The sequence below is a fragment of the Faecalimonas sp. LCP19S3_D12 genome (genome assembly GCF_052121495.1).
Classification (GTDB): domain Bacteria; phylum Bacillota; class Clostridia; order Lachnospirales; family Lachnospiraceae; genus Faecalimonas.
On sequence record NZ_JBQKED010000009.1, the window covers coordinates 1 to 57,671 of the forward strand.

The window sequence follows — 57,671 nt, forward strand, 5'->3', positions numbered from 1 at the left end:
CTTATGAATTCTTCCATTTTTGTCCCCACTCCTAATCCCTTTATCTTGTTTATACTATAACACATGTAGGAGCAAAAGACACTATGAATTCAACCAACATTGGAAAGAACCTATTTTTATATTACATATTTTTCATTGAATCCCACACTTTATTATGCTAAAATATATACATTCAGATTGAATGGAATCGTTCATAGAATAGGAATAATCAGGAGGACATGAAAATGAGTAAAACAGATGAAGTAAGAAAAGCAATGGTCGATGCAATGAAAGCAAAAGATAAAGACACAAAAGATACACTTTCTCTTTTACTTGCTGCGTTAAAGAACAAAGCCATCGATAAAAGAGCTGATTTGACCGAAGAAGAAGAGGTTCAGGTCATCTTAAAGGAGATCAAACAGACAAAAGAATCGTTGGAGATGACGCCTTCTGACCGCACAGATATGATTGAAGAGTGCAAAAGACGACTTGCAGTGCTGGAGACATTTGCTCCGAAGATGATGGATGCCGACGAGATCAAAGCAGTTGTGGAAAGCGTTTTGAGCGATCTTGGAATCACTGCTCCAACAGCCAAAGATAAAGGACGGATCATGAAAGAGCTGATGCCGAAAGTAAAAGGAAAAGCAGACGGAAAGCTTGTCAACGAAATCGTTGGTTCTTATATGACAGCATAGAAAAAGACGGGGATGCCCGTCTTTTTTATGCATAGTGGTATTTTTTATGCTGACTTTTAAAATAGCCGACAGATATAAACAGCGTCACAAATTCCGCCAGCGGAACAGACAGCCAAACACCCGTCACCCCCATCACCAATGGCAGTACAAGGATACTCACCACGATGAAAATAAACGTCCTGCAAAACGAGATGATCGCAGATCTTTTCCCATCACCAAATGCAGTAAACATCGCAGATGCAAAAATATTGATTCCCGCAAATATGTAATTCAAAGAAAACAAGAAAAATCCATCTGCTGCAATTTCATATGTCCTTGAATCTCTTCCACTAAAGATTCCTACTATTGGTTCTGCAAAAACAAGCGCCATCACAAGAATCACAATAGAAGATACTGTGATGAAGTACATGCAGATTTTATAAATGCGCTTCAGCTGGTCATAATTTTTGTCTCCATAATTAAAACTGAACACCGGAGCCACTCCCATTGAAAATCCCAGATACATTGATGTGAACAAAAACTGACCGTACAGCACGATCGTAATTGCTGCCACGCCGTCTTCCCCGAGGAGACGCAGCATCGTCAGGTTAAATAAAAAGGTCACAATCGCCATTGAAAGATTGCTCACCATCTCCGAAGAGCCATTTCCACAGCTTTCCAGCAATACTGTTCTGCGAAATACCGGTCTTACAAAATAAAGTCCCTTTTTGATGACGAAAAAGTACACAATTCCAACAACCGCCATGATCGTCTGTCCAATTCCGGTTGCAAGCGCCGCTCCAATCACGCCCATTCCCATAGGTCCCATAAACAGATAATCTAAAATGACATTGGTAACTCCGCCTGTAATCGTTAAAACCAATCCGAGTGTCGGCTTTCCCGCAGTCACAAAAAATACCTGAAAAAACATCTGCATCATCGTCAGCGGTCCAAACAATAAAAGAACACCTAAATACCGTTTACAGTCTGAAAGAAGCAGAGACGTTGCTCCAAGTACATTGCAAAGTGGCTCCAAAAACAGTATCCCGAGTGCTAAAATCACCACTCCTACCAGAAAGCTCACCAATGCGATCAAAGAAAAATTTTCCCTTGCCTCACTTTCTTTTTTCTCGCCAATCTGGCGTGCTACAATGGCACTCCCACCTGTTGATAGCATAATCCCGCAGGCAAACATCAGATTGATGACCGGATAAACGATATTGACCGCGGACAACGCATTGCTCCCGACAAGTCTGGATACAAAAATTCCGTCTACAATCGTATATAAAGACATAAATACCATCATCACCATCGTCGGGAATGCAAACTTCAGCAATGAAAACACATTAAATTTCTGCGCTATTGAATTCGTCATATTTCATCTCATCCTCCAATTGTATATTGATTTTTTCCAATCTGTACCTTATCATAAACTATAGGGTAACACGATAGTCAAGGGAGGTTTTACAAAATTGGAGAAAAAATTAAAATCGAATCGAGATGCCTATTTGACAACCGGAGAATTTGCAAAACTTGCAGGTGTCTCCAAGCACACATTGTTTCACTATGATAAAATCGGGCTTTTATCACCGGAAATCAAACTCTCTGAAAATCAATATCGCTACTATTCCATCTCACAGCTGGAGCTTTTGGAAATCATCACCTTATTAAAGGAACTTGATATGCCGCTGTCTGAGATCAAATCATATCTGGACAACCGGACAACATCGCTTTTCATTGAGCTGCTCACCAAAGAGCAGACACTTATCCGTGAAAAAATCCAGGCGATGCAGCAGATGGAGCGTTGGATTCAAGAAGAGCTTACGCTGCTTCACAATGTATCTGCATTAGACGATATTTCTGTCATTCATTTTCCGGCAAAATATATGCTTACCACACCTGTGTATTCCCTGCACGACAAGGAAATTGCAAAAACGATCCGAGACCTCATTCTTTACGGCAATGAACATCAGATTCAAAGTCCTTACGGAGTCGGGGGAATCCGCGACCTTTCTTCGTTCGATCTAACGACAGAAGAGTATACCGATTTCTATCTGCTTTTAGACCATAGGGCAGAGAATGTTCCGCTTTGTGTCCGGGAATCCGGACACTATCTTCGTGCATTTCACTGTGGAGGCTATGAGACCATCCATACGACCTATGAAAAAATGCTGCAATATGCATCTGAAAATGCCTTAGAGCTGACTGGTATATTTTACGAAGATGTTCTGATTGACACGCTCACTGAAAAAAAGGAGGAAGATTATATCCTCCAGATCAGCTGTAAATTAAAAAAGGGATAGGAGAACTCCAAATTGTTCTCCCCTCCCTGCTTCTAGACAGCCTCTATCAAAAAACCTTTTGCTCTGAGCATTTCTTCTATCTCATCTAATATTTCTTCGCTCTCCGCACTCACTGTATGGTAATGATAGTTTGAAGTAATATTTTTCAGTGGACTTGATTTTCCACTTTTGATGTCTTCTATAAATGCTGCCGCCTTTCTTCTTGAGTGTATGCCAAGCGGCGCTTCCATATGACCGTATACTCTGTGGTTTACCATCACATTTTCCACGCATCCTCCCAAATCCACAATCTCATACAACTCCTCCTCCGTCTGCTCATCAGTATGCTGCACCTTAAACACACGGCTGATTGCTTTTTGCATATTCAGTATATATCCTCTGTTCGTTGAGATAATATCATAACCTGCTGTGCGGATCAGCGCAATATCCTGCACGATCACCTGCCGGCTCACACCATAAAGTTCCGCCAGCTTTTTTCCTGACACAGGCTCCTTACTCTCCTGTATCTGACGAACAATCTGCTCTCTTCTCTGCGAACCATTCACAAACCTTCACCTCCTGTTTTTGCATCACTGGTTCTATTATACTACATGAAGGTTCTTTAAGGAAATATCTAAAATTGGTGCAGAGTGTGTCAATGCTCCGCTGGAAATATAGTCTACCCCAAGTGACGTCAGGCGGGCAATATTTTCTTTTGTCACATTTCCGGAACATTCTGTCTCAGCTCTCCCGTCAATGATACGGATTGCCTCCGCCATCTCCTCTGTGGACATATTGTCAAGCATAATAATATCTGCTCCCGCCTCCACAGCTTCTTTTACCATCTCCAGCGTTTCTACTTCCACTTCAATCTTTCGCACAAACGGTGCATATTCTTTTGCCATGCGCACTGCATTCGCCACACTTCCGGCTGCCCCGATATGATTATCTTTTAAAAGGACACCGTCTGACAGATTATAGCGATGATTGTAGCCGCCTCCCGCACGCACCGCATATTTTTCAAAAATACGCATATTCGGCGTCGTCTTTCTCGTATCTAAAAGCTTTGTACCGGTTCCCTTTAAAAGCTCTGCAACGGAACGTGTGTATGTTGCGATTCCGCTCATTCTCTGCAGATAATTCAACGCCACTCGCTCTCCTGATAAAAGTACACGAATGTCGCCGACCACTTTTCCCATCAGTTCTCCATTCTTCACCTGATCCCCGTCTTTACAATATAATTCCACCTTTGTATTCGCATCCAAAAGATGGAACACCCGTTCAAACACATCTAATCCGGCAATCACCCCATCCTGCTTACAAATCAATTCTACCTCTCCTGTGACCGCTTCTTTCATCACGGCATTCGTTGTCACATCTTCGCTGGAGATATCTTCTCTCAACGCCTCCAAAATCAAATGATCCACTTGAAGATCCATCGTAATTTTATTCATCCTTCTATTTCCTTTCTTATCGGTTTGCTCCAATTTTTTTTGCTGCACGTTTCGCAAATACAAGGCTTTCCAACAGCGAGTTACTTGCCAGACGATTGGCGCCGTGCACTCCGTTGCAGCTTGTCTCGCCTGCTGCATACAGATGCTCCATCGATGTCAGGCTGTCAGAATCCACCCAGATGCCACCCATAAAATAGTGCTGTGCCGGTACAACCGGAACCCACTCTTTCGTGGCGTCGTATCCTTCCTCCAGACATTGTTGATAAATATGTGGGAAATGTTTTCGTATCGTCTCCTCTGAAATATGTTCCATCGACAACCACACGAACTCTGTATGATCTTTCTCCATCTGCTCCTGAATTGCCTTAGTCACAACATCTCTCGGAAGAAGTTCATCTACAAAACGCTTTCCTTCTTTGTTATATAACACTGCCCCTTCCCCGCGCACTGACTCTGATATCAGAAATCGTCTTCCCGGTTTCTTCGAATACAGTGTTGTCGGATGAATCTGCACGTAATCCAAATGCTCCAGGCGAATTCCATGCTCTTTTGCAATTCGAAGCGCATCTCCTGTCAGATGTGCAAAATTAGTAGAATGCTTGTAAGTTCCGCCGATTCCTCCGCTTGCTAAAATCGTATCCTTTGCATGGAGATAAATGATTCCTTCCTCATTTTCAGCAACAATTCCTGCACATCGTCCTTCTTCTTCCAAAATATCCGTCATCGTAGTATACTCAAAAATCGACACATTCTCAAGTTCTTTCACTCGCTCCAAAAGTTTGCTTGTAATCTCTTTTCCGGTCACATCCTCATGGAATAAAATACGCGGCGCAGAGTGCGCACCTTCTCTTGTATATAAAAACTCCCCGTTTTCCTGTTCAAATTCCACTCCATATCCCACAAGATCTTCAATCACCTGACGGGAATTGCGAATCATAATATCGACCGATTCTTTTCGGTTCTCATAATGTCCCGCTTTCATCGTATCTTCAAAATAGCTTTCATAGTCATCCTCATCTCGCTGTACACAGATTCCCCCCTGTGCAAGAAAAGAGTCACTGCTCTCTACATCTGATTTTGTAATCATCACAATCTTTTTTTCCGCCGGCAGATTCAGCGCACTGAAAAGTCCTGCCACTCCTGTTCCGACTATGACGACATCTGTATTGATATCCATATTTCCTCCTTCACTGCAAACACGGTTATTTTGCAAGCTCCAACATCCGCTCCAATGCTTTTCCCGATTCTTCTCTTACTTTCTCTGTCACGTGCACTTCATTTTCCCCTGTCTTTAATACATGCAATACCTTTTCCAATGTGATCTTCTTCATGTCCATGCAGACAGGCTCAGTCTCTGTAAAATAAAATTGTTTATCCGGGTTTCTCATCTCTAATTCATAGCACACTCCATTTTCCGTACAGATAATAAATTCTTTTTTGGGGCTTTGAGTGGCATACGAAATGATTCCCGATGTGCTGCCGATGTAATCGGAAATCTCGCAGATTGCTTCCGGACATTCTGGATGTGTCAATATTTCCGCCTCCGGATGCAATTCTTTTACCCGCTTCACCTCTCTAAGTTTCATGTGTTCATGCACCGGACAATACCCCTGATTGAATACAAACTCCTTTTCCGGCACTTGTTGGGCCACATATCTTGCCAGGTTTTTATCAGGAATAAAGAAAATGTGCTTGTTTGGCAATGCTTTCACAATCTGCACCGCATTCGCCGATGTCACACACACATCCGAGTGACGTTTTAATTCCGCTGTCGAATTAATATAACATACAACCGCCAAATCTTCATATGTATCACGCATTTTCTGAATGGTCTGTGCATCTGCCATATGCGCCATCGCACAATCTGCTGACTTGTCCGGCATCAGCACAGTCTTACCCGGATTAAGTATCTTCGCACTTTCTCCCATAAACGCCACCCCGCAAAACACAATGGTCTGCTCTTTTAATCCAACCGCTACTTTGCTCAGATAAAAAGAATCGCCAATGTAATCTGCAATCTGCTGTACTTCTGGATTCACATAATAATGTGCAAGAATCACTGCATTTTTTTCTTTTTTCCATTTCTTAATTTCATCAATCATATCCATGCTTTTCTTCTCCTTATGTAAACTTCCATTATTATAGCACTGTATTTTACAAGTGACAAGACACATGCTTTTACAAAAAAGAAGGATTTACACATGAATTTTTATCGATTCTGTGCAAATCCTTCCTATTTTCTCGAAAAAATATGTTTTAAAAATACATACATCACAATGGCAAACGCAATCAGATAACCAAATGCTCCCAGTGCCGGAATCCCCCAAATCTTTGGTTTCATGTTCGTTGTACAGATAATGCTGGAACTGATCAAAAGCGCCATCACCCAAAGTCCCATCACAACATTTCTCACAAGTCTTCGCAGCAGTCTCTCCAACTCCATCGATGCATGCAGATCCAGATTAATCTTTGTCTGCCCCTTTAGGTATCCCTGTAAAATATCAGAGATCAGTGACGGAATATTGATTGCTTTATGAAACGATCTGTAAATTGTCTTACCGCTGTTTTTTAATTCCTGCTTCCAGTCTTTTTCCTTCAGCATCTTTCCTGCCATATGTCTGGAGGCTATCTCTACCATGTTTAATTCCGGCGCAATATCAGCAAGTACCCCTTCCATATGGGTCAGTCCCCTTGCAAGCATCGTCAGTCCATGCGGCATGATAATCTTATTTTCCTTCATCACTTCCATGAGACTCATCGTCACTTTGGCAATATCAATGCTCCCCATATCTGCAGTACCATACTGCGAGAGCAAATTGCTGATTCCTTCATACAGGCAGCTTTGATCCGGTGGCTCCTTAAAATCTCCAAGCGCCATCACCGCATCCTGAATCATTCCGATATCACTCATAGCAATTCCTTCTACCGCATTTCCAATCAGTTCTCGATCACGTTCTGTGAGACGCCCCATCATCCCCATGTCAATCCAGATAATCTTTCCGCCCCGAATCTTTACATTGCCGGGGTGTGGATCCGCATGAAAAAATCCGTCATCCATCACCTGCTTGATATAGTTGTCAATCAGCTTGATACCTACCTCTTCTAAATCATATCCGTCTCTCAGAAGATTTTCTTTATCATCGACAGCATATCCGTCAATATATTCCATCACCAGCACATAGCGGTTCGTGTACTCATGGTACATCTTGGGTGCTCCAACAAACACAATATCTTTATTTCTTCTTGCAAACTCTTCCAGGTTAGATGCCTCTGTCAGAAAATTCATCTCTTCTCTTGTAACTGCCCACAGTTCATCAAGTACCATGTCAAGATCAACCATGCCCTTTAAGCTGACTGGCGGAAGTAACTTTACCGCACGATGCAAAAGTCCGATATCTCTTGCCATCTTATCGTAGATCCCTTTTCGCTGTATCTTTACAACAACTTCCTCTCCATCTTTCAAGACTGCTTTATGCACTTGTGCAATGGAGGCTGAGCCAAGTGGTAATTCTTCAATCTTTTTAAAAATCTCTTTCCATGGACAGCCGTACGCCTCCCGCAGTACTTCCTCCACCTCCGGAAACGACATCGGTGCCACCTCAGAGCGAAGACGCATCAGCTCATCACAATACCGCTTTGGCAAAATATCAGAATGCATCGACATAATCTGTCCTAGTTTGATAAACGTCGGTCCCAAATCTTCCAAAATCAGACGCAGCTTCTCCGGGGATACTCCTCTGGTAATATTATGCTTTCGGAGTACCCCTGTCATCTCTTTCAATCTTTCTTTGTATTCCTGCGATTCCTGTCTGCCCATCTGTCACATCTTCCTATTCTGTCTAGAGTTCTTCATCCGGTTGCTGCTCAGTCTCAGATTGTTCTCCTTCCATAGCATTCAGTCTCTCCTTCAACGCTTCGATCTGTTCCGGCGTCATCCTTTTCAATAGTTCGTCCAGTTCTTCCGGAGAAGTCGGTTTCACTGACACATTCACATTCTCTTTGACCGTCTTTTTGATATTGTGCTTCAGTTCCCCATTCAATGCTTTCCCCTGCTCTACCGTTAATTCTCCTTTTTCTACCATATCATCCAATAACTCTTTTGATTTTTCCGCAGTTGTTGCTGCTGCACCGATTCCTGCCAACAATAATTTTTTTACGCTTTCTCCAAATCCTTCCATCATTCTGTCTCCTTTCATTTTGCCATGAAATTCTTTGTTTATATAAGTTCTAACACTTTCGGGACAAAAATCAAAAGTCCCACTCCTGCTGCCATAATTGCCGCAATCAAAACTGCCCCCGCCGCTGTATCTTTCGCAAGCTTTGCAAGCGGCCTTCTCTCTTCTGTGACAAGATCTACCACCGCTTCCATCGCCGTATTGACAAGTTCCAGTGACAGAATCATTCCAAACAGAATCAGACAGATACACCATTCAGAAACTGAAATTCGAAACACAAATCCCGCGGCAACAACACATAGCATTGCCAGACAATGAATCTTCATATTTCGTTCTTTTTTGATTCCGGTAAAAATTCCTTCAAAAGCATATCCAAAACTCTTATATAATGGATTCTTCTTTTGTCCCTTCACAAACTTCACCTTCTTGTCCTAAATTTGTTTTTATTATACTACAAAAAACTCCCCAGTGAAACCGGAGAGTTCTAAAAACATTATAATCTTTATTGATTTTTTCTTTCGTGAATTTCTCTTACAATCTTGTTGTATGATTTCTTATTCAATCGATAGAAAAACAGTACAACTGCCGTTGCAATCCATAATACCCCTGGAATTGTTGTAAAAGAATGTTTCATCACCGCCAGCACAGTCTCATTCTGCTGCACATTTGCAGCATACCCGCATGCTCCAAGTACTGCTGCGAGAACCGATGTTCCAATTGCCATACCGATTTTATTTCCAAGTGAGATAAACGCATATTGAAATCCGTCGTTGCGGAGTCCTGTCTTCCACTCGCCGTACTCCACACAATCTGGAATAATTGCATAGATTGCTGTATTAAATCCGGAGAAAAAGAACTGTGCCAGACAGGAAAGTGTATAAAATAATACTGCCGAATCACTTGTATTAAAAAAGTACATAAAGAACATACTGACACCTGTCAACAATGCGAAAATAGATGCCGCTCTTCCCTTATTATTCGTAAGCTTAAATACAGGCGGAAAACAAGCTGCCCCAATAATAGACGGAATAATAATACACAGTGAATAGGTACTAAATAAAGCTTTATTTCCTTCTACATACGTGAAGTAGTATAACGCATCTGCATTTCGTCCATACAACGTTACACCAAACAAGAATTGTCCCACAACCGCAATTAAATATGGCTTATTCTGTACAACTGCAGATAATTGCGTCTTCAGAGAAATCTTTTTCTTTTCCGGAATCACAACAGCCTCTTTCGTCTTTGCAAAACAAAAGATATGACACGCCGCAAAAATGCATCCATACAAAACTGCTACCAGAAAATATCCTTTTTGGTCATTTCCATTTCCCATATGGCTGATTAACGGAACGGTAATAATATTGATCACGCCAATCGCAATCATTGCACTGACTGAACGAAACGTATTGATTTTTGCTCTTTCTTCAATGTTCTGCGTCATGGCACCACATAATGTCCCATATGGAATATTTACACATGTATATCCCAGCACTAAAATGCAGTATGTTACTGCCATATAAACAATTTTGGCAGTATCCGACCATTCAGGGTGTGCCCAAAATGATAAAATCAGTATCAACGCTGTCAATGGCGCCGCAATCAAAAGCCATGGGCGATAACGTCCCCAGCGACTATGAGTCTTATCACTGAGTGCTCCGATTATAGGATCGTTTATCGCATCCCAGAATCTGGAAAACAACATCAATCCTGCAACTGCCCCCATGCCGATTCCAAATACATCCGTATAAAAAATCATTAAAAAGTTACCAACAAACATCCAACTGAAATTACATCCTACATCACCCATGCCATAAGCGATTTTACTGATCAAGGGGATTTTTATATTCGTATCTTTTTCATTCATATACTCACCTACTTGTCTTCTGAGATTTTAATAACAGCTTTCACAATATCTGCTTTGTTGTTCACACTATAGTCCATTGCTTTCTGTGCTTCATCCAAGGTAAAGATATCTGTCACAATTCCTTTTAAATTCACTTTTCCTGATGCAACAGCCTCAATTGCCATCGGATAAATATGACGATACCGAAATACCGTTTTAAATGTCAGTTCTTTATCCAGCACAAGACTCATTGGCAATGTCATTTCTCCGGATTTACTGTAGCCGACCAATACGATATTAGAACCTTTTTTCGCAATCTCAATTGCCTGTCTCGTAGTAATTTCTGTTCCGGCTGTCTCCACAACCAAATCCATCCCTTTTCCTGCTGTCAATTCATCTACCCGCGCAGCGACATTCTCTTTCATGCCATTTATCACACCTGTTGCACCAAGTTCCAGTGCCTTTTCAAGACGCTTTTCCATGATATCCACCACATATACTTCCGAAACCCCGCGTGCTTTCAGTGCCATCATCGACACAAGTCCAATACAACCGGCTCCCATGACCACCGCCTTTTGACCAAGATGCGCATCTCCCTGAATCGCCGCATGAAATCCTACTGCAAGCGGTTCAATCAATGCACCTTCCAATGTACTGACATTCTCCGGTAGTTTGAAGCACAGATCAGCCTCATGAGCCACATATTCCTGAAATACACCATCGACCGGAGGTGTCGCAAAGAAAACAACATCCGGACACAGGTTGTATTTTCCTTCTTTACAAAATTCACAATGTCCACATGTCTTTCCCGGCTCCAGTGCCACACGATCACCAACTTTCAAATGTGTCACATTTTCCCCCACTTCCACTACAACACCGCCAGGCTCATGCCCCAAAACGAAAGGCGGCTCTACAACATAATCTCCAATCGCTCCCGTTTCATAGTAATGTAAATCCGAACCACATATTCCCACATATTCTAACTTCACAAGTACTTCGCTCTCTTTTGGCTGCGGAATTTCTCTTTCTTCAAATCCCATTTTTCCAATTCCATTCATTACTGCAACCTTCATTTTTCCTTTTATCTGTTTGCTCATAATTTCATCTCCTAATTAAAAACACTTTATTAAATAGTTTTATTATGTATATAATAATACTTCTCAAACAGATATCTGTCAACATATTTTCATAGCAACACTCTATTTTTGTTATATATATTCATTTTTTTAATTCCATTTTTGTATTATTTGCACAAAAAAAGAAGAACATTTTCCGTTCTTCTCTTATCTCTATATTTTTTCTATAAATTCTTCGATTACTTTCATTGCCGCCCCATACGCTGCAGCTGCAACCTTATAATTGCAGTTCCGAACAAACTCTCCCTTTTCTTCAAACGTGTTATGATTTGCAACTTCTTTTCGGATATCCTGAATATACTCCTCTAAATAGCTTCCCACATATCCTCCAAGAATGACATCACAATCCAAAACCATGTGGATATTATTTACTGCAATAGCCAGATAATAAATATATTCTTGCCAGGCTTTTACAGTTATTTCGCTCCTCTTTTTCAACTGTATAAAAAATTCTTCAAGCTTGCCGTCTGCCAAATCTGCCAGCTGTTTTGCAGAACAATATGCGTCGAAGCATCCTTTCTTCCCGCAATAGCATTCTTTTCCATCTGGAATGATCGTCATATGCCCCACTTCACCACATCGAAAAGATGTTCCCTGCACTAATTTTTCTTCATAGAATATTGCTCCGCCTACGGTATTACTCAGCGAGACATAAAAAAATTTGTCCGATTGTTTTGAATGGATTCCCTCTGCAAAGGCGCCTGCATTCGCGTCATTCAAAAAATAACAGGGATATTCAAAAAAAGTCTCCACCTCAGAAAACGGAAGCTCTTTAACGTTCAAAATATGAGAATTCGTAATCTCTTTTTTTTGTAAATCGACAATTCCGGGAAATGAAATTCCAATCCCCAGCACAACGTCATCCTGAATACACTTCTCTTCTAAAAACTTTTTCACTCGCTGATTCAATTCCTCAAAATATGATGCTTTCAACTCAAATGGACAATAACTTCTTTCATACTCTAAAATCTCTCCTAACAAATTTGTCAAAAGAATTCCTATATGATTCTTCGTAATATCAAGCCCAATCGCATATCTTGCATTTGGGACTGGCGATAAAGCCTTGGCTCTTCTGCCACCGGTAGATTCCAGTTCCCCGGTCTCTTGAATTACACCCATCTTCAAAAGTTCTTTCGTATTCTGTGTCACTGTAGGAAGGCTTAGTTTCATTCCATATGAAATCTCCGGATTGGAGATTGTATCATGTTTGCAAATATAGCGGAATATTGCGTTCCTGTTTTTTCTTTTGACTTCTTTATTCGTCATTCTTTGTTCTATCATATTATCACAGCTACTTTCTTAAAGTATTTTCTTTATAATATCACTTCACATATCGCTTTGCAATCCTTCCCATCCTCTTTCCATATAAAGTTGTTTTACAATTTGTTCCAATTGTTTTCGACTCTTCCTATCCGGTACCTGTCTACAGAAATCTTTCACCCACTGTTCCTGCTGATCTTCATCTGTTTCCGATGGATCATAAGACACAACGCTGCTTGTCTCATCATATAACCGCTGCAGCTGCTGAAACTGTTCTCTGAACTGTCCAGCATATTTGTTCCAGATCTCTAGTCCATAAAGCTTTAGTCCCAGAAAATCTGCAATATAATTCAGTCTGTCAAAATCCGAAAATGTCATTTTTTCTTTTCCCTGCAAGATGCGTCTGTCCCGCTTTCCACATAAAAACAAAAATGTAAACCGTTCCATATCCACCTGGTGCACCATCATCACCTTCCTTTTTTATGTTCCACTTCGTCTCCCTTTTACAATCGATTGTATTCCTAATTCCATGTAAAATCAACAGAAAAAGTGCAAAAAATGAGACAGGTAATGCATCAATAATGAAGAAACATGACTTAACACCAAAGGGCAAAGAATATCTCGCAGCTATGAATACAGAATGGGAAAATTTATTAAATACTCTGTCTGGATTGTTAGTAAAACCAAAAACAATTTTTCAATATAAAGGACACCATTTGGTGTCCTATCATCACTTTTCTACCTTATGTATTTTTCATCGCAACACTTCCCACGATATCTGCCACATGTTCACAGGCATCCGCACATTTTTCAAGATATGTGTAAATCTCTCTCCAAGCGATAACATTTCTGACATCCTTCTCTTCCACATGTAATTTTCTCATGCTGGAAATAAAAAGATCATCTTCTTTTTCTTCCAATGTATTCAACCGGATAATACTCTGTTTGAGCGCTTTAGAATGTTTGAAATTCTTGAACTCTTTCAAAAGATTCTGAAGTTCTTCACAGCATTCAATCACTACATTGAGCATGCGGAATACTTCCTCTCGCATCTCCTGTACATTGTTGATATAAACACGGATCAGCACTTCCTCAATCTTATCTGTCACATCATCGATATGATGGCTGAGCGCGATGATATCCTCCCTCTCAATCGGAGTAATAAACGCCTTTGCAAGCTTGTCAGTAATCTCATGTCTGTGAGTGTCTGCCTCACGCTCGATCTCATGAACCTCTTCCATTCTCTTCGAGATTTCTTCTGGTTTGAAATTCGTCAGTATCTCTTTCAATAAATATGCTTCTTTGCATGCGTATTCCGCACATTTAATAAAATTGTCAAAGTAATAATCATCCTGTTTTTTTGACATTGCTATCTTCCTCCTTTTATCCAAACATGTACATAAATATTTTTGCCATACAAAAACTGATTAATCCACAGCCTGGAAATGTAAAGATCCAGGTTAGCATCATATCCTTTACAACCGAAAAATTAATAGCCGAAAGTCTTTTTACTGCCCCTACTCCCATAATCGCACTTGTCTTTGTGTGCGTTGTCGAAACCGGAACTCCCATCAGGCTCGAATACAGCAGACAGATTGCTCCCGCAAGGTCAGCAGAAAATCCCTGATAACGTTCCAGTTTTACCATATTCATTCCTACGGATTTGATAATCTTCTCTCCTCCTACGCTGGTTCCCACACCCATAACAATACTGCACAAAAGCATCAGCCACACCGGAATTTCCATACCATTTACAGAATTATGTCCTCCCGCAAACGCAATCCCTAAAAACAAAACACCTATGAACTTCTGTCCATCCTGTGCACCATGCATAAAACTCATAGCTGCCGCACCGGCAATCTGTGCCCCTCCGAAAAAGCGGTTTGTTTTTCGGCGATCCATTGCCCTGCACAAAACAGTAAGCAATTTGCACACTGCCCATCCTGTTACAAATCCCAAAACCAAACTCAACACAAGTCCGTACAACACTTTTTTCCATTCATCAAAATTAATTCCACTCACTCCATGCTGAATGGCGATTGCCGCTCCTGACAATCCTGCAATCAAGCTGTGGCTCTCACTTGTCGGTATTCCGAAAAACGAGGCTGCTGTACTGTAGATTACAATGGATAACAATGCTGCGCACAGCGCAATCAAAGCTTCGTTTGTGTGATCCCCAAAATCCACCATGTTACTGATTGTAGATGCAACAGAACTATTGATCTGTGTCATCACAAAGACACCGAGGAAGTTGAACACCGCACTCATCATGATTGCGGCACGCACAGGCATGCATCTGGTAGCTACACAAGTGGCGATCGCATTCGGTGCATCTGTCCAGCCATTTACAAAAATAACTCCCAATGTAAGTAAAACTGTGATAAACAGCATCGGATTTCTCACGATCTCCTGCCAGAAATTTATAAATGTCATTTCCATAATCTTTCCCTCCGGCATCTAAATCTCATTTGCAAAAACATCAATGTTATCTACTTTTCCGATGACCACAATGATATCTCCCTGACACAAACGATAATCTGGCATCACTTCAATATCTGTCTCATCTCCATCTTCAATTGCAATAATGTTTAGTCGATATTTCTGACGAATCTCTGTCTCTTCTATGGTTTTACCAATCAACCGATCCGGAACCTGTATCTGACGAATCTCAACCTGATTACATAAAGAAACATAATCAAGAAAATTATTGGACAATAGCTTTTTCCCTAGTCGGAGTGCCATATCCCGCTCTGGATATACGACTTCCGCACCTATCTTTTCAAGCACTGCTCCTTGCTCAGGGCTCAGCGCTTTTGCAATGACACGAGGCACCCCTAACTCTATCACACTCATCGTTGTCAATACACTGACATCCACTTTCTCGCCAATACAAATAATGACTACATCACAATTTTGTATCCCAATTTCTTTTAACGTATCTGCACTAAGATCATCCGTTACAAAAGCACAATCTGTATACTGGCGCATCTCTTTTACTTTTTTCTCATCTTTATCCACTACGATTACTTCATTTCCCGATTTTGCAAGCATCATTGCCAAAGCTTCTCCAAAGCGCCCCAGACCAATGACCCCATATGCTGTTTCTAATTTCTTTTTCATTCTCTTATTTTCTCCCTTTTCTTATCCTATTGCAACTTCCTCTTCCGAATATCTCGCTCTTGGCTCTGTCCGGCTCACCCACATAGAAAGCAATGTAATGATTCCAACTCTTCCTATAAACATAACTAAGATAATAACACCTTTTCCTGCTATGCTGAGCTCAGGAGTAATTCCTGTAGAAAGTCCAACGGTTCCGAAAGCGGAAACCACTTCAAACAGAAGCTGCATAAAACTATATTCCGGCTCCAATATACACATAAAAAACACAGCGATACATACAACCGTTCCCGAAAGTATCGTAATCATAAACGCTTTTGTAATATTCTGCTCTGATATATTCCGATGAAACGCATGTACCATTCCTTTCGTACATGTTCCCCTTATCTTCTGAAACATGATAAAGAATGTACTTGTCTTAATACCCCCACCTGTGGAACCGGGAGAAGCACCTATGAACATCAAAATACACAATACAAATAAACCTGCGTTTGTAAACTCTCCAATCGGGTATGTGGAAAATCCGGCTGTTCTTGCAGAAACACTTTGAAAGAACGCTCCTAGCCATGTAACGTTTTCGGTCAACTTCAATATAACCGTTCCAGCAACTATCAAAATGAAACTTGTGACAATGACCACCTTAGAATGTAAAGTCAATTTGCGAAAACGTTTTTGCTTTAACATATCCAAAATCACAAGGAATCCCAATCCTCCAAAGATAATCAGAATACAGGTTGTCAGATTCAAAAGAACATTATCCTGATAAATCGTAAGGTTCCTAAGTCCTCCTAAAATATCAAATCCTGAGTTATTAAATGCCGCAATTGAATGGAATATACTGATTCCCACTGCATGAACCGTATCGTAATCCTGGCTGAAAACAAAAAAACTTAAGATAGCGCCTCCGGCTTCAAAGCACAGCGTCATTAGCAATACCGCTTTCACCAGCTTCACGATACCCTTATAGCTTTCGATATTCAGCGCTTCTTTCACCATCATTCGGCTCTTGATTCCGACTCTTTTTCTTGCCACAAGCATAAGCCCCACGCCAAGCGAGGTTACTCCCAGCCCGCCAATCTGTATTAATGCTGCCACAATCCCCTGACCAAAGGCAGTGAAATGATCTGCTGTATCAATCGCGATCAAACCTGTTACGCACACTGCGCTGGTAGAGGTAAATAACGCATCGATGGCAGATACTTCTGCTCCATCTTTTACGGATATCGGAAGGAGCAGCAGAATCATACCAAACAGTATGACAGCTGCAAATCCTCCCACAATCATTCTGCCTGGAGGCTGATTTCTTAAAAACATACTTATCTTTTTCATTTTCCTTTTCGTCCTGTCTTTCTTTTTTGAATCCTTTCTTTATGTTCTTCCCACCATACCCATAGTGGTCCGGCTATACAAATAGAAGAATAACATCCTGAAATGAGTCCTGCCAAAAGTGGAAGTGAAAAATTCGTGATGGATTCCATTCCATACACTACGGAAACTACAAAAATAACAAATGCGCACAGAACCACAGTAAATGCTGTGTTTATAGAGCGTTGTAAGGTCTCTGTCGTACTGATATCCACCAACTCTGCCAGTGTGCTTTTATTTTTTGCACCACTTCTGTGTTCCCTGATTCTATCATATAACACGATTGTATCGTTGATTGAATATCCGATAATCGTCAAAGTAACAGCCACAAATGCATCGTTCACAGGAATCTTGAAAATTCCAAAGATAAACAACACAATGAGGATATCGTGAAGCAACGCGATCACCGCGGTAACTCCTGATGCCAGTCCTCCCAATGCTGAAAACCGCACTCGGATATACACTACAATAAAGAGAAATGACAAAACAATCGCAATCGCTGAGTTTTTCAATGCCTTCGCACCAATATATGGTTCTATCGCCGATGTCTCCGCCGTCTCAAACTGATTTGTATTTCCCTCATTGATCGTATTCAGGATCTCTTTTTGTTGTTCCGGTGTCAGTCCTTTCTTCCCTGATAATGTAATTACCAGATTCTTTTCCCCTGTAGCCGAATTTTTTGCAGTCTGTACATTGACATTTCTGTCTACAACATCCTGAACCTCTTTTTGGATCTTTCCGGTATCAGCCTCTCCGCTATAGGTATATCTTAAGATGACTCCGCCGGTGAATTGGGTATCTAATTTCATTCCATTTACCGAACTCCAAATTACTCCGGCCATAAGCAGCACAACACTTGTCAGGAAGAAATATTTTTTTGTTTCTGCAAATTTCAGAATCTTTTTTTCTTTCTTTTTGCGGAACCATTTTTCCTGATTGAAGATCTTATATCTTATAACCGAATTCAACATATATCTGGACATCCATACACCTGCAAGCAGGTTGATGATAACTCCTGTGAGCAGTGTGTATCCAAAGCTCAGCATCGTGCCGGAGCCTAGCACCATCAAAATTCCAGCTACTACAGCCGTCGTAACATTTCCATCCAAAACAGATGAAAAAGCACGCTTATATCCATTCTTTACCGCCGTTCGGACCGAATTTCCTTTTTTCAGCTCCTCACTGATTCGCTCACTGATAATAATATTGGCATCCACCGCCATGCCCGCTGATAAAATTAACCCTGCAATTCCGGGCAGTGTGATTGTATACTGCGGAACCGAAATAACCAAAACCTGTAGTGCTACCTGAAATGCCAGTGTCAGACAGCTGATCACTCCCGGAAGGCGATACCACGCAATCATAAACAGGCAAGTCAATACCAATGCAATCTCAGCAGCCAGTGCCATCGCATTTAACGCCTTATTTCCAAGTGTCGGGCTGATTGTATTGTAATTGGTCGTCTCCATTGAAAACGGAAGCGCTCCTGAATTAATCTTATCGGAAAGATTCTGCGCTTCTTCCTGTGAAGCCATCCCTGTAATTTCAGCTTTCCCGCCTGTTATTTTTGCATTGACAGTCGGATTTGAAATCAGCTCTTCATCCATGTAAATCCCCATAGACTGTCCGACAAGCTTCTCTGTCGCATCTGCAAATTTCTTTGCACCCTTACTCGTAAATTCCAGCTCTACGACATACCGATTCTGTCGATCCACCGCCACCTGACTTTTGGAAACATCCGACCCTTTCACATACACTGTGTTATCTTCTCCTCGAAATGTCAACTCTGCCATCTCTCCAAGTTCCTGAATGGCGGTTTCCGGATTAAAATCTTTTTCATCAGATTTCCACGGAAATCTCACAATAATATCTCCCGCCTTTTTGTCCACCGTTACTTCTCTGTCTAAAATATTCTGTGCATCCAATCGGGTCTCTATTACATCTCTTGCCATTTCCAACTGTTCCTTAGTCGGCTTTGTTTTTAACCCTGCCGGTTCAAAGACCGCCTCTACGCCTCCGCGAATATCGATTCCAAAACGCATATCGCGAATCCCTTTGATACTGTCTCCGCATCCAAAGATTGCCAGGCACACAAAAAAAGCGATTACTACAAGAGCAATCCAAATATGTAATTTTTTATTTTTCATTTTCTCGCTTTCCTTCTTTACTTCTCTCTAATCTTCAAAGGCAAAAGCAAGTCCTCTCTTTTTCCCATCCTTTTTGAGCAAAACACTTTGCTCCCATAGGAACCTCTCGAAGGGGAATGAATAGAATTGAATATACGACAAATAGACTCTCTTCAGACATATCCCCAAAGAGAATATAAGAATCACAAAGAATTCAATTGATAATCGCTGAACATTCTTACGCTGTTCAAACTTTTGGGCAGAAAACGCTTCTTTCTGATTTTCCGAACGTAGATAACTGTCATGGAGAATTTGCACCCCCATATCATCTGTGTACTTTGTTTCTGTTCGTATGTTTGAAGTTGTTCTCCCCGCAAACGAATCCATATCTCGAAACTGTAAAAAAGAAGGGAGAAAAAGACCGAATATTACAATCAAAACGGTTACGCCAAAAACTTTTAATTTATTTTCCATTGTCTTCTCCCTTCCTATCTTCTCAAAGTATATTGAGATTAACACTAAACCAGCTATATGTCAATACAAAAATTTTCTTAGATGCAGCATCTACCTAAAAAACCCCCTTACGCTTTCATTGCGTAAGGGGTTCTGTTATTGAAACTAATGAAGTTTCTACACCTGTTCTATACGGTGTATTACTTGTTATTGATAGCAGCCTGTGCAGCAGCTAATCTTGCGATTGGCACACGGAATGGTGAGCAAGAAACGTAGTCTAAGCCAATCTTGTGGCAGAATTCTACAGAACTTGGATCTCCACCGTGTTCTCCACAGATACCTACGTGAAGGTTTGAATTAACTGGTTTTCCTAATTTAATAGCTGTTTCCATTAATTTACCTACACCGATCTGGTCTAATTTAGCAAATGGATCGTTTTCAAAGATTTTTGCATCATAGTAAGCATCTAAGAACTTACCAGCATCATCACGAGAGAATCCATATGTCATCTGTGTTAAATCGTTTGTACCGAAGCAGAAGAAGTCTGCCTGTTTTGCGATCTCATCAGCTGTAAGGGCAGCTCTTGGGATCTCGATCATAGTACCAACTTCGTATGCAAGCTCAACACCTGCTGCAGCGATTTCAGCATCTGCAGTCTCTACTACCATATCTTTTACATATTTTAATTCTTTTGCGTCACATGACAATGGGATCATGATCTCTGGTTTTACTTTCCAGTCGCTGTGTGCTTTCTGTACATTGATAGCAGCACGGATAACAGCTTTTGTCTGCATCTTAGCAATCTCTGGATATGTTACAGCAAGACGAAGTCCTCTGTGTCCCATCATTGGGTTGAACTCATGTAAAGAATCAATGATTGCTTTAATCTGTTCAACTGTTTTTCCTTGAGTATCTGCAAGTTTCTTAATGTCTTCCTCTGTTGTAGGAACGAACTCATGAAGCGGTGGATCTAAGAAACGGATTGTAACCGGATTTCCTTCTAATGCTTCATATAATGCTTCGAAATCTCCCTGTTGTTCTGGAAGGATTTTTTCAAGAGCAGCTTCTCTTTCTTCTAATGTCTCAGAACAGATCATTTCACGGAATGCATCGATTCTGTTTCCTTCGAAGAACATGTGCTCTGTACGGCAAAGACCGATACCTTCTGCACCAAGCTCACGAGCTTTTCTTGCATCTGCAGGAGTATCTGCGTTTGTTCTAACTTTTAATGTTCTGTATTTGTCAGCCCATCCCATGATTCTTCCGAATTCTCCAGCGATTGTAGCATCTACTGTTGGGATTACTCCGTCGTAAATATTACCTGTAGATCCGTCAAGAGAAATGAAATCTCCTTCATGGTATTCTTTTCCAGCTAATTTGAATTTCTTATTAGCTTCGTCCATTGTGATGTCACCACAACCAGATACACAGCATGTACCCATACCACGTGCTACAACGGCAGCGTGAGATGTCATACCACCACGTACTGTCAAGATACCCTGAGCAGCTTTCATACCTTCGATATCTTCTGGAGATGTTTCAAGACGAACAAGAACAACTTTTTCTCCTCTTGCAGCCCATTCTTTTGCATCGTCAGCTGTGAATACGATTTTACCGCATGCAGCTCCTGGAGATGCTCCAAGTGCTTTTGCAACTGGTGCAGTAGCTTTTAATGCAGCAGCATCAAATTGTGGGTGAAGTAATGTATCTAAGTTACGAGGATCGATCATAGCAACTGCTTCTTCCTCTGTTCTCATACCTTCATCTACTAAGTCACAAGCGATTTTCAAAGCAGCCTGAGCTGTTCTCTTACCGTTACGTGTCTGTAACATGTATAATTTACCGTGTTCTACTGTAAATTCCATGTCCTGCATATCCCTGTAGTGTTTTTCCAAAGTCTGGCAAACTTCTTTGAACTGTACGAATGCTTCTGGGAATTTTTGTTCCATTTCTGAAATGTGCATTGGTGTACGAACACCAGCAACAACGTCTTCACCTTGTGCATTTGTAAGGAATTCTCCAAATAAACCATTATTTCCTGTAGCTGGGTCACGAGTAAATGCAACACCTGTACCACAATCATCTCCCATGTTACCAAATGCCATCATCTGTACGTTAACAGCTGTTCCCCAAGAATATGGGATATCGTTGTCACGACGGTATACGTTAGCACGTGGGTTGTCCCAAGAACGGAATACAGCTTTTACTGCTCCCATTAACTGTTCTTTTGGATCTGCTGGGAAATCTTCACCGATTTTTTCTTTATATTCAGCTTTGAACTGCTCTGCAAGCTCATGAAGATCTTCTGCAGTAAGCTCAACGTCCTGAGTTACTCCTCTGTCTTCTTTCATCTTGTCGATTAATTCTTCGAAGTATTTTTTACCTACTTCCATAACTACGTCAGAGTACATCTGGATAAATCTTCTGTAGCAGTCCCAAGCCCAACGAGCATTTCCTGATGCAGAAGCTAAAGTTTCTACAACTTCTTCATTTAAACCAAGGTTCAAGATTGTATCCATCATACCTGGCATAGAAGCTCTTGCTCCTGAACGAACAGATACAAGAAGTGGATTCTCTTTATCACCGAATTTCTTTCCTGTGATCTCTTCCATTTTAACGATTGCTTCCATGATCTGTTCCATGATCTCATCGTTAATCTTTCTTCCATCTTCATAGTACTGAGTACAAGCATCTGTAGTGATTGTGAAACCTTGTGGTACTGGAAGACCTAATTTTGTCATCTCAGCAAGGTTAGCACCTTTACCACCAAGAGTGTTTCTCATGGTTGCGTCACCTTCTGTGAACATATAAACCCATTTTGTCATGTCTTTGTGACCTCCTAAATAATATTTTTATTAATACACCGCACGAAAAAGACGACTTTCTACCCAAAGTCGATTTTCTATGCTTTATATTATTAACGGGTATAATACGACATTTTTCGTCGTATCTTCATTCTATACGGTTTTTCAGGGTTCGTCAAGGCTTTTTGTTCAATTGGGGACGTAGTAAAATTGAATTTTACTACGTCCCCAATTGAAAATATCCCTGTCCCTTTTTGAACAGTTTTTCTATCCTTCTTTCAGGAAAACTTTATATCCTTTGTAGGCTTCATAAATATCTGCTTTACTTACAATTTCCCATGGAGCATGCATATTCAACACTGCTACTCCACTGTCTATCACTTCCATTCCATACGCAGCCAGAATATACGCAATAGTACCTCCTCCCCCCGCGTCTACCTTTCCTAATTCTGCAGTCTGAAAAACTATCTGATTCTTTTCTAATATATTTCTCAAATGTGCAATATACTCTGCATTTGCATCATTAGAACCACTTTTCCCTCTGCTCCCCGTATATTTATTAAATATGAGTCCTCTTCCAAAATAAGCAGTATTCTCCTTTTCGTATACACTCTCATACATCGGATCAAATGCCGCACTCACATCACAAGATAGCATTTTTGAATTTGACAATACTCTTCTTAATTTTAATTCAGAATATTCTCCCATTCTATCAATAATTTCAGCAACTGTGTTTTCAAAAAATTTCGAATGCATTCCCGTAGCACCGACACTCCCTATTTCTTCTTTATCCACCAACAAGCAACAGGTTGTTCGTTTGACCCCTTCAGTATCAAGTATTGCTAGAAGCGATGTAAAAGCACATGCTCTATCATCCTGTCCGTATCCTATAATCATACTTCTATCTATTCCACAGTCTTTCGCTTTTCCAGCCGGAACAATTTCTAATTCTGCAGAAACAAAATCATCTTCCTCAATATCATACATTTTTTTCAAGAGCCCAAGTATATTTTCCTTCACTGCTTCTTTTTCAATACCTTTCATTGGTTTATTTCCGACAATCAAATCCAATTTTTCACCTTCGATTACTTTGTCTGCTTTATTTTCCATCTGTTCTGCTGATAAATGCACCAATAAATCTGTAATCACAAAAATTGGTTCTTCGTCTTTTTCACCGATTACAATTTCCTGTTTTGTACCATCTTTGCGTACGACAACACCATGTATCGCCAGCGGCAATGCCACCCACTGGTATTTTTTTATTCCTCCATAATAATGGGTATCTAAATAGGCAAATTCTCCAGCTTCATACAACGGATTTTGCTTCACATCAATACGAGGTGAGTCTATATGCGCACCTAAAATATTGAGACCAGTCTCAATATTTTCTTTTCCAATCTGAAATAACACAATTGTTTTCTCCATACATACAGAATACACTTTATCTCCTACTTTCAACGGCTCTTTCCCTTTTATGATTTCCTGCAAATCTCTGTACCCTGCCTTTTGCGCTAATTGAATAGTAGCCTTTATGCATTCCCTTTCCGTTTTTCCAAAATTCAGATATTGTTTGTATGCATCGTTCACTTGCTCCAATTTCACATATTCATCTTGAGTATATGATTTCCATAAATTTTTCTTAGTCATACTATCCTCCCTTTCAATTGGGGACGTAGTAAAATTCAATTTTATTACGTCCCCAATTGAATACTCTGTCTCTAAATTGCATCTATCCCTGTCTTTTTATCCTATCCAATAATTTTCAATTTCAATTCATCATAAATCTTATTCAACACTTTATTCGATATTTTCAGCTCTTCTTTTAATCTCTTTTTATATACTTTCCTTAATTCACCCTCTTCCAAAATTTCCATAGCATTTTCCACCCCTTTTTCTTTTTGAAGCTCCCACAAGAGTAACAAAGCTTTTTCTTTTCTCTGAATGTAAACTTCTTCTTTGCTATCCATAAATATATCCGGATTTTGGGGTTGATGATATTGCTGGAATTCTTTCCAATCATGAAATTTCGTTTTGTAATGTTTGATTGCATTTTCATGTAGTATATCCACAATTTCATTCATATAATCTTTAATACTGCTATACTTATAATCCATTAAGCCTGACACCATGCAGGCTTTCACAGGATTCGTATGTATATATTTTAAGCAATTCCAAAAATACCGTTCACTTTCAATACATTCACTTCCAAAGCGGTTTTGAAATACATGACCATTTCTATTATTTTTATAATTATAATATTGCGCGTATTTTGCCAAGACTTTTGACATAAACATAGATAATTCTTTTAAGTCCGATTTAATTAGCAGATGTGCATGATTTGACATGATACAGTAAGAATATATTTCAACACCATATTCTTTTAAATATTTTCTGATAATTCTTTTAAAATAATTTTTTTCTCTCGGTTGACCAAATATCTTTTCTTTATTTATTCCTCTGACATAAATATGATAAAATCTTGTGCTGCTTTCTCTTCTTGGTCTGTGCGGCACTCCTCTTCCCTCCTTACATTTAGGGACAGGGATAGATGCAATTTAGGGACACCACTTTTTTCAATTGGGGACGTAGTTAAATTCAATTTTACTACGTCCCCAATTGATTAAAATTCAAATTTTTTCTCAAAATATGTTTTTAAATCTTCAATCTTAACTCGTTCCTGTTCCATAGTATCTCTATCACGAACAGTAACCGCTCCGTCTTCTTCTGATTCAAAATCATATGTAATACAGAACGGTGTTCCGATTTCATCCTGACGACGGTAACGTTTTCCAATATTTCCACGATCATCAAATTCACAGTTATAATATTTTGACAACTGTGCAAATACTTTCTCCGCACCCTCGTTTAATTTCTTAGACAACGGAAGCACACCTATCTTGATCGGAGCAAGCGCCGGATGGAAGTGAAGTACTGTACGAACATCTCCACCTTCTAATTCTTCTTCATCATAAGCACTGCAAAGGAATGCAAGTACCATACGGTCTGCACCAAGTGACGGCTCAATAACGTATGGAATATATTTTTCTTTCTTCTCATCATCAAAATAAGTCATATCCTGTTTTGATACTTCCTGATGCTGTGTTAAGTCGTAATCTGTTCTGTCTGCGATTCCCCACAGTTCTCCCCAGCCAAATGGGAATAAAAATTCTACGTCAGTTGTAGCCTTGCTGTAGAAGCAAAGTTCTTCTGCTGAATGGTCTCTTGCTTTGATTTCTTCTTCTTTAATTCCAAGTGATTTCAACCAGTCAAGGCAGAATTGTTTCCAGTATGCAAACCATTCCAAATCCGTTCCAGGTTCACAGAAAAATTCTAATTCCATCTGCTCAAATTCTCTTGTCCGGAATGTGAAGTTCCCCGGTGTGATCTCGTTACGGAATGATTTACCGATCTGACCAATACCAAATGGAATTTTCTTTCTGGATGTACGCTGTACATTTTTAAAGTTTACAAAGATTCCCTGCGCAGTCTCCGGTCTTAAATATACTGTATTTTTTGCGTCTTCTGTTACCCCCTGGAAAGTCTTAAACATCAGGTTAAACTGACGAATCTCTGTAAAATTGTGTTTTCCACATGTCGGACATGGAACATTGTGCTCTGTAATCCAAGCTTCCATCTGCTCTTTTGACCACGAATCCACACTTTCTGTCAGTTCGATTCCATTTTCTTCTGCAAAACTTTCAATCAACTGGTCTGCACGAAATCTCTCTTTACATTCTTTACAATCCATAAGCGGATCACTGAATCCTCCCAAATGTCCGGAAGCCACCCATGTCTGTGGATTCATCAAGATTGCACAATCCACACCTACATTATATGGATTTTCCATGATAAATTTCTGCCACCATGCTCTTTTCACATTGTTTTTCAATTCCACACCAAGGTTTCCATAATCCCATGTATTTGCAAGCCCTCCGTAAATCTCAGATCCCGGATATACAAATCCTCTTGATTTCGCAAGTGCTACAATTTTTTCCATTGTTTTTTCCATCTTATTCATTCCTCTCATTTCGAATTTCTTAATGTGTTTCATTATACCGTTAAAGTGCTGATTTTTCAACCCTCTTTCCTAAGCCCTCAGGAAAGCAGGCACATTTCCAAAATTTCTAGTGATTTAAATCGTTTATCCACATACATTCCCGTATATTGTTTCATAATCTTTCCAAGCTGTTTCAGCACCTCATCTGACACAACAAACGTATACAGTTTCTCAATCGTAGAAGTTACTACATACTGCATCGTATAAAGAGTCGAACTATTGATCAGGATTCCATCAGACACTGTGCGCCTGCACTTTTCACATACAATCCCTCGATTTCTGCTGCTGAACAAAACACCTTGCTCCTGCGTACCGCACCCTGTACAGTGAAACACATCCGGATACTCTCCGTTTACAACCAGCGTCTTCAATTCGAATATGTACCTCACCAGTTCTCTCGGAATCTTATTTGAAGATAATGCCCGCAATGTCTGATACAAAAGCCTTAGCATCTGCCGCTCGTCATTGTGTTCTTTCGTATAATAATCGGCAAACTCCATAAAATAAAATCCATAGTAAGCCCCCTCTAAATCCGTTGCAAGTTCCATAAAATAATTGGAAATGTTTGCCTGCAGCAGATTATAGGAACTTCTTCCCTCATACAAAACGAATTCGCCAAAAGAAAAAGGATTCGTCGCGCCAAGAAGATGGCTGTTCTGTCTTCTTGCCCCTTTTGCGAACGCTGAAATCTTTCCTTTTTCTTTTGTCAAAATCACAATTCTTTTATCATTCTCACCGATAGGTGATGCGGACAGTATCATCCCCGTCACTGTTACTGACTGACTCAAGTGTTCTCTCTCCCACGTTTCTATTTTTCGGCTGCACACAGGAATATTCCTCTTTGCCAATTCCCTTGTAAGACAAATAATCTGTCACGCAGCCTGTCTTTGTAAATGTTTCCCACCAATCTGTTTTCGTCATGAAAAATCCCTCCTTTGTGCTTCTAACATTAGGATTTCCCATTCGACCGTTTCCATACTGAGACTATCTGCCAGTTCTTTTTGCGCCGCAACCCCTTGACAAGTTTATTCTTCGTCGTTTTTATATCCAAAATTCTGAATCAAGAAGTCACTGTCTCTCCAGTCTTTCTTCACCTTCACCCACAACTGCAAGTTTACCTTGCAATCCAAAAGACGCTCAATCTCAAATCTGGCGGTACTTCCTATCTTCTTTAACATGCTTCCCTGTTTTCCGATGATGATTCCTTTATGTGAATCACGCTCACAAATGATCGTTGCATCGATGTCCATCACTTTCTTTCGCGCTTTCATACGGTCAATCGACACTGCAATTCCATGCGGAATTTCCTCATTCAGACAGTGCAGCGCCTTTTCACGAATCAATTCCGATACAATCTGGCGCTCCGGCTGATCTGTAACCGTATCCTCATCATAGAACTGTGGACCATACGGCAGATACTGCAAAATCACTTTCACAAGCTCATCTGTGTTCTCCCCGCTTCTTGCCGACACCGGAACAATCTCTGCAAAATCATATATTTTACGATATGCATCTATAAACGCCAGCACTTCTTCTCTTTTTACCATATCTACTTTATTAATTACCAGCACAACCGGCGTCTTTACTTTTTTTAACTGGTCTGCGATGTGTTTCTCCCCTGCCCCGATAAAGGTAGACGGTTCCACAAGCCAAAGTACGACATCGACTTCATTCAATGTCCGCTCCGCCACATTCACCATATATTCCCCAAGCTTATTTTTCGCCTTGTGGATCCCAGGTGTATCCACAAAGACAGTCTGACCTTCCTCCGTTGTCAAAACGGTCTGGATTCGATTTCTTGTTGTCTGCGGTTTGTTCGATGTAATCGCGATCTTCTGTCCGATCAGATAATTCATCAATGTAGATTTCCCTACATTCGGTCTTCCGATCAATGTTACAAAACCTGATTTATAATCTGCTCTCATAGCTTCTCCTATCTGTATATTTTCCGCTGCTTACACAGCTAAACTCCTCACTTATAACCGAACTGTTAAAATAAACTTTTTGTCTCTTTAAACAAGCTCTTCTGCTCCTCAATTTTCTCTTCACTTCCGATTACGCAGATCTGATTGCTTCCAAGAACTGCCTCAACCACTTCCGCCAGCGCTCGGATATCCTCTTCGTTTGCATCCAAAATCTGTGCTCTCTCCTCTTCGATCATCTGTGCCGTCACATGATTCATATAAAGATTCATAGAACGCTCTCCTTTTAATGCCGGAGTCATCGGCTGATCAATATTGCTGATCGTTCCGATAATATATTTCGTCATGTCCCGTTCTCCTACTGAGAATTGTCTCAGATATTCTGCCACACCTTCGTAAATCTCATTTGTCTTTTCCAGATTCGGATCGCGATAAGACACAAAGTAACCATCTCCGATTCTTGTGAAATTACTCATGCATCCATATGCGCCACCTTTTACACGGACGTTCTGCCACAGATAATCATAACTTAAAATCACTTTCAAAATCTGGAGAGCTCCAGTATAAGAAGCTCCACCGTCAATAAAGTTTCCTGCGCGAGCTACATACTGTACTTTGGACGATGTCTTAAATCCTTCATTTTTCTTTTCACAGTGAATCACACAAGGCTTCCCCTGTACAGGCTCCGTAAATAATTTCGCCTTCAATTCACTCACAAGCTTTTCCAAATCTTCCATTCCTTCTCTTGCAGCCGTGTAACTTACCATCATATTTTCCGGACGGAACAGTAATTTCGTAAGTGTCTGCAGATTCTTTATCAAAGTATCTTTCTCTTCCTCAAAATGCTCTTCAATCTGTTTTACAATCTCATAGTATCCGATTCCTGATGTCAGGTCTTTCAACTTTGACAACGGAGATGCATACGACATTGCACGCAGAGCCGCTGTTGTATGTCCGGAAGACTGAAAACGCATCTGCAGTCTTGATTTTGCCATGGAAAGAATCTCTTTCAGACGTTTTTCATCTGTCAGTTTCGACTCTGTTAAAATCTCCTGCATCATACGGAATGCAACCGGAAGTTTTCCATATAAGGCTTTTGTCTTGATCTCAAACGTTGCCTTGAACTCTTTTTCTTTCACCTTTTCTACATTCGGATACAATTCAAGCGACGTCCCGATACCACCTGTGTGTACATTGATCTCATTGAACAACTCACCATATTCATAGTTATTTGTGTCAATAATCCCGAGTACCGCCTGCAAAATTCCTGCATACGGAAGCATTTCTTCTGATACTCCTGACAGATCGAACAATAAATCCACATATCCGATTCCATTTGTCTCAATCTCGTGATAAATAACCGGCGTGCTGTCAAAATCCAGCACTTCATTATAAATCGGCGCAATCTCACGGCTGATATCTTCTCTTCTCAGCACTGGAATTTTTTCTAAATCTTCTGCTGCCGACGGCTCTTCCTGATACTGCTGCAATTGTTTCGTATCCCGTACCATTTTTTCGACTTCTTCGTCACTCAATCCTTCTTTATAATTCTGCAGTTTTTCTTCCAGCTCTCTGTCCATTCTTGCAGTTCGCCCTTTTTCCGGTTTCACTACAACAATCGCTCCATGTGTGTTGTCAAGCAGATATTTCTGGATTAACTTCTCAAAATATCCGTTCTCTATATTTTCCTTCAGGAATTCAAATGTCTCAATTGCCTCCACATGAATAAATGGTTTCTCATCATCATACAGCCAGCTGTCAAAAATCTGAAGTCCATACATCAGCCCTTTTGGATAATTTCCAAAATCAGCCTCACGATAACGGAATTCATGATAATTGATACCTGCTTCCAGCGCCTTCGTATCCATTCCCTTTTTCACGATCTCTGACAATGTTCGTTCCACAATAGAAAGAAACTCTTCTTTTTGCTCCAAATTTGCATTTTTCGCAATAATCGAGAAAATCGGCTGATAAATTCCATTGTCATACGATCCCATAATATCTTTTCCGATACCGGCATCCACAAGCGCCTTCTTAAGCGGTGCGCCCGGTGCAGATAAAAGTGCATAGTCCAAAACCTGAAATGCCAGATACAATTCGCGGTCAAGACTTGTTCCGATTACTTTATTGTATGATAAATAAGTATTATCCTCCTCCGACTCGTCACTTGCGATCGAATATTCCATCTCAATCTCTTTTACAGCATCAAATGGCGCCTGCTCTCTGATTGCAGAATCAATCTGCAGTGTATCAAACTTCGACAGATACTCCCGATCCAGCCATTCCAGCTTTTCTTCCATATCCATGTCGCCATACAGATAAATATAGCTGTTGGACGGATGATAATATCTGCTGTGAAATTCTAAGAACTGCTCATACGTAAGCTCTGGAATCACTTCCGGGTCTCCGCCCGACTCATTCGCATAAGAGGTATCTGGAAAAAGCGAATTCAGGATCACACGGTCAAGTACTCCCTCCGGTGAGGAAAATGCTCCTTTCATCTCATTGTACACCACCCCATTATAAGTCAGCGCATCCTCTTTTGATTCCAGATTATAGCTCCATCCCTCCTGACGGAATATCTCATCATACTCATAAATATTCGGATAAAACACCGCATCCATATAAACATGCATCAGATTTTGAAAGTCCTTTTCATTGCAGCTTGCCACCGGATAGACCGTTTTGTCCGGGTAAGTCATCGCATTCAAAAATGTGTTCAACGATCCTTTCACAAGCTCTACAAACGGATCTTTTACCGGAAAATTTTTTGACCCGCACAGCACCGAATGCTCCAAAATGTGCGGAAGTCCTGTACTGTCCTCCGGAGGAGTACGAAACCCAATCGTAAACACCTTATTTTCATCATCATTTTCCATCAAAAGCACTCTCGCTCCGCTTTTTTTATGGCGCAGCAAGTAACCTTCTGACTTCAGATCTTTCAATTCTTTTTGCTGTATCAGCTCGTAGTTTGTCATTACATTTATGTTCATATATTTCCTCTTTTCTCTGTTATAAGCTTTTATTTTTAGTCTTCCCATATATTTCTATTGTAACACAAAAAGAAGAACATCGTAAACTTAAAGTTTACGATGCTCTTTTCCCTTATTTTTTCATTCTCAACACCAGCAGTGTCCCGAGCATTAACGCAATACCAATCGGCAGCGCAATCCATGCACTCTGCACAAATCCGGCAATAATATAAGTCACAAACGATACCGCTGCAGCTGTCATCGCATACGGAAGTTGAGTAGACACGTGATTTACATGGTCACACTGTGCACCTGCCGATGCCATGATCGTCGTGTCAGAAATCGGCGAACAATGATCTCCACAGACCGCACCAGCCATACATGCTGAGATAGAGATAATCATCAGTTCATGGTTCGTATTTGCAAAAATCGCAACTACGATTGGAATTAAAATACCAAAAGTTCCCCATGATGTCCCTGTCGCGAATGCAAGGAAGCATCCAATCAAGAAAATGATCGCTGGCAGAAAGTTCATCAATCCCCCTGCGAACTGCTCTACTGTCGTTGCAACAAATTCTGCTGCTCCAAGACTGTCTGTCATCGCTTTTAATGTCCACGCAAATGTCAGGATCATGATTGCTGGCACCATCGCCTTGAATCCTTCCGGAATACATGACATACAATCCGAGAAATTCAATACTCTGCGTACCACATACAATGCAATCGTTATGATTAGTCCGAAAAAGCTTCCAAGCACAAGACCTACAGATGCATCACTGTTTGAAAATGCCTCCACAAATCCTACTCCATCAAAAAATCCGCCTGTGTAGATCATTCCGATGACACAGCACACAATCAGTGAAAGAATCGGAATCACCAGATCAATTACCTTTCCATTATGATTCACAACACCTTCAGATGCATTTTCATAAGGACGTCCTTCTGTTGTATAGAGATCACCTTTCAACGCATTCATCTCATGTGTTCTCATTGGACCGTAATCTGCTTTGAGCAATACGATTCCAATCATCATCACAATTGTAAGAAGTGCATAAAAATTATATGGTATCGCCTGCATAAAGATTGAAAATCCATCTTCCCCTTCTACAAAACCTGTCACCGCTGCTGCCCACGAAGAAATCGGTGCAATGATGCAGACCGGAGCCGCTGTTGCGTCGATCAAGTAAGACAACTTTGCACGAGACACATTATGTTTGTCTGTTACCGGACGCATCACGCTTCCCACAGTCAGACAGTTAAAATAGTCATCAATAAAAATCAACACACCAAGTGCAATTGTCGCAAGCTGTGCGCCCACACGTGATTTGATATGTTGTCCTGCCCATTCTCCGAATGCTGCGGAACCTCCTGCTCTGTTCATCAAGGAGACCATTGCTCCCAATATCACAAGGAATACCAAAATTCCAACATTATACTTGTCAGAAAGCACGCTGATAATTCCGCCTTCAAAAATATGTACTACCGTTTTTTCAAATGAAAATCCCGAGTAGAGTAATGCTCCTACTAAAATACCAACAAACAATGAACTATATACTTCTTTTGTGATCAACGCAAGAGCAATCGCCACAACGGGAGGGATTAATGCCCAAAAAGTAGCATACAGTTCTGGTTTCGGTGCTTTCTCAGCCGCAAACACCGTCATAGACAGTATCAGCGTCAACACAAAAACACTCGAACACACTGACAATACTTTCTTTTTTGAAATATGCATAAATAAGTTCCTCTCTTTCCTTCAAAGGGTATCTCCCCTGATAATAAAAACCATGAATGACCTTTGTGTAAAAGCACATTCATGGTTCCCGCATACTTATCCTGCATCTTTTCTTTCGTATTCCTAACAAACCAACGATAGCTCTCCACATAAGTGACAGTATATTGCATATTCTGCAATATCCCAGAGATATCTTTCTGGACAAAAAAACATCTCTTCGGCGACTTCCCCTTTCATATGTGACGGCTGTCCAACTTTGCCACACAATACTGATGAAATCCGCACCTCTATCCTTTTAGTCATTCAATTATTAATAGTATATCATAACTTTCCTCGATTGTTAATACTCAATTTAAAATTCTATTGCCCGGTGGCATGCTACTTTGTGTCCTTCTCCAAACTTTTGGAGAACAGGCGTCTCTTTTTTACACTGTTCTGCTGCATATGGACATCGACTGCAAAATGCACAGCCCACAAAATTTTCCGTTCGAATCGGCTGTTCTCCTTTTAATGCCACAAACGTTTTCCTGCTGACATATGGATCCAAAGCCGCTGCAAGCAACGCTTTTGTATAAGGATGCAGCGGATTGGAAAACAATTCTTCTGTCTCTGCCTCCTCTACCAATGTGCCAAGATACATTACTCCCACACGATCCGATATAAACCGCACAACACCAATATCATGCGATATAAAAAGCAGGCTAAGTTTTAGTTCTTTTTGCAGTTTTTTGAGCATGTTTAAAATCTGTGCCTGAATTGATACATCCAAAGCCGATACCGGTTCATCACACACGATCAGTTTTGGCTGTACAACCAGTGCACTTGCAATCCCAAGACGCTGAACCTGTCCTCCGGAAAGCTCATGCGGAAATCGAAAATAATACTCTTTTTCAAGCCCCACACGTCTCAGCACCTCGACTGCCTGATTTCTCCTTTCCTCACGGTCTTTCACACCGTGAATAAAAAGAATATCCTCCAATATACTTCCAATCCTTTGACGCGGATTCAATGCAGACAGTGTATTTTGAAACACCATCTGTATCTCCTTTCGAAACGGGCGAAATTCTTTTTCACTTAGACTGCACAAATCTGTCCCCTCATAAAAAATCGAACCGCTGTCTGTTTTAGTCAATCCTACAATTACCCGTCCGCTTGTCGACTTTCCGCACCCAGACTCTCCTACCAGCCCATAGGTCTCTCCCTTTTTGATATAAAATGACATCCCGTCCACCGCATTCATACGCTCTTTTGAACCAAAAAGTTTTCCTGTATTTCTATATATCGGATATGTTTTTTTCAGATTTTTTACCTCAAGCAAATATTCGCCCATAATCACTCCTCACTTTCCGCATTTCCCTTATCTATATATTTCCAGCATTTTACAAAATGTCCCGAAGTGACTTCTACCAAAGGTGGCTGCTGTCGTTCGCACTTTTTATCAGCGTACTGACATCTCGTGCAAAAATGGCATCCGTCCGGTATCTGCGAAATAGACGGAACCGCTCCATGTATGGTAGGCAATTCCACATCTCTTTCCACTCCCAGGTGCGGAATACATGACAATAATCCTTTTGTATATGGGTGAAGCGGATTGGAAAAAAGCTCCTCTGTCACGGCATCTTCTACAATTTGTCCAAGATACATCACCTTCACGCTGTGGCACAACTGCGACACCGCGCCCATATCATGAGTGATGAACAATACAGACATTCCCATTTTTTCATTCAACTTTCGTATCAGATGTAAAATTTGTTCCTGAATCGTCACATCCAAAGCTGTCGTCGGTTCATCCGCTATCAAAAGCTTTGGCTCACATGCCAGCGCCATCGCAATCATCACCCTCTGCTGCATTCCTCCCGACAACTCAAACGGATATTTTTTCATACAATTTTGTGGATTTGGAATCCCTGTCAATTTCAGCATTTCAACCGAACGTTCCTGCGCCTCTTTTTTGGAAATATTTTTATGAAAAAGAAGAATCTCACTCAACTGTTTTCCAACCGTATGAACCGGGCTCAATGAATTCAATGGATCTTGAAAAATAATAGAAATCTTTTCTCCTCGGATTTTTCGCATCTGAGACAGGGGTCGTTTCAAAAGATCCTCTTTTTCAAAGAGAATCTCTCCTTCATACCGAACAGATGTATCATGCTCTTTCAAACGCAGAATAGACTGGGACATAACACTTTTCCCAGAACCCGATTCTCCTACAATTCCTGTGATTTCTCCCGGATAAACAGAAAAATTTACACCGTCAACTGCCGGAAACCATTTTTTATGGATTGGAAACGACACCTTCAGCCCTTTCATTTCCAACAGTACTTCCTGCTCTCTTTCATTGTTCTTCGCTTGCATTATTTACCTGCTCCTCCTTTCGTTTTAGGATCCAGAAAATCTCTAAGACCGTCTCCCAAAAGATTCAGGCTCAGCACGCATACGATAACAGCAATCCCCGGACATAACATCGTCCAAGGCGCCTTTGAAAAAACAAGTTTGCTCGCCTGAAGCATATTTCCCCAACTTGCCGCCGGCGCCGGGATTCCTGCTCCCAAAAAACTGAGAGATGCTTCCGAGATAATCGCCTGTGCAAAAATGAAAGATGCCTGCACTGTAAGCGGGGAAATAACCCCTGGTAAAACTAATTTCCATAAAATTCTAAAATTGCTAAATCCCTGTACCTTGGCAGCTTCCACATACGGCTGTTCCCGAATAACCAACGCCCTCGCCCTCACTGTTCTGGCAACACTCGGCGTGTAGACAACCGTAAGCGCAATCACTACATTCCAGCTTGATGTGCCTAATGCGGCTATCAGCGCAATCGCCAAAAGAATTCCCGGTATCGCGATCAATCCGTCACAGATCCTCATTAAAATTTGATCTAATATTTTAAAATAGCTTGCATAAATTCCGATCAGTGTTCCAATAACACAGGATAATACGGCTACGCTTCCCCCTACCCAAAGAGAAACCCTTGCCCCATACATCAGACGAATAAAAAGATCTCTCCCAAATTCATCTGTTCCAAATAAATACGCTCCTCCGGGTGCTCTGAAACGCTCGGATACCGACATTGCATTCGGATCGACAGAGCTGATAAGCGGGACAAAAACCGCAGCTGTCAAGATGACAAGAAACCCGATTGTTCCTATTATTAATGCAGGATTTCCCAAAATCCTTTCTTTTGTAAGTTCTCTTTGTTCCTTAAAAATCGTCTTACTTGCCTCCGACATACTTTTACGTGTAAAATACATTTTTCGTCACCTCCTATTTCAATCCTGGCCGGAGTCTCGGATCCACAAAACCATACAGTATATCTACTGTCAAATTCACAATCACATATAACAATGTGACAAAGAGAACCACTCCCTGAATCACAAATACATCTCTTCGATTGATCGAACTAAGCGTCAGCATACCAAGACCCGGAATGTTAAATAATGTCTCTGTCACAATCGTTCCGGTAATGAGACTTCCGAAAGACTGACCGATTGCAGTCAATATGACTGGCGCCGCATTTTTCAGACCATATCTCAAAATTACGGTTCTCTCTTTAAGACCTTTTGAGCGTGCTGTATGAATATAATTCATATGCAGTACATCAAGCAATGAAGAACGAATCATTCTTGTAAGATATGCAGCCTGCACAATTCCAAGTGAAAGTGCCGGCACAAACAGATATTTTAAATGTTCCAGTATTCCTTCTGACAAACTTGCATAACCAGCTACCGGGAACCAATGATTGTAGACACTAAAAATAAGCATTAAAAACATACTAAGCAAAAACCCCGGAAGCGCCACCCCCAAAAGTGAAGTTGTGACAGCTGCCACATCCACCGCAGTTCCTCTTTTACAGGCTGCAAGAATCCCCAACGGAACCGCTAACAGCAGTGCAATAATCTGTGCAAGGATTGCAAGACTCAATGTTGGCGGAAAATATTCTGCGATAGCCTCTAATACAGACTGATGTAAAAAGTATGATGTCCCCCAATCGCCTTGAAGTACTTTCCCAAACCAATCCACATATTGTGTAAGAAATGGGCGGTCAAATCCCAGCTCTGCATTCAAAGTATGTATCTGTTCCGGTGTTGCTTCCATTCCAAGTAATGCCGTCGCCGGTCCGCCCGGTATCATATATACAATCAAAAAAGCAACACAGGACACTACAAGCAAAACCGGTATCAGTGACAAAATACGTTTAAAAATATATGATAACATCCAAATACACTTCCCTTCTCATAAAATCAGCGGACTGCTTTTGCACTCCGCTGTTAACCTGTTTCTATTTTGAAGCTGTTGCATTCCAATAAATCGGAAATCTCAAATAATCCACACCATCTACATTTGCACTCATGGCATTCACTCCGGTGTAATGTCCAAGTACCGTAGCTGCACCATATTCATATAAGAATGTCTGCAAGTCTGCCCATGCCGCAGAAGCATCTTCCGCTGTCGCCGCCGAACGGATCGCTGCGATTCCATCTGTGACTTCCTGACGATCCAGACCTGCCCAGCCTTTATCCAATACAGAAAGCTGGATTGGAAGCATATTATAACTGTTACTTGTAATGAACATAGAGAACTGTTTCGGATCTGCTCGATGTTCCATAAAAGTACTAAAATCATAGCTTTCTACTTCTGCATTGATTCCCGCTTTCTTTAGCTGTTCCTGCACAACCAAAGTGGCATTGTACATTTCTGCATAATCCGGGGTCGTTACCAAAACAATCTTTTCGTTATTGTATCCTGCTTTTTTCAGTAATTCTTTTGCTTTTTCCACATCATTTTGGTTATAGTATTCTTTTCCTGCATCTGTTCCCCACTGAGTATCTGTAGGCACGCACCATCCTGCATTCACTTCATATAAATCTTTGTTACCATAACTTGCAAGAAGAATATCGTCACAGTTCAGTGCTGCAAGAATCGCCTGTCTCATATTTACATCTGCCATGATTCCTTCCGTTGTATTGAGGAACAAATTCAGTGTACCTCCTCTTTCAACGCTCATTTTTAAAGATTCATCTTTTGACAGCTCCTCATAATTATCTGCCGGAATTTCCTCCGCAATATCATACTGGCCATTCTGCAGACCTGCAATACGAGTTGCCGCATCTGTAACTACATCAAAATAAAGTGTCTCTGTAGCTGCTTTCTTTTCGCCCGCAATACCTGTCGATGCGTCTTTTGAAGGCTGATAATCCTCATTTTTCTCCAATTTTACATATTGATCCTGTTTCCACTCAGACACTTTGTAAGGTCCCGTACCAATATATTCGCTGATACCGTCTGCGCCTGCTGATTCAACTACTTCTGCCGGGTAAATCGCTGCAAACTGAATCGGACTTGCAAGAATCATAATAATGTCAGATGACGCCTGATTTACTTTTAAATTCACAGTATAGTCATCTACTTTTTCAAATGTAGAGCCTCCAATCAACGTGTTCGCTTTCGGAGAAGTTTCAATCCAGCGGTTCATAGATGCAACAACATCATCTGCAGTCATCTCCTCCCCATTGTGGAATTTCACACCCTGTCGAAGCTTAATCGTGTAAGTCATTCCATCATCACTCACCTCATAAGACTCTGCTAAGACAGGTGTTGGCTCATAATTTTCATCCATTGCAAACAGTGATTCGTATACATGAATTCCAATTCCCCCGACGATATTGGAATTTACCGATTGCGGATCCAGCGATGGTGGATTCGCAGAAATCGCTATATGTATCTCATCTTTTTTACCATCGTCATTTTTGTCCGACTTTGTGTTTCCACAGCCTGATACCAAAAGCGCTACACACATTGTCAATGCCAAAATACACGATAATGCTTTTCTTTTCATAATTTACTAATCCTCCTTTATTTTTACCCGTCTATTCTACTTGAATCCATTCCCCCTGTAAAATTGATTTATTTTATAAAAGAGTGGCATTTATCGAAATCATCAATAAATACCACTCTTTTATTCTACTTTAAATTGACGATAGCAAATGCACCTGTCTCTTTCCAAAACTGGCAAATCATACGTCTCATATTTTCTTCGTTCACGTTCCCCTCCAGCGTAAGTTCACAACTGAGTTTCTTTCCCTCTTCCATTGCTGATACTCCACTTACCGCTATCCGATTCAGATACAACATATGCATATACAATCCCATTTCTTTTTTCTCGCAGCAAAATTTCATAACCACTCGTTCATGTGGCTCTTTTCCTGTAAATCCTGCACTTTTCAGCGTTGTTTTCAAAACTTCTTCCTGCAGTTCTTTTAAAATTCCATATTGATATCTCCTGCTAATCTGCATCACGTCTTTTAAAAACGCAGTGTATGCCTCTTGCGTTTCTCCTTCTGTGTCTTCTGATCTGTCTGCTATAATTTCCTCTTCCCGCTTTGGCACATATACCTCTTCTTTTGTCTTCGCCTTTCCTTCTGCAACCTGTCTTGAACATGACAGCCGTTCTAAAAACAATGGCTTCATGCTGTTGTCTATGTCATCAATTTTTTTTCGGATATCATCTAACATTTCTTTTCTCCTTTGACCATGTACAAAAAACTCCCGGCATAACAATATGTTTGTTATACCAGGAGTTTTATATCTTTTATTGATTCTGATTATTCAGCATCATTTCCATAAAGAGTAACAAGCTTATTCAGGTAAGCATATCTCTCTTTTGCTGCTTCTTCAGATTTTGCAAATAATTCTTCTGCTCTTTCCGGATTCATTCTTGCCAATGCATTGTAACGAACCTCTCCATTTAAGAATTCTTTGTAGTCTTCTGTTGGAGCTTTACTGTCAAGTGTAAATTTGTTCTCTGCTGCAGGATTGAAACGGAAGTTGTGCCAGTATCCTGATTTTACTGCTAATTCTTCTTCAGTCTGAGCTTTGTTCATACCCTTCTTGATACCATGGTTAATACATGGAGCATAAGCAATAATCAATGATGGTCCTGGATAAGCTTCTGCTTCTGCAATTGCTTTTACAGTCTGGTTAAAGTCAGCTCCCATAGCAATCTGTGCTACATATACATATCCGTAGCTCATCGCGATGCTTGCCATATCTTTCTTCTTCACTTCTTTACCACCTGCCGCAAACTGAGCTATTGCACCCGTTGGTGTGGCTTTAGAAGATTGTCCACCTGTATTAGAATAAACTTCTGTATCAAATACCATAATGTTGATGTCCTGACCGGATGCCAATACATGGTCAACACCACCGAATCCGATATCGTAAGCCCAACCATCTCCACCGAAGATCCATTGAGATTTTTTCGCTAAGAAGTCTTTGTTATTTACAATGTCTTTGCAAACTTCGCAGTCAGCACCTTCTAATGCTGCAACCAAGTTATCTGTAGCTGTTCCGTTTGTAGCTCCGCAGTTGAATGTATCTAACCATTCTTTGCAAGCTGCTTTTACTTCTTCAGAAGCCTCTTCAGAAGCTGCAACAGATTCTACTTTTGCTTTCAATCCATTTCTCAACGCTTTTTGAGCTAATAACATACCGTAACCAAACTCAGCATTGTCTTCAAATAATGAGTTAGACCAAGCAGGACCTTGTCCTTTTTCGTTTACTGTATATGGTGTAGATGGTGAAGAGTTACCCCAGATTGAAGAACAACCTGTTGCGTTTGCGATGTACATTCTGTCACCAAATAACTGTGTAATTAATTTTGCATATGGAGTCTCTCCACAACCTGCACAAGCTCCTGAGAACTCTAAAAGTGGTTGTTTGAACTGGCTTCCTTTTACTGTAGTCTCTTTGAATTTTGCAACTACTTCTGGTTTTACCGGAATTTCTCTTCCATAATCGAAGAAGTCTTGTTTTTCAACATTTTCTTCCATATTCTTCATAACAAGAGCTTTCTCACCCTTCTTGCCCGGACATACATTAGCACATGACCCACATCCTGTACAATCATAAGCTGATACTGTAATAGAGAATTTCATTCCCGGCATTCCAACCATATCAATTGTGCTCATTCCTTCCGGACCATTTGCTGCCTCTTCTTCTGTCAAAGCAACCGGACGGATAACTGCGTGTGGACATACATATGCACAACGATTACACTGGATACAGTTTTCTGGTACCCATACAGGGATATCTACTGCAATACCACGTTTTTCATATGCAGATGATCCTGAAGGTGTTGTACCATCTACATATTCTGTAAATGCAGATACTGGTAAACTGTTACCTTCCTGAGCATTTACTTTTGCCTGAATATTTTTAACGAAATCAACAACGTCTTCTCTTCCGCCTTTTACTTCCGGTGTAAATAAACCTTCATCTTCAGCGTTTTTCCAAGACTCTGGAACTTCGATCTCGACAATCTGTTTTGCACCGGCATCGATTGCATCGTAGTTCATCTGTACAATCTTATCACCTTTTTTACCATAAGAAGCTTTTGCAGCTGCCTTCATTAATTCGATTGCATGTTCTTCCGGAATGATGTTTGCAAGTTTGAAGAAAGCTGACTGAAGAACTGTATTGATACGTCCGCCAAGTCCGATCTCTTTACCAATCTTGATACCATCAATTACATAGAATTTGATGTTGTGGTTTGCAATAAACGCCTTCACCTGTCCTGGTAAATGTTTTTCAATACCTTCCATATCCCATGGGCAGTTCAATAAGAATGTACCACCGTCAACTAATTCCTGAACCATGTTATATTTGTTAATATAAGATGGATTATGACAGGCAACAAAATTCGCCTGTTTGATCAGGTATGTTGATTTAATCGGACTCTTACCGAAACGTAAGTGAGACATTGTCACACCGCCTGATTTCTTAGAGTCATAATCAAAGTAAGCCTGTGCATACATATCTGTATTGTCACCGATGATCTTGATAGAGTTCTTGTTAGCACCTACAGTACCGTCAGCACCAAGTCCCCAGAATTTGCAGTTGATTGTTCCTTCTGGTGTTGTAACTAATGGAGCTCCAACTTCTAATGATAAGTTTGTCACATCATCCACAATACCGATTGTGAATTTCTGTTTTTCAGTATTGTCATATACTGCAACGATCTGAGCCGGTGTCGTATCTTTAGAACCTAATCCGTAACGTCCTGTAAATACAGGTACTGCATCAAATTTTGTTCCTTTTAATGATGCAACTACGTCTAAGTATAATGGCTCGCCAAGTGCACCTGGTTCTTTTGTTCTGTCAAGAACTGTGATCTGTTTTACAGATTCTGGAATCGCATTGATCAAAGCTTCTGCACAGAATGGTCTATAAAGACGAACTTTTACAACACCTACTTTTCTTCCTGCTGCCAATAAATAATCAACTGTCTCGTCGATTGTATCGCATACAGAACCCATAGCGATAATTACATGTTCTGCATCTTCTGCGCCATGGTAGTTGAATAATTTATAGTTTGTTCCAATCTTTTCATTGACTTTATCCATGTATTCCTGAACGATTGCCGGCATTGCATCGTAGAATGGATTACATGCTTCTCTTGCCTGGAAGAAGATATCTGGGTTCTGAGCAGAACCTCTCTGACAAGGATGATTTGGATTCAACGCATGTTTTCTGAACGCATCAATCGCATCCATATCTGCCATATCTTTTAAATCTTCATAATCCCAAGTCTCAATTTTCTGAATCTCATGAGATGTACGGAATCCGTCAAAGAAGTTGATAAATGGAATCTTTCCTTTGATTGCTGATAAATGAGCAACCGGTGTCAAGTCCATAACTTCCTGTACGCTTGATTCACAAAGCATCGCACACCCTGTCTGGCGGCAGGCATATACGTCAGAATGATCACCAAAAATGGATAATGCATGGCTGGCTAACGCACGTGCTGATACGTTGAATACACCCGGTAATTGTTCTCCTGCGATTTTATATAAATTAGGAATCATAAGCAGCAATCCCTGAGATGCTGTATATGTTGTTGTAAGAGCACCTGCTGCTAAAGATCCGTGCACTGTACCAGCTGCACCTGCTTCTGACTGCATTTCTGTAACCTGAACTGTCTGTCCAAAAATATTTGTTCTACCTTGTGTAGCCCATTCATCTGTAGCTTCCGCCATAACTGATGAAGGTGTAATAGGGTAAATAGCTGCAACATCTGTGAATGCATATGAAGCATGAGCTGCTGCATGATTACCATCCATGGTTTTCATTTTTCTTCCCATTGGTTTGTTCCTCCTTCAAATTTTCAAAATTGTATTTTGACATATATGATATTATAGTCCTTTCGAAGTTAAAAGTCTAGTTCGTTTTTGTTTCTTTTAAAATACAAAAAAAAAAGCAGTTCTCCACTACTTTTCCCTCACAATAATTATCTTTTTTCTATTCCGTGACGCTCCAAAAAGCTGTCATACCCTGCATGATATACAAACAAAATACTTTTCACGAACAGGCACGCAAACGCATATCCAAAGAGCAGCCCTGTCACAAATCTTCTTCTGTTCGTGCTCTCATATGAAGTCAAAAATTGTAAGAAACCATCTATGAGCAGCGGTATCATCAGCAGAACAGTCAACCCAAAATTTGGTATGTTCCATGCGCACAGGCAGAAAAATAAAATCATGCCAACCAATTCGCCTGTACATCTTGCACAAATCGGAAACTGGACTCCTCGAAAATGAAATGATCGTTCTTTTCTACAGTGACAACCAAAAAATATCGGTAACCACTTATAAATAAAAGCGCGCATCTTTTAGTAATAATATCCCATACTTGCCGATCCGATTCCAATCACGAAGATAATAACATAGAACAGTATACTGAGAACCACACCAACAATCGCTCCGATTCCTGCTTTTTTCGCAGTATTCGGTTTTTCTTTGTTCCAAACAAGGAATAAAATCAAGCCTACGATCGGAATACAGCATCCTAAAACACTCCATCCAAAATTCCCACTGTCATTGTTCGATGACTGCACAACGCCTCCCTGTCCTTGTGGTGTTCCACAGTATGTGCATACATTTACATTGTCGTCAATCTCTTTTCCGCAATTTTTACAATACATCTCTCATCCTCCTATACCAATTGTGTAAGTGATATCCCCTTCTTTTCACCAAGTATAACAAATTTCTTTCAATCCGTCTACTCTTTTTGTTCAATTGGCACAATCTTCTTTCTTCCCACCACTAATAAAACTGCTGACACTACAACAAGTACCGCCGCAAGAACCTGTGATACGGCAACTCCATTGAAAAATTGCAGTTGATCTGTCCGAAGTCCTTCAATCCAAAATCTTCCGACACCATATCCGAGCAGATACACCAAAAAGATTTCTCCATTAAATTTTTTATGCTTTCTCCATAATAACAGGATTATGAGTACACCGATATTCCATACCGACTCATACAAAAAGGTAGGATGCACCTGTATAAACTCAATTCCGTCAACCACCTCAATATGCTCCCGCATCTTTTGTGTGATATCCGATGCCCGAACTGCATCTACCGGAAGCTGCATGGCAAACAGATTGTTAGTATATTCTCCAAACGCCTCTCTGTTAAAAAAGTTCCCCCATCTGCCGATAATCTGTCCCAATATCAGACCAAGCCCTGCTGTATCCACAAGCAGCCCAAAAGAAATCTTTCTTATCCGCGAAAACACAAACACGGTAATCATCGCAGCGATGACTCCACCATAAATTGCAAGCCCTCCCTCGCGAAGATTGAGAATACTTAACAAATCATCTTTATACAAATCCCACGAAAATACCACATAGTAAAGTCTGGCACCGATGATGGAAAAAATAACCGCATAGAGCGCCAGATCATAATAGGTCTCCGGGTTTTGCTTTGTCCGCTTTGCCTCTTTTACAGCCATCAAAATTCCTGCCAAAATACCAAACCCTATAATCATTCCATAGTATGCAATATCAAAACCAAATACCGATATCTTTTGTCCCACATGTTCCAAATGAATTCCCAGATTCGGGAAATTAATACTCTCTGTCATTTTCTTCCTTCTTTCTCAAACCCTACACGTTAAACCGGAATAAAATAATATCTCCATCCTGCACAACATATTCTTTTCCTTCCAGTCTGACAAGTCCTTTTTCCTTTGCCGCTGTATAGGTTCCACAATCCATCAGATCATCATAGCTTACAATCTCTGCACGGATAAATCCACGTTCAAAATCAGAGTGAATCTTTCCGGCTGCCTGAGGTGCTTTTGTTCCTTTTTTAATTGTCCATGCTCTTACCTCCGGCTCACCTGCTGTCAGGTAGCTGATCAGTCCTAACAAACTATAGCTTGCCTTGATGAGTTTTTCCAGACCAGACTCTTCCAATCCGAGATCTTCCAAAAACATCTTTTTCTCATCATCATCCAACTCTGCAATCTCCTGTTCAATCTGTGCACATACGACAAACACTTCGCAGTCTTCTCTTTCTGCATATTCCTTGACAGCCTGCACTCCTTCATTGTCAGCTCCGTCATTTGCAAGATCATCTTCCGTCACGTTTGCCGCAAAGATAACCGGCTTGTATGTCAGAAGATTATAACTTTCAAGAAGCGCCTGCTCATCTTCATCATTTACAGTAAAGCTTCTTGCCATCTTATTTTCTTCCAGATGTGCTTTGATTCGTTCAAGAAGTTCTAACTCCTTTGCTACCGCTTTATCATTGCGGGCTACTTTTACCGCTTTTGCAATACGTCTCTCCAACATCTCAATGTCCGAAAAGATCAACTCTAAATTAATTGTCTCTATATCACGAATCGGGTCAATACTTCCATCTACATGCACGATATTGCTGTCCTCAAAACATCTTACCACATGCACAATTGCATCTACTTCACGAATATTTGCAAGAAATTGATTTCCAAGTCCCTCTCCTTTTGACGCTCCTTTTACAAGTCCTGCAATATCAACAAACTCAATCGCCGCCGGGACAATTTTCTTTGTGTGATACATCTCTCCAAGTACGTTAAGACGCTCATCCGGCACTGTTACAACTCCCACGTTCGGGTCAATCGTACAAAATGGATAATTTGCTGATTCTGCTCCCGCCTTTGTCAAAGAATTAAATAATGTACTTTTTCCTACATTTGGTAAACCTACGATGCCTAATTTCATTTTTATCTTTACCTGTCCAGAAACCCTTGATTTATGCAGGTTTCTGCCTTTCCTTATATTTCTATTACACCTTTTTCAACTATGGGTGTAGATATTTAAAATTGCTGAACAGCTTTTACAAGGGGTTCGTCCGTAACATGAACATCTCTATCCATTATTGTTTTAATACTTGCTCATGTGACACAGGTGTGTCGTAGTGTATGCATACAAAACCATTAAAATCTTACGAAATGTAAGCTGTCCTTTCTTTAGCAAATGCCCTTACCAGACTCTTTTTTCAAAAAAGAGTCTAACATAGGTACAAATTATAGCACAAAGACTCTATTTTTTCAATCTTAGAATTCTTGCGTTTCCGCAGTTTTATCCACAGTCACCTACTTTTGCTTGCATCGTTATAAACAACTTTCACAAAATGAGCTTAAAGTTGCCATTATACAGAAAGTAAATCCGATCAGGGAAAAGATAGCATTCTGCTATTACCGGCTAGCAAAAGGGATCTCAGGCATACTGTCGTATGCGAAAGAGGGCATTAGGCTTTGGTTCAGGACACAGCGTCCCCCATACCGTCTTATTAAAGTGTCTCTATTTCTTGTAATATAAATGGCGGTCTTGAATATAATTCAAAACCGCCGTTCAACTTGCACTTGCCTTTTAATTCCTATGCATAGGCGTCTATGCACCGTTCACTATGTGGTGATTTTTCAGCAGCCTCTTGTAGTTTTGAAGCATCTGATACCACTTTGGGGAATTCTTTATTTTCCTGTTTTCTAAGTTGCTGAATTTGTTTCTCAATTTCTTGAATTTGTCTTTCCAATTTTTCCTCTTGTTCCGCGTCTCCACGCTGAGCTGCTTTTTGTTTCTCAGTTTCTAATCCTTGCAATTTCTGCTCTAATGCTCTAATTTTTATATCTGCATCAGCACTTGGGCATGGTGTTTGACGATTAGAAAAATAATTGTGATTAACAGCAGGAATATTCATAAGACCACCTCCTGATTCGAGAATAAATGTATTCTTCCAACTATTCAATGAGTTTGTCTTGAATTGTTATTTGCTTGTAATGAAATGTTTAGCAGCACATTCAGGCAAAAATATCCACCATCTTTTTCTATCAGCATTGCACCTTGATACTTTTCTGCAACAGTCTTAATATTAGAAAGTCCTGTTCCTATTTTAATCCGAGAATTTGCCAAACAACTATTGCGAAATTCCAACATATAAAAATCTCCCTGCCGTTGCCCATTGATATAAATCGACTTTTCTCCTTCAAAAGACTGACTTGCGTTAATTGCATTATCTAATGCATTTGCAAAGATAATGCATAGATCAAAATCATCAATACCGCAGGTCCTAGGCAAAAGCAATGCTACTTCCACTTTGATTCCATTTGCCTTTGCAATTCCAAGTTTTTCCCCTAACAGAATATCCACCACAGGGTTTCCCGTCTGATATGGGAAACACAAGGAAGTTGACGCAGTTCTCAATTTATTTAGATAAGCCCGGCTTTCTTCTATCTTTCCATTGCTCAGTAGCCCATCTAATACCGATAAATGATTTCTAATATCATGCCGAAATGCCGTTGTCTGTTCATAACGCATTTGAGCCTCGGAAATATATGTTTTTTGTGCTTGAGCTGCTTGTGCTACTGAGAACAGTGCTGCCTGTGCTTGAAATCCAGAACAGATACGTCGGTATGCATACAAGGTACAAAGAAGCGCTACTAGTCCCAACCCTTGTACGAACAATAATCCAGCATGTTTTCCAGTTTCCTCTAAAGAAAGTATGGAAGGCAAATGGCGATATGACATATGGAGAATGTATAATTCTGCGATAAAGAAAAATAATCCTGGAAGAAGTAACAGACTAATATATGGTGTTTGTTCGTTTTCTTTGAATGATAAAAATTTTAACACCGTAACATAACAGCATATGCAAATTGTGAAAGCAGCCATCGTTGCTAAAACCAGCAACGGATACAATAAAAATTTCCCAACAAAGTGCGGAAATATAACAGTCTCTATAGAGCCAATCATTCCAAATGAAAGCTGTGAGATATAAATTGCAAGAATTGCAGCAACAAATGATACAGAACAGCGGACTTTCAATGCAGCACAATTTAACGCACATAAGATTATTAACTGCATACCGATTGCTACTGTGCTAATCGTAGTGCTTTTTGCAGCCGCAAATCCCAAAACAAAGAGAACGAAAGGATATAGCATAAAATATCCTTTCCCATATTTTCTCCCAAAAATTCGGCTTGCAAAAATAAGATGCATAGTGCTTTGTACAATAAGACAGAAACTATCAAAAAACACACTAAAATAATCCATATCAACCTCTTTTTTCTTTCATGTATCGTAAAAGAGTTTCAATCAATTCCCGTTCTCGCAATCTGGAAACAGGAATTGTATTACCTTGTAGTAATGTAACCTGCCCGGCATGAATGCCGCGAACGTAGTCAAGATTTACAACGTAACTTCTATGACATTTAAAAAAACGTCTATCAACACGTCGCTCAAAACTATTTAGTTTATCATAGTAATCTGTAACCTTTCCATTCTCTTCGTGAATATAAATTTTTCGCCCCTGCACTTCGCAGTATACAATTCCAGAAAATGGTATTACTTCACAGGCAGTTCCTCGCTGGATTACAATACATTGTGATGTCCGTTGTTCCAAAGTTACGATAGTCCGATTCATTGTTCGTTTGAAACATGCATAATCGATTGGTTTAATCAGATAGTCATATGCCTCCACCTCAAACGCTTCAAATACACACTCTTTTAGTACAGTTATAAAAATTAAAAGACTTCGATTTTTCTGCTGGCGTAATATTTTTGCTGTTTTTATGCCATCTAGCTGTTCCATTTGAATATCAAGAAATACTACATCGAAGTCACACTCACTTTCCAAAAGTAACCGTCCACTTGAAAAATTATCGATATGGTAAGAGGTAATTCGCTGCTCTTTCATATATTTTGAGATATATTGAGAAATTCCTTTTACCATAAAAGGTTCATCATCACAAACTGCAAACTTCATCATTTTCATCACCACACTCATCATACCAAACACAGAGTAAAACACCAATTCTTCTGTCACCAAATGTTCTGAATTTGTAATGGGATGTTTTCTTCTCCCAAATTCTATACCCACATTATGGTATCTTTCTGTCACTTACAATTTTCATCTCTTGTCTCCATCAATATTACCAACCCTTTCGGAAAATTAATCCTCACTTCTTCGTCCTGAATCTGATTGCTTACGCACAGGCTGTCATATGGGCAGAGCGTATGATCACAAAGTGGATATTTCGCCCCTTCAAGTGAAAAATGTTCCACAATTCCTCCCAACGGAAACACCGAAAAATAAGGCCCGAAAGCTTCCTCTTTTCTCAGGCATGTCTCTTTTCCAATCAGAGAAATCTTATTACAGACATCCACAATATAAGCTTCCACTCCCGCATCATACGGTATTTTTAACACTTGAATATTTGCCAGAACATGATCTACCCTTGTCCCTGTCCCTCCTAATATCCAAATTTCTTTCACCTTCAACTCCAGTGCAAGCCGCACCGCAATCTCTGTGTCCGATGCATCTTTGACCGGATTAAATTTTCGAATAGGAACCGTTGTATGCTCTTTATAATAATTTACGATTTCAGGATTCGCACTGTCAAAATCTCCGACAATATGGCTTGGCACTATCTGATTCTGATAGAGGAATTCCAAACCTTTGTCCACTCCAATAATATAATCCGGCTGTACTTCCTTCAATGTCTGCAATGCAAACGAGGTGTTGATGGTACCACCGCTGATAATCAATCCCTTTTTATTCATATCTCTTTAAAATCTCTAGCATTTCTTTTGTATTATTTGCTGTATCCCCCTTAAAGATAGCGGATCCTGCTACAATCACATTGGCTCCTGCCTCAATGACTTTTTCCACATTATGTGTATAGATTCCACCATCAACCTGAATATCCACACATAACCCTTCTGCATCGATCATCGCTTTCAATTCACGGATTTTATCCAATGATTCCGGAATAAATGCCTGACCGCCAAACCCTGGATGTACAGACATGATCAGAATCATGTCTACTTTCTTCAGCAGATTTTTCACTGAAATCACCGGTGTATCCGGACAGATCGAAACGCCCACTTTACATCCGCATGCTCTAATCTTTTCAATTGTCGCATTGATGTCTTCACAAGCCTCCAGGTGTACCGTGACCAGATCCGCCCCTGCTTTTGCAAATGCTTCCACATAGCGAATCGGTTCTGTCACCATAAGGTGTGCATCACACACAAGCTTCGTAGCAGGACGGATAGACTCCAATACCGGAACCCCAAAAGAAATACTCGGCACAAACATTCCATCCATCACATCAAAATGCAGATATTGAGCCCCATTTTCTTCGATTGTCTGGATCTCCTTCCCCAGTTCTTTAAAATCTGCCGCCAAAATCGATGGTGCTAAAATCATCATAACTAATATCTCCTCTTCTCTTTCAACTCGTTGTACATTTCTAAATAATTTTCATATCGAATGTGGTGTATCTTTCCCTCCTCGAGCGCTGCTTTCACCGCACAATTTGGTTCATGTACATGATCACATCCCTGAAATTTGCACTTTCCCTCATACGGTTCAAATTCCGTAAAATAATATTTTAATTCTTCTTTTTCAAAATCATTTGTATAGAGAGAACTGAATCCAGGCGTATCCATAATATAGGTATCCTCCTCGATACAAATCAATTCTGAATGTCTTGTCGTATGTTTCCCTCTTTCAATCTTTTCACTGATCGTACCGGTCTCCATATTGGCATCCGGCTGAAAAATATTGATCAGTGAAGATTTTCCTACTCCGGACGGTCCCGCAATGGCTGTTGTCTTTCCACGGAGCAGTTGTTTTACTTTCTCAATATTCTCTTTTTCCAGTGCGCTTGTAAAAATCATCTGGTAGCCACAAGACTCATAGATTTCTTTCAAGTGGTGTATCTCCGGTTCTTTTGCAATATCTTTCTTATTAAAACAAAGGATAACCGGTATTCTCTTACTTTCCATCATAATTAAAAAACGATCCAAAAGGTTGAAATGTGGTTTTGGTTTGGTCACTGCAAACACGACTAACGCCTGATCAATATTTGCTACTGCCGGACGAATCAACTCATTCTTTCTCTCCAAAACTTCAACGATATTCCCTTTTTTCTCTGTCTCATCTAAAATATCAATTTCTACATTGTCTCCGACAAGAGGTTTTATCTTTTCTTTTCGGAAAACTCCTTTTGCCTTACATTCATAAAGACCGAATTCTACTACGTAAACGTAGTAGAATCCGGCAATTCCTTTTACTATCTTTCCCTGCATAAATAGTTCCTTATTGTTTCTATTGTGTCGATGAATTTCCGTTACCTTGATCCGGTGTCGTTGGTGTCTCCGGGTCCGACGGCTTCGCTCCCTTACTTACAACCAAATTTACAACGGTACCAGGATTTAATTTGTCTCCTTCGTTAAAACTTGCAGAAATAACCACACCCTCTGCATCTGTATCCGAATATTCCGATGTTACTTTTCCAACAGACAATCCTGCTGCACGAAGCAGAGATTCTGCTCTACTTTGATATACTCCTACTACTGGAGGCATGGTAACCTTTTCCTCTGGTTTCTTTCCTTTACTTACCACATAAGAGACTGTTGTTCCTTTGTCTACTTTTTCTCCCGAATCAATCTCCTGACTAATAACCTTACCAGCCTCGGTATCACTATACTCTTCCGAAGCACTTCCATTCAATCCAGCTTCTGACAATGCACTTTCTGCTTCTTCCTGTGATTCTCCAACCAAGTTCGGCACTGTTACTTTTCCTGCACCTGTACTTACATAGATTGTTATCTTTGTATCTTCTGCGGCTTTTGCATCTGCCTCTGGTGTTGTCGAAATTACTAATCCTGTATCCACGCTATCACTCTGCTTCTGTTCCACCGAAATATTCGCTTTTTTAAAACCTTTTGCAATCAATGTTTCTTTCGCCTCTTCTTCAAACATTCCACTGACATCAGGAATCGTAATCTCTTCTCCCTCCAGTCCAGTGCTGACCCACACTTGAATCTTCGTACCTTTTTTCACCGATGTTCCTTTTCCAGTCATCTGTTTTGAGACAATTCCTTTTTCATATTTTGTAGATGTTGCCTCTTTTACAACCTCCAAAGTCAGTCCCTTTTTCTTCGCCAACGCCTTTGCTTCCTCCAGTGTCTTTCCTTCAAAATTCGGAGTTTCCACTTTTTTATTGTCTGTCGTCTCTACATTTTTCGAATTAAACTTCAAAAGTCCGGTTGCTTTTCCGACTGTAAACACAAGAATAAATACAATAATGGCTGCTACGACGGCTGTGAGAATCTTCATAAGCTTTGCCATCTTTGGATTCACTTCTGAATCTTTCTTTTTAGAACCGCGTTTTCCTTTTTCGTAGTCCTCATCGTCGTACTCATCGTACTCGTCATCCTCTTCATCGTATTCGTCATTGTCATCATAATCCTCATCGTTGTACTCATCGTCATAAGCCGCCTCTTTCTGAATGCGCTCCAACTCATCCGGTGTGATTGCAACGGTGTCCGCAACATTTGCAAATGGTGCGATCGTGACAAAATCTCCCTCAGGATCTACCAAAGAACGTTTCAGATCACTGATCAGTTCTCCCATGTTCTGGTAACGTCTGTCCGAACTTTTCTGTGTACATTTCAGAATAATTCGCTCCAAGCTATATGGAATATCCGGCACCAATTCTGAAGGCGCGGCAATATCTTCCTGCAAATGTTTGATTGCAATAGACACTGTCGTCTCTCCATCAAACGGAAGTTCTCCTGTGATCATCTCAAACATCGTGATACCAAGCGAATAGATATCACTTCTGATATCACTGAATCCACCTCGTGCCTGTTCCGGAGATGTATAATGTACAGATCCCATCGCATTGGTACTAATCGTATTCGATGTCGTAGCCTTCGCAATCCCAAAATCTGTCACTTTCACTTTTCCCTCTTTTGATATCATGATATTCTGCGGCTTGATATCTCTGTGGATAATTCCATTGTTATGTGCCGCCTCAATACCTGCACATACCTGAAGTGTAATGCTGATTACTTCCTTCGGTGTCAGTCTTACTTTTTTCTGGATATATTCTTTTAATGTAATTCCTTCTACTAGTTCCATGACCATAAAATACAGTCCCCGGTCTTCCCCCACATCATATACATTTACAATGTTCGGATGCATCAGTCCTGCTGCTGCCTGTGCCTCTGATTGAAACTTTTTGACAAATAATTCATCTTCTCTGAATTCACGCTTCAATACTTTGAGCGCGACATAGCGATTCAGCTTATGATCTCTCCCCTTATAGACATCCGCCATCCCTCCGGTGCCGATTCTACCCATGATCTCATAGCGATCACCAATCAAAACTCCTTCTTTAATCATATACTCACCTCACCTGCAAACGGTTCTGCAACAATAACCCCAATGTTGTCCTTTCCACCGTTGCTATTTGCTCTTTCTATTAATTGTTCCACTGCCTCCACAACATCTCTGGAACTGCGAACAATCTGAAATATCTCTTCATCCTCCACCATATTGCTCAGCCCATCTGTACACATCAAAATAATATCTCCTTTTTTCAGGCGATACTCAAAGAAATCAATCTCTATATCTTCTTTTACTCCGATGGCTCTTGTAATGATGTTCTTATCCGGATGATGTTTCGCTTCCTCTGCATTAAGCCCCCCAAGACGTACCATTTCCTGTACTAACGAATGGTCTTTTGATAATTGTCTAATCTCATCATTCAGTAAATAAAGCCTGCTGTCACCTACATTTGCAAAATACAATGTATGCTCAATCACTGTGGCAGCAACTAATGTTGTTCCCATTCCCTCTAGTTTTGCATCGGTTTTGGACTCTGCGATCAATTGATGATTTGCAGATGCAATCGCTTTTTTCAGCATTGCTCTAGGACCATCCTCTCTGCTCTTTGCAAGCTCTTTTTTCAGGACTTGCACAACAAATTTGGATGCGTAATCCCCCGCATTATGCCCTCCCATACCGTCTGCAACTATTAAAAGATTCGGAATATTCCCGACCGGCTGATCGGATACAAATACGTAATCCTGATTCACCTCTCGTTTTCTTCCAATATCTGTCTTTGAAAACGTCTTCATATGCTCTCCTTTTACTTTGTCTCTACATAACGTCGTCTTAGTTGTCCACAGGCTCCGTCAATATCAGAACCCATTTCTCTTCTAATAGTAACATTAATTCCGCTTTTTTCAAGTTTATTTTTAAAATTCATGGCATTTTTTTTGCTCGGTTTCTCAAATGTACGCTCTTTAATCGGATTTACAGGAATCAAATTCAAATGGCAATTACGGTGTTTTAAAATGTGGATTAACTCCGTAGCATCCTCATCTTTGTCATTCACTCCATGCACCAAACTGTACTCAAACGTCACTCTTCTTCCCGTCTTTTCAAAATAATAGTCGCACGCCGCAAGCACCTCAGAAAGTTCATATTTGTTTGCAACCGGCATCAGTATTTTTCGTTTTTCCTGCGTAGAACCATGTAAGGAAAGCGCCAGCGTAATCTGCAATTTTTCCTCGGCAAGTCTCTTCATATTCGGAACGATGCCACAGGTCGATACCGTAATGTTCCTCTGACTGATATGTAAACCGTGTTCATCGGTCAATATATGTATGAATTTTACAAAGTTATCATAATTGTCCATCGGTTCTCCGGTTCCCATCACAACCACGTTCGAGACACGTTCCCCTGATATTTTCTGAATCTGATAAATCTGTCCAAGCATCTCTGATGCCTTTAGATTTCTCTCCAATCCTCCGATGGTAGATGCACAGAACTTACATCCCATCCGGCATCCGACCTGTGAGGAAATACAGACAGAATTTCCATGCTTATACTTCATCAGAACACTTTCCACCACATGTCCATCCTGCAGACAAAACAGAAATTTATTTGTGCCGTCCATCTTTGATTCCTGTTTCTCAAGCATTTTTACCGGTGCGATCTCATAAGCTGCATCCAACTTTTCTCTGAGTGCTTTTGACAGATTCGTCATCTCTTCAAAAGAATCTGCAAGCTTTACATGCAGCCATTCATACACCTGCTTTGCCCGAAATGACTTTTCTCCGAGATGTTCCATCTCTTGTTTTAATTCTTCAAATGTATATGATCTGATATCTTTTTTCTCCATGCTCTTTTATTCACATTTCACCTTTCTAAACTTTGCAATGAAAAATCCATCACTGTCATGTATCCCCGGCAGAAGTTGAATACACCCTTGCTCCACAACATCATTTTTCAACTCCTCACACAATAACTGTGCAATCGGCACAAGTTCAAACTCTTTATTCTGTTCTAAGAACCAATGTACGTTACCCATATTTTCTTCTTCGTGAATTGTACATGTGCTGTAAACCAAAATTCCTCCCGGCTTCACATAATCTTTGACTGTCGACAGCATCTTGCGTTGAAGAGCTACCAATTCTTTTTGTGTCTCTTCTGTCATCTTATATTTCAGATCCGTCTTTTTCCCAAGCACTCCCAGCCCGGAGCACGGAAGATCTGCCATCACAATATCTGCCTTTTCAAATGCAGTTTCATCTTTTTGCGTCGCATCCCACCTGACTGCTTCGATATTTGTCATACCAGAGCGTAAGATGTTTTCCTCAATAAGCCCCACCTTATAGTCTGTCAGATCTCTCGCCTGCACATGCCCTGTACCACAAAGCGACTCTGCCATGTGAAGTGCCTTTCCACCGGGTGCTGCACAGACATCTATGATCTCATCTCCTTCTTTTGGTTCTGCCAAATGTGCCACAAGCATGGAACTGATATCTTGCACCGAGAACGCTCCTTTTTGAAATGTCTCAAGCTCTCCTAAATAATTGTAAGAAGATATTCGAAGTGCATATGGAAGGTATGGATGTTCCTCGACATGTACTCCTTCGTCTTCAAGCGACTTCACAAGCTCTTCTTTTGACATCTGCCCCAAATCACACCGGATTATCGTGTCCTTCTCTTTTAAGAAATCCTGAAGCATACACTCCACAATCTCCCTGTCATACGCTGCCAGCCACTGTCTTAATATCCATGTCGGCATCGAGTATTTCACAGACAGATATTGTTCCAAATCTTTCTCATCCGGATATGATATTTGTTCCAGATTTCGGTCGATATTTCGTAAAAGTCCGTTCACAAATCCTTTTAAATTTACAAATCCTTTTTTCACCGCAAGTTTTACCGCCTCATTACAGGCAGCGGAATTCGGAACCGAATCCATATATTTCATCTGGTAAACCGCACTTCGGATGATATTACGGATGACTGGTTTCATCTTGTTTACCTTTACTTTTGAAAACTGGTTGATAATATAATCAAGCTCAATCATGCGCTCCAGTGTTCCCTCCGTCACTCTTGTGATAAAAGCGCGCTCTTTTTTGTCTAAATACTGATATTTATTCAGAACATTGCGAAGTGCGATATGACTGTGCTCCCCATCTCGTGTCACTTCCAGCAAAATCCCAAGCACCAGCTCTCGTTCATTGATTGACTTAGTCATCTCGTCTTCTTCCTCCTGTCAGAATCAAGATACGCACAAGCTGTAAGATTGCTGCAGCCGCACTTGCCACATACGTAAGCGCAGCCGCATTCAGCACTTTTTTCGTGGCTACAATCTCTTCACCCTGCATCATCCCGGTCTCAGCAAGAATGCGTACTGCTCTTCCTGACGCATTATACTCCACCGGCAAAGTCACAAGCTGAAACAATACTGCCAGCGAAAATGCCAAGATTCCGACATTGATAAGCAGTGCCGAAGACTGACTGTTGATAAACAGACCTAACACAATCAGTGGCCAGGCAATCATGGATCCAAAATTTGCCACGGGAACAAGCACACTCCGAAACTGTAGCGGTGCGTATCCTCTTGCATGCTGAATCGCATGTCCACACTCATGCGCTGCAACTCCCACCGCAGCTACTGAGCACTGTCCATATGTTGCATCGGAAAGTCTGAGCACTTTATTTCTCGGATCATAATGGTCTGTCAGATTTCCTGCTACCCGCTCAATTCGCACATCATAAATTCCGGCCCCATGGAGTACACGTTCTGCCGCCTGCGCTCCTGTCAGCCCCATATGGTTTCTCATTCCGGAATATTTTGAAAATGTACTTTTCACCCGCATCGATGCAATGGAGCAGATA

General features: G+C 40.6%; 51 protein-coding genes and 1 riboswitch (1 of these 52 running past the window's edge). Of the genes, 2 read left to right on the forward strand and 49 right to left on the reverse strand.

Going from position 1 to position 57,671, the window contains the following annotated elements:
* Window positions 1–224 precede the first annotated feature (224 nt).
* Window positions 225–674 (forward strand): GatB/YqeY domain-containing protein, encoded by a 450-nt coding sequence (locus tag ACTQXY_RS04040; RefSeq protein WP_441658388.1) that lies wholly within the window; start codon window positions 225–227, stop codon window positions 672–674.
* 25 nt (window positions 675–699) lie between these two features.
* On the opposite strand, the gene ACTQXY_RS04045 is transcribed toward ACTQXY_RS04040, so the two are convergent.
* Entirely contained in the window at window positions 700–2,028 is a 1,329-nt protein-coding gene (locus ACTQXY_RS04045) for an MATE family efflux transporter (RefSeq protein ID WP_441658389.1), read from the reverse strand.
* A gap of 97 nt (window positions 2,029–2,125) precedes the next feature.
* On the opposite strand from ACTQXY_RS04045, the gene ACTQXY_RS04050 reads away from it, so the two are divergent.
* A complete protein-coding gene (locus ACTQXY_RS04050) occupies window positions 2,126–2,956 on the forward strand; it encodes a MerR family transcriptional regulator (protein ID WP_441658390.1) in 831 nt (276 codons plus the stop codon).
* Window positions 2,957–2,988: 32 nt separating this feature from the next.
* On the opposite strand, the gene ACTQXY_RS04055 is transcribed toward ACTQXY_RS04050, so the two are convergent.
* From ACTQXY_RS04055 to ACTQXY_RS04290, 48 genes are all read right to left on the reverse strand, one after another.
* A complete protein-coding gene (locus ACTQXY_RS04055) occupies window positions 2,989–3,501 on the reverse strand; it encodes a 3H domain-containing protein (RefSeq protein ID WP_441658391.1) in 513 nt (170 codons plus the stop codon).
* A 36-nt stretch (window positions 3,502–3,537) separates the two neighbouring features.
* Entirely contained in the window at window positions 3,538–4,389 is an 852-nt protein-coding gene (gene nadC / locus ACTQXY_RS04060; protein ID WP_441658392.1) for a carboxylating nicotinate-nucleotide diphosphorylase, read from the reverse strand.
* A 16-nt stretch (window positions 4,390–4,405) separates the two neighbouring features.
* Window positions 4,406–5,566 (reverse strand): L-aspartate oxidase, encoded by a 1,161-nt coding sequence (locus tag ACTQXY_RS04065; protein WP_022250802.1) that lies wholly within the window; start codon window positions 5,564–5,566, stop codon window positions 4,406–4,408.
* A 25-nt stretch (window positions 5,567–5,591) separates the two neighbouring features.
* Window positions 5,592–6,497 (reverse strand): quinolinate synthase NadA, encoded by a 906-nt coding sequence (gene nadA / locus ACTQXY_RS04070; RefSeq protein ID WP_441658393.1) that lies wholly within the window; start codon window positions 6,495–6,497, stop codon window positions 5,592–5,594.
* 125 nt (window positions 6,498–6,622) lie between these two features.
* Entirely contained in the window at window positions 6,623–8,206 is a 1,584-nt protein-coding gene (locus ACTQXY_RS04075; RefSeq protein ID WP_441658394.1) for an AarF/UbiB family protein, read from the reverse strand.
* A 22-nt stretch (window positions 8,207–8,228) separates the two neighbouring features.
* Window positions 8,229–8,567 (reverse strand): hypothetical protein, encoded by a 339-nt coding sequence (locus tag ACTQXY_RS04080; protein ID WP_441658445.1) that lies wholly within the window; start codon window positions 8,565–8,567, stop codon window positions 8,229–8,231.
* Window positions 8,568–8,605: 38 nt separating this feature from the next.
* Window positions 8,606–8,977 carry a diacylglycerol kinase family protein gene (locus tag ACTQXY_RS04085; RefSeq protein ID WP_441658395.1) on the reverse strand — a complete coding sequence of 124 codons (372 nt, stop codon included), beginning with the start codon at window positions 8,975–8,977 and terminating at the stop codon, window positions 8,606–8,608.
* 89 nt (window positions 8,978–9,066) lie between these two features.
* Complete coding sequence (locus ACTQXY_RS04090; protein WP_441658396.1) at window positions 9,067–10,431, reverse strand: glycoside-pentoside-hexuronide (GPH):cation symporter; 1,365 nt, start codon at window positions 10,429–10,431, stop codon at window positions 9,067–9,069.
* 8 nt (window positions 10,432–10,439) lie between these two features.
* Complete coding sequence (locus ACTQXY_RS04095) at window positions 10,440–11,495, reverse strand: alcohol dehydrogenase catalytic domain-containing protein (RefSeq protein ID WP_441658446.1); 1,056 nt, start codon at window positions 11,493–11,495, stop codon at window positions 10,440–10,442.
* A 204-nt stretch (window positions 11,496–11,699) separates the two neighbouring features.
* Window positions 11,700–12,827, reverse strand: coding sequence for an ROK family protein (locus ACTQXY_RS04100; RefSeq protein WP_441658397.1), 1,128 nt, complete (start codon window positions 12,825–12,827; stop codon window positions 11,700–11,702).
* Window positions 12,828–12,872: 45 nt separating this feature from the next.
* A complete protein-coding gene (locus ACTQXY_RS04105) occupies window positions 12,873–13,271 on the reverse strand; it encodes a hypothetical protein (RefSeq protein ID WP_441658398.1) in 399 nt (132 codons plus the stop codon).
* 278 nt (window positions 13,272–13,549) lie between these two features.
* The gene (locus tag ACTQXY_RS04110; protein ID WP_441658399.1) at window positions 13,550–14,173 is read right to left on the reverse strand and encodes a DUF47 family protein; all 624 of its coding nucleotides are present in this window, start codon (window positions 14,171–14,173) and stop codon (window positions 13,550–13,552) included.
* Between the two features lie 16 nt (window positions 14,174–14,189).
* The gene (locus ACTQXY_RS04115; RefSeq protein WP_441658400.1) at window positions 14,190–15,245 is read right to left on the reverse strand and encodes an inorganic phosphate transporter; all 1,056 of its coding nucleotides are present in this window, start codon (window positions 15,243–15,245) and stop codon (window positions 14,190–14,192) included.
* Between the two features lie 18 nt (window positions 15,246–15,263).
* Entirely contained in the window at window positions 15,264–15,926 is a 663-nt protein-coding gene (locus ACTQXY_RS04120; protein ID WP_441658401.1) for an NAD-binding protein, read from the reverse strand.
* A 21-nt stretch (window positions 15,927–15,947) separates the two neighbouring features.
* On the reverse strand, window positions 15,948–17,252 hold the full coding sequence (locus tag ACTQXY_RS04125; protein ID WP_441658402.1) for a potassium transporter TrkG: 1,305 nt from the start codon (window positions 17,250–17,252) through the stop codon (window positions 15,948–15,950).
* Complete coding sequence (secD, locus tag ACTQXY_RS04130; RefSeq protein WP_441658403.1) at window positions 17,249–19,435, reverse strand: protein translocase subunit SecD; 2,187 nt, start codon at window positions 19,433–19,435, stop codon at window positions 17,249–17,251. The genes ACTQXY_RS04125 and secD overlap by 4 nt, the downstream gene beginning before the upstream one ends.
* Window positions 19,436–19,462: 27 nt before the next feature.
* Complete coding sequence (locus tag ACTQXY_RS04135) at window positions 19,463–19,888, reverse strand: hypothetical protein (RefSeq protein ID WP_441658404.1); 426 nt, start codon at window positions 19,886–19,888, stop codon at window positions 19,463–19,465.
* 179 nt (window positions 19,889–20,067) lie between these two features.
* A complete protein-coding gene (gene ppdK / locus ACTQXY_RS04140; RefSeq protein ID WP_441658405.1) occupies window positions 20,068–22,692 on the reverse strand; it encodes a pyruvate, phosphate dikinase in 2,625 nt (874 codons plus the stop codon).
* A gap of 246 nt (window positions 22,693–22,938) precedes the next feature.
* Window positions 22,939–24,318 carry an aminopeptidase gene (locus tag ACTQXY_RS04145; protein ID WP_441658406.1) on the reverse strand — a complete coding sequence of 460 codons (1,380 nt, stop codon included), beginning with the start codon at window positions 24,316–24,318 and terminating at the stop codon, window positions 22,939–22,941.
* A gap of 101 nt (window positions 24,319–24,419) precedes the next feature.
* Window positions 24,420–25,184, reverse strand: coding sequence for a transposase (locus ACTQXY_RS04150; protein ID WP_441658407.1), 765 nt, complete (start codon window positions 25,182–25,184; stop codon window positions 24,420–24,422).
* Between the two features lie 107 nt (window positions 25,185–25,291).
* Window positions 25,292–26,680: a glycine--tRNA ligase gene (locus ACTQXY_RS04155; protein WP_022250773.1), complete on the reverse strand. Its 1,389-nt coding sequence runs from the start codon at window positions 26,678–26,680 to the stop codon at window positions 25,292–25,294.
* Between the two features lie 86 nt (window positions 26,681–26,766).
* Entirely contained in the window at window positions 26,767–27,516 is a 750-nt protein-coding gene (gene recO / locus ACTQXY_RS04160; protein WP_441658408.1) for a DNA repair protein RecO, read from the reverse strand.
* Window positions 27,461–27,649 (reverse strand): hypothetical protein, encoded by a 189-nt coding sequence (locus tag ACTQXY_RS04165; RefSeq protein WP_004614447.1) that lies wholly within the window; start codon window positions 27,647–27,649, stop codon window positions 27,461–27,463. The genes recO and ACTQXY_RS04165 overlap by 56 nt, the downstream gene beginning before the upstream one ends.
* A 104-nt stretch (window positions 27,650–27,753) precedes the next feature.
* Entirely contained in the window at window positions 27,754–28,653 is a 900-nt protein-coding gene (gene era / locus ACTQXY_RS04170) for a GTPase Era (protein WP_441658409.1), read from the reverse strand.
* Window positions 28,654–28,718: 65 nt separating this feature from the next.
* The gene (locus tag ACTQXY_RS04175) at window positions 28,719–31,643 is read right to left on the reverse strand and encodes an insulinase family protein (protein WP_441658410.1); all 2,925 of its coding nucleotides are present in this window, start codon (window positions 31,641–31,643) and stop codon (window positions 28,719–28,721) included.
* A gap of 112 nt (window positions 31,644–31,755) precedes the next feature.
* A complete protein-coding gene (locus tag ACTQXY_RS04180; RefSeq protein WP_441658411.1) occupies window positions 31,756–33,354 on the reverse strand; it encodes a Na+/H+ antiporter NhaC family protein in 1,599 nt (532 codons plus the stop codon).
* 130 nt (window positions 33,355–33,484) lie between these two features.
* Window positions 33,485–33,652: riboswitch (Lysine riboswitch) on the reverse strand.
* A 54-nt stretch (window positions 33,653–33,706) separates the two neighbouring features.
* Window positions 33,707–34,684 (reverse strand): oligopeptide/dipeptide ABC transporter ATP-binding protein, encoded by a 978-nt coding sequence (locus ACTQXY_RS04185; RefSeq protein ID WP_441658412.1) that lies wholly within the window; start codon window positions 34,682–34,684, stop codon window positions 33,707–33,709.
* Window positions 34,685–34,686: 2 nt separating this feature from the next.
* Window positions 34,687–35,709, reverse strand: a complete 1,023-nt coding sequence (locus ACTQXY_RS04190) for an oligopeptide/dipeptide ABC transporter ATP-binding protein (RefSeq protein ID WP_441658413.1) — start codon at window positions 35,707–35,709, stop codon at window positions 34,687–34,689.
* The gene (locus ACTQXY_RS04195; protein WP_173690873.1) at window positions 35,709–36,605 is read right to left on the reverse strand and encodes an ABC transporter permease; all 897 of its coding nucleotides are present in this window, start codon (window positions 36,603–36,605) and stop codon (window positions 35,709–35,711) included. The genes ACTQXY_RS04190 and ACTQXY_RS04195 overlap by 1 nt, the downstream gene beginning before the upstream one ends.
* A 13-nt stretch (window positions 36,606–36,618) precedes the next feature.
* Window positions 36,619–37,569: an ABC transporter permease subunit gene (locus tag ACTQXY_RS04200; RefSeq protein WP_441658414.1), complete on the reverse strand. Its 951-nt coding sequence runs from the start codon at window positions 37,567–37,569 to the stop codon at window positions 36,619–36,621.
* A gap of 64 nt (window positions 37,570–37,633) precedes the next feature.
* Window positions 37,634–39,190, reverse strand: coding sequence for an ABC transporter substrate-binding protein (locus ACTQXY_RS04205; protein ID WP_441658415.1), 1,557 nt, complete (start codon window positions 39,188–39,190; stop codon window positions 37,634–37,636).
* A gap of 125 nt (window positions 39,191–39,315) precedes the next feature.
* On the reverse strand, window positions 39,316–39,867 hold the full coding sequence (locus ACTQXY_RS04210; RefSeq protein ID WP_441658416.1) for a chorismate mutase: 552 nt from the start codon (window positions 39,865–39,867) through the stop codon (window positions 39,316–39,318).
* An 89-nt stretch (window positions 39,868–39,956) separates the two neighbouring features.
* Window positions 39,957–43,493, reverse strand: coding sequence for a pyruvate:ferredoxin (flavodoxin) oxidoreductase (nifJ, locus tag ACTQXY_RS04215; protein ID WP_441658417.1), 3,537 nt, complete (start codon window positions 43,491–43,493; stop codon window positions 39,957–39,959).
* Between the two features lie 146 nt (window positions 43,494–43,639).
* A complete protein-coding gene (locus ACTQXY_RS04220; protein WP_441658418.1) occupies window positions 43,640–44,017 on the reverse strand; it encodes a DUF2085 domain-containing protein in 378 nt (125 codons plus the stop codon).
* A 3-nt stretch (window positions 44,018–44,020) separates the two neighbouring features.
* Window positions 44,021–44,332, reverse strand: a complete 312-nt coding sequence (locus ACTQXY_RS04225) for a zinc-ribbon domain-containing protein (RefSeq protein ID WP_441658419.1) — start codon at window positions 44,330–44,332, stop codon at window positions 44,021–44,023.
* Between the two features lie 77 nt (window positions 44,333–44,409).
* The gene (gene lgt / locus ACTQXY_RS04230; RefSeq protein WP_441658420.1) at window positions 44,410–45,276 is read right to left on the reverse strand and encodes a prolipoprotein diacylglyceryl transferase; all 867 of its coding nucleotides are present in this window, start codon (window positions 45,274–45,276) and stop codon (window positions 44,410–44,412) included.
* A 22-nt stretch (window positions 45,277–45,298) separates the two neighbouring features.
* Entirely contained in the window at window positions 45,299–46,396 is a 1,098-nt protein-coding gene (gene ychF / locus ACTQXY_RS04235) for a redox-regulated ATPase YchF (protein WP_441658421.1), read from the reverse strand.
* 658 nt (window positions 46,397–47,054) lie between these two features.
* On the reverse strand, window positions 47,055–47,375 hold the full coding sequence (locus ACTQXY_RS04240; protein ID WP_441658422.1) for a hypothetical protein: 321 nt from the start codon (window positions 47,373–47,375) through the stop codon (window positions 47,055–47,057).
* A gap of 44 nt (window positions 47,376–47,419) precedes the next feature.
* Window positions 47,420–48,727 (reverse strand): GHKL domain-containing protein, encoded by a 1,308-nt coding sequence (locus tag ACTQXY_RS04245; protein WP_441658423.1) that lies wholly within the window; start codon window positions 48,725–48,727, stop codon window positions 47,420–47,422.
* Window position 48,728: 1 nt separating this feature from the next.
* On the reverse strand, window positions 48,729–49,574 hold the full coding sequence (locus ACTQXY_RS04250; RefSeq protein WP_441658424.1) for a LytTR family transcriptional regulator DNA-binding domain-containing protein: 846 nt from the start codon (window positions 49,572–49,574) through the stop codon (window positions 48,729–48,731).
* On the reverse strand, window positions 49,571–50,236 hold the full coding sequence (locus ACTQXY_RS04255; protein ID WP_441658425.1) for a thiamine diphosphokinase: 666 nt from the start codon (window positions 50,234–50,236) through the stop codon (window positions 49,571–49,573). Before ACTQXY_RS04255 ends, ACTQXY_RS04250 begins: the two co-directional genes overlap by 4 nt.
* The gene (rpe, locus tag ACTQXY_RS04260) at window positions 50,229–50,888 is read right to left on the reverse strand and encodes a ribulose-phosphate 3-epimerase (RefSeq protein ID WP_441658426.1); all 660 of its coding nucleotides are present in this window, start codon (window positions 50,886–50,888) and stop codon (window positions 50,229–50,231) included. The genes ACTQXY_RS04255 and rpe overlap by 8 nt, the downstream gene beginning before the upstream one ends.
* Before the next feature lie 2 nt (window positions 50,889–50,890).
* A complete protein-coding gene (gene rsgA, locus ACTQXY_RS04265) occupies window positions 50,891–51,769 on the reverse strand; it encodes a ribosome small subunit-dependent GTPase A (protein ID WP_441658427.1) in 879 nt (292 codons plus the stop codon).
* 19 nt (window positions 51,770–51,788) lie between these two features.
* Window positions 51,789–53,873 carry a Stk1 family PASTA domain-containing Ser/Thr kinase gene (pknB, locus tag ACTQXY_RS04270; RefSeq protein WP_441658428.1) on the reverse strand — a complete coding sequence of 695 codons (2,085 nt, stop codon included), beginning with the start codon at window positions 53,871–53,873 and terminating at the stop codon, window positions 51,789–51,791.
* Window positions 53,870–54,610: a Stp1/IreP family PP2C-type Ser/Thr phosphatase gene (locus ACTQXY_RS04275; RefSeq protein WP_441658429.1), complete on the reverse strand. Its 741-nt coding sequence runs from the start codon at window positions 54,608–54,610 to the stop codon at window positions 53,870–53,872. The genes pknB and ACTQXY_RS04275 overlap by 4 nt, the downstream gene beginning before the upstream one ends.
* An 11-nt stretch (window positions 54,611–54,621) precedes the next feature.
* Window positions 54,622–55,659, reverse strand: a complete 1,038-nt coding sequence (gene rlmN, locus ACTQXY_RS04280; RefSeq protein ID WP_441658430.1) for a dual-specificity RNA methyltransferase RlmN — start codon at window positions 55,657–55,659, stop codon at window positions 54,622–54,624.
* A gap of 6 nt (window positions 55,660–55,665) precedes the next feature.
* Window positions 55,666–57,027 (reverse strand): 16S rRNA (cytosine(967)-C(5))-methyltransferase RsmB, encoded by a 1,362-nt coding sequence (rsmB, locus tag ACTQXY_RS04285; RefSeq protein WP_441658431.1) that lies wholly within the window; start codon window positions 57,025–57,027, stop codon window positions 55,666–55,668.
* On the reverse strand, window positions 57,020–57,671 hold the 3' portion of the coding sequence (locus ACTQXY_RS04290) for a zinc metallopeptidase (protein ID WP_441658432.1). It continues 59 nt past the right edge of the window; 652 of the gene's 711 nt are visible here — the last part of the coding sequence; the start codon falls outside the window, past its right edge; it ends in the stop codon at window positions 57,020–57,022. The genes rsmB and ACTQXY_RS04290 overlap by 8 nt, the downstream gene beginning before the upstream one ends.

Excerpts from the sequence above, each read along its gene's own strand:
- ACTQXY_RS04275 (WP_441658429.1), bottom strand. The coding sequence starts at position 54,610 with ATGAAGACGTTTTCAAAGACAGATATTGGAAGAAAACGAGAGGTGAAT.
- rsmB (WP_441658431.1), bottom strand. The coding sequence starts at position 57,027 with ATGACTAAGTCAATCAATGAACGAGAGCTGGTGCTTGGGATTTTGCTG.
- nifJ (WP_441658417.1), bottom strand. The coding sequence starts at position 43,493 with ATGGGAAGAAAAATGAAAACCATGGATGGTAATCATGCAGCAGCTCAT.
- ACTQXY_RS04205 (WP_441658415.1), bottom strand. The coding sequence starts at position 39,190 with ATGAAAAGAAAAGCATTATCGTGTATTTTGGCATTGACAATGTGTGTA.
- ACTQXY_RS04255 (WP_441658425.1), bottom strand. The coding sequence starts at position 50,236 with ATGAATAAAAAGGGATTGATTATCAGCGGTGGTACCATCAACACCTCG.
- ACTQXY_RS04065 (WP_022250802.1), bottom strand. The coding sequence starts at position 5,566 with ATGGATATCAATACAGATGTCGTCATAGTCGGAACAGGAGTGGCAGGA.
- ACTQXY_RS04210 (WP_441658416.1), bottom strand. The coding sequence starts at position 39,867 with ATGTTAGATGATATCCGAAAAAAAATTGATGACATAGACAACAGCATG.
- ACTQXY_RS04240 (WP_441658422.1), bottom strand. The coding sequence starts at position 47,375 with ATGAATATTCCTGCTGTTAATCACAATTATTTTTCTAATCGTCAAACA.
- ACTQXY_RS04145 (WP_441658406.1), bottom strand. The coding sequence starts at position 24,318 with ATGACTAAGAAAAATTTATGGAAATCATATACTCAAGATGAATATGTG.
- ACTQXY_RS04040 (WP_441658388.1), top strand. The coding sequence starts at position 225 with ATGAGTAAAACAGATGAAGTAAGAAAAGCAATGGTCGATGCAATGAAA.
- lgt (WP_441658420.1), bottom strand. The coding sequence starts at position 45,276 with ATGACAGAGAGTATTAATTTCCCGAATCTGGGAATTCATTTGGAACAT.
- ACTQXY_RS04245 (WP_441658423.1), bottom strand. The coding sequence starts at position 48,727 with ATGGATTATTTTAGTGTGTTTTTTGATAGTTTCTGTCTTATTGTACAA.
- secD (WP_441658403.1), bottom strand. The coding sequence starts at position 19,435 with ATGAAAAATAAAAAATTACATATTTGGATTGCTCTTGTAGTAATCGCT.
- ACTQXY_RS04195 (WP_173690873.1), bottom strand. The coding sequence starts at position 36,605 with ATGTATTTTACACGTAAAAGTATGTCGGAGGCAAGTAAGACGATTTTT.
- rpe (WP_441658426.1), bottom strand. The coding sequence starts at position 50,888 with ATGATGATTTTAGCACCATCGATTTTGGCGGCAGATTTTAAAGAACTG.
- ACTQXY_RS04180 (WP_441658411.1), bottom strand. The coding sequence starts at position 33,354 with ATGCATATTTCAAAAAAGAAAGTATTGTCAGTGTGTTCGAGTGTTTTT.
- ACTQXY_RS04185 (WP_441658412.1), bottom strand. The coding sequence starts at position 34,684 with ATGGGCGAATATTTGCTTGAGGTAAAAAATCTGAAAAAAACATATCCG.
- era (WP_441658409.1), bottom strand. The coding sequence starts at position 28,653 with ATGAGAGCAGATTATAAATCAGGTTTTGTAACATTGATCGGAAGACCG.
- ACTQXY_RS04115 (WP_441658400.1), bottom strand. The coding sequence starts at position 15,245 with ATGGAAATGACATTTATAAATTTCTGGCAGGAGATCGTGAGAAATCCG.
- nadC (WP_441658392.1), bottom strand. The coding sequence starts at position 4,389 with ATGAATAAAATTACGATGGATCTTCAAGTGGATCATTTGATTTTGGAG.
- ACTQXY_RS04110 (WP_441658399.1), bottom strand. The coding sequence starts at position 14,173 with ATGTCAAAAAAACAGGATGATTATTACTTTGACAATTTTATTAAATGT.
- ACTQXY_RS04135 (WP_441658404.1), bottom strand. The coding sequence starts at position 19,888 with ATGGAAAATAAATTAAAAGTTTTTGGCGTAACCGTTTTGATTGTAATA.
- ACTQXY_RS04125 (WP_441658402.1), bottom strand. The coding sequence starts at position 17,252 with ATGAAAAAGATAAGTATGTTTTTAAGAAATCAGCCTCCAGGCAGAATG.
- rlmN (WP_441658430.1), bottom strand. The coding sequence starts at position 55,659 with ATGGAGAAAAAAGATATCAGATCATATACATTTGAAGAATTAAAACAA.
- ACTQXY_RS04220 (WP_441658418.1), bottom strand. The coding sequence starts at position 44,017 with ATGCGCGCTTTTATTTATAAGTGGTTACCGATATTTTTTGGTTGTCAC.
- ACTQXY_RS04175 (WP_441658410.1), bottom strand. The coding sequence starts at position 31,643 with ATGAACATAAATGTAATGACAAACTACGAGCTGATACAGCAAAAAGAA.
- ACTQXY_RS04105 (WP_441658398.1), bottom strand. The coding sequence starts at position 13,271 with ATGGTGCACCAGGTGGATATGGAACGGTTTACATTTTTGTTTTTATGT.
- ACTQXY_RS04225 (WP_441658419.1), bottom strand. The coding sequence starts at position 44,332 with ATGTATTGTAAAAATTGCGGAAAAGAGATTGACGACAATGTAAATGTA.
- ACTQXY_RS04090 (WP_441658396.1), bottom strand. The coding sequence starts at position 10,431 with ATGAATGAAAAAGATACGAATATAAAAATCCCCTTGATCAGTAAAATC.
- ACTQXY_RS04165 (WP_004614447.1), bottom strand. The coding sequence starts at position 27,649 with ATGACGAAAACAGATTGGTGGGAAACATTTACAAAGACAGGCTGCGTG.
- pknB (WP_441658428.1), bottom strand. The coding sequence starts at position 53,873 with ATGATTAAAGAAGGAGTTTTGATTGGTGATCGCTATGAGATCATGGGT.
- ACTQXY_RS04200 (WP_441658414.1), bottom strand. The coding sequence starts at position 37,569 with ATGTTATCATATATTTTTAAACGTATTTTGTCACTGATACCGGTTTTG.
- nadA (WP_441658393.1), bottom strand. The coding sequence starts at position 6,497 with ATGGATATGATTGATGAAATTAAGAAATGGAAAAAAGAAAAAAATGCA.
- ACTQXY_RS04100 (WP_441658397.1), bottom strand. The coding sequence starts at position 12,827 with ATGATAGAACAAAGAATGACGAATAAAGAAGTCAAAAGAAAAAACAGG.
- ACTQXY_RS04075 (WP_441658394.1), bottom strand. The coding sequence starts at position 8,206 with ATGGGCAGACAGGAATCGCAGGAATACAAAGAAAGATTGAAAGAGATG.
- ACTQXY_RS04045 (WP_441658389.1), bottom strand. The coding sequence starts at position 2,028 with ATGACGAATTCAATAGCGCAGAAATTTAATGTGTTTTCATTGCTGAAG.
- rsgA (WP_441658427.1), bottom strand. The coding sequence starts at position 51,769 with ATGCAGGGAAAGATAGTAAAAGGAATTGCCGGATTCTACTACGTTTAC.
- ACTQXY_RS04190 (WP_441658413.1), bottom strand. The coding sequence starts at position 35,709 with ATGCAAGCGAAGAACAATGAAAGAGAGCAGGAAGTACTGTTGGAAATG.
- ACTQXY_RS04080 (WP_441658445.1), bottom strand. The coding sequence starts at position 8,567 with ATGGAAGGATTTGGAGAAAGCGTAAAAAAATTATTGTTGGCAGGAATC.
- ACTQXY_RS04155 (WP_022250773.1), bottom strand. The coding sequence starts at position 26,680 with ATGGAAAAAACAATGGAAAAAATTGTAGCACTTGCGAAATCAAGAGGA.
- ychF (WP_441658421.1), bottom strand. The coding sequence starts at position 46,396 with ATGAAATTAGGCATCGTAGGTTTACCAAATGTAGGAAAAAGTACATTA.
- ACTQXY_RS04120 (WP_441658401.1), bottom strand. The coding sequence starts at position 15,926 with ATGAAAAAGAAATTAGAAACAGCATATGGGGTCATTGGTCTGGGGCGC.
- ppdK (WP_441658405.1), bottom strand. The coding sequence starts at position 22,692 with ATGACAAAATGGGTTTATATGTTCACAGAAGGTGACGCAACCATGAGA.